This is a genomic window from Roseibium sp. AWQ4_254 (assembly GCF_056161025.1).
In genome coordinates this window covers 57,672-114,339 of the sequence record NZ_JBSWYH010000007.1, presented here as the reverse complement: position 1 = coordinate 114,339, position 56,668 = coordinate 57,672, and the positions used below count along the sequence as shown (strand labels likewise).

50 protein-coding genes, 2 pseudogenes and 1 riboswitch (1 of these 53 running past the window's edge) are annotated in these 56,668 nt (G+C 60.0%); of the genes and pseudogenes, 18 read left to right on the top strand and 34 right to left on the bottom strand.

Translation table 11 applies throughout. From position 1 onward, the window contains the following. Positions 1–27 precede the first annotated feature (27 nt). A complete protein-coding gene (locus ACXAIC_RS07225; RefSeq protein ID WP_475175182.1) occupies positions 28–3,129 on the top strand; it encodes an efflux RND transporter permease subunit in 3,102 nt (1,033 codons plus the stop codon). A 113-nt stretch (positions 3,130–3,242) separates the two neighbouring features. On the opposite strand, the gene ACXAIC_RS07220 is transcribed toward ACXAIC_RS07225, so the two are convergent. Continuing rightward, positions 3,243–3,692, bottom strand: a complete 450-nt coding sequence (locus ACXAIC_RS07220; RefSeq protein WP_475175180.1) for a hypothetical protein — start codon at positions 3,690–3,692, stop codon at positions 3,243–3,245. A gap of 35 nt (positions 3,693–3,727) precedes the next feature. After that, positions 3,728–3,913 carry a YdcH family protein gene (locus ACXAIC_RS07215; protein ID WP_475175177.1) on the bottom strand — a complete coding sequence of 62 codons (186 nt, stop codon included), beginning with the start codon at positions 3,911–3,913 and terminating at the stop codon, positions 3,728–3,730. 120 nt (positions 3,914–4,033) lie between these two features. On the opposite strand from ACXAIC_RS07215, the gene ACXAIC_RS07210 reads away from it, so the two are divergent. The 3 genes from ACXAIC_RS07210 (at position 4,034) to ACXAIC_RS07200 (ending at position 6,334) form a co-directional block, all read left to right on the top strand. Then, positions 4,034–4,969 (top strand): LysR substrate-binding domain-containing protein, encoded by a 936-nt coding sequence (locus ACXAIC_RS07210; protein ID WP_475175175.1) that lies wholly within the window; start codon positions 4,034–4,036, stop codon positions 4,967–4,969. Positions 4,970–5,111: 142 nt separating this feature from the next. Then, a complete protein-coding gene (locus tag ACXAIC_RS07205) occupies positions 5,112–5,432 on the top strand; it encodes an antibiotic biosynthesis monooxygenase family protein (protein WP_475175173.1) in 321 nt (106 codons plus the stop codon). Between the two features lie 47 nt (positions 5,433–5,479). Beyond that, on the top strand, positions 5,480–6,334 hold the full coding sequence (locus ACXAIC_RS07200) for a GNAT family N-acetyltransferase (protein WP_475175171.1): 855 nt from the start codon (positions 5,480–5,482) through the stop codon (positions 6,332–6,334). 13 nt (positions 6,335–6,347) lie between these two features. On the opposite strand, the gene ACXAIC_RS07195 is transcribed toward ACXAIC_RS07200, so the two are convergent. The 3 genes from ACXAIC_RS07195 to ACXAIC_RS07185 form a co-directional block, all read right to left on the bottom strand. Continuing rightward, complete coding sequence (locus tag ACXAIC_RS07195; protein ID WP_475175168.1) at positions 6,348–7,676, bottom strand: GNAT family N-acetyltransferase; 1,329 nt, start codon at positions 7,674–7,676, stop codon at positions 6,348–6,350. 100 nt (positions 7,677–7,776) lie between these two features. Next, entirely contained in the window at positions 7,777–8,550 is a 774-nt protein-coding gene (locus ACXAIC_RS07190; protein WP_475175166.1) for a glycerophosphodiester phosphodiesterase family protein, read from the bottom strand. A gap of 32 nt (positions 8,551–8,582) precedes the next feature. Next, complete coding sequence (locus tag ACXAIC_RS07185) at positions 8,583–9,047, bottom strand: RidA family protein (protein WP_475175164.1); 465 nt, start codon at positions 9,045–9,047, stop codon at positions 8,583–8,585. A 287-nt stretch (positions 9,048–9,334) separates the two neighbouring features. Between ACXAIC_RS07185 and ACXAIC_RS07180 the strand changes: the two genes are divergently transcribed. Further along, positions 9,335–10,210 (top strand): cell envelope integrity EipB family protein, encoded by an 876-nt coding sequence (locus ACXAIC_RS07180; RefSeq protein WP_475175162.1) that lies wholly within the window; start codon positions 9,335–9,337, stop codon positions 10,208–10,210. 385 nt (positions 10,211–10,595) lie between these two features. Here the strand turns inward: ACXAIC_RS07180 and ACXAIC_RS07175 are convergent, their stop codons facing one another. From ACXAIC_RS07175 to ACXAIC_RS07165, 3 genes are read right to left on the bottom strand one after another with little or no spacing between them, the layout of a single operon-like run. Then, positions 10,596–11,900, bottom strand: a complete 1,305-nt coding sequence (locus tag ACXAIC_RS07175) for a DNA polymerase IV (protein WP_475175160.1) — start codon at positions 11,898–11,900, stop codon at positions 10,596–10,598. A 52-nt stretch (positions 11,901–11,952) separates the two neighbouring features. Then, positions 11,953–12,615 (bottom strand): hypothetical protein, encoded by a 663-nt coding sequence (locus ACXAIC_RS07170; protein WP_475175158.1) that lies wholly within the window; start codon positions 12,613–12,615, stop codon positions 11,953–11,955. Next, positions 12,608–12,904 carry a DUF3572 domain-containing protein gene (locus tag ACXAIC_RS07165; protein ID WP_475175155.1) on the bottom strand — a complete coding sequence of 99 codons (297 nt, stop codon included), beginning with the start codon at positions 12,902–12,904 and terminating at the stop codon, positions 12,608–12,610. Before ACXAIC_RS07165 ends, ACXAIC_RS07170 begins: the two co-directional genes overlap by 8 nt. Positions 12,905–13,038: 134 nt before the next feature. On the opposite strand from ACXAIC_RS07165, the gene ACXAIC_RS07160 reads away from it, so the two are divergent. Then, positions 13,039–13,410: a response regulator gene (locus ACXAIC_RS07160; protein WP_475175153.1), complete on the top strand. Its 372-nt coding sequence runs from the start codon at positions 13,039–13,041 to the stop codon at positions 13,408–13,410. A 697-nt stretch (positions 13,411–14,107) separates the two neighbouring features. Here the strand turns inward: ACXAIC_RS07160 and rpmG are convergent. From rpmG to ruvX, 13 genes are all read right to left on the bottom strand, one after another. Beyond that, entirely contained in the window at positions 14,108–14,275 is a 168-nt protein-coding gene (gene rpmG / locus ACXAIC_RS07155; RefSeq protein ID WP_475175151.1) for a 50S ribosomal protein L33, read from the bottom strand. A 211-nt stretch (positions 14,276–14,486) separates the two neighbouring features. Next, positions 14,487–15,233, bottom strand: a complete 747-nt coding sequence (locus ACXAIC_RS07150; RefSeq protein WP_475175148.1) for an NUDIX hydrolase — start codon at positions 15,231–15,233, stop codon at positions 14,487–14,489. After that, positions 15,230–15,700 (bottom strand): DUF983 domain-containing protein, encoded by a 471-nt coding sequence (locus tag ACXAIC_RS07145; RefSeq protein WP_475175145.1) that lies wholly within the window; start codon positions 15,698–15,700, stop codon positions 15,230–15,232. The genes ACXAIC_RS07150 and ACXAIC_RS07145 overlap by 4 nt, the downstream gene beginning before the upstream one ends. Then, the gene (gene rnr, locus ACXAIC_RS07140) at positions 15,697–17,949 is read right to left on the bottom strand and encodes a ribonuclease R (RefSeq protein ID WP_475175330.1); all 2,253 of its coding nucleotides are present in this window, start codon (positions 17,947–17,949) and stop codon (positions 15,697–15,699) included. The genes ACXAIC_RS07145 and rnr overlap by 4 nt, the downstream gene beginning before the upstream one ends. 62 nt (positions 17,950–18,011) lie before the next feature. Continuing rightward, entirely contained in the window at positions 18,012–20,747 is a 2,736-nt protein-coding gene (topA, locus tag ACXAIC_RS07135) for a type I DNA topoisomerase (RefSeq protein ID WP_475175143.1), read from the bottom strand. A 290-nt stretch (positions 20,748–21,037) separates the two neighbouring features. Continuing rightward, positions 21,038–22,189 (bottom strand): DNA-processing protein DprA, encoded by a 1,152-nt coding sequence (dprA, locus tag ACXAIC_RS07130; protein WP_475175142.1) that lies wholly within the window; start codon positions 22,187–22,189, stop codon positions 21,038–21,040. Then, positions 22,186–22,857, bottom strand: a complete 672-nt coding sequence (plsY, locus tag ACXAIC_RS07125; protein WP_475175139.1) for a glycerol-3-phosphate 1-O-acyltransferase PlsY — start codon at positions 22,855–22,857, stop codon at positions 22,186–22,188. The genes dprA and plsY overlap by 4 nt, the downstream gene beginning before the upstream one ends. A 293-nt stretch (positions 22,858–23,150) precedes the next feature. Beyond that, on the bottom strand, positions 23,151–24,641 hold the full coding sequence (locus ACXAIC_RS07120) for a VPLPA-CTERM sorting domain-containing protein (RefSeq protein WP_475175136.1): 1,491 nt from the start codon (positions 24,639–24,641) through the stop codon (positions 23,151–23,153). A gap of 202 nt (positions 24,642–24,843) precedes the next feature. Further along, positions 24,844–25,623 (bottom strand): DUF3108 domain-containing protein, encoded by a 780-nt coding sequence (locus tag ACXAIC_RS07115; RefSeq protein WP_475175134.1) that lies wholly within the window; start codon positions 25,621–25,623, stop codon positions 24,844–24,846. A 155-nt stretch (positions 25,624–25,778) separates the two neighbouring features. Beyond that, a complete protein-coding gene (locus tag ACXAIC_RS07110) occupies positions 25,779–27,080 on the bottom strand; it encodes a dihydroorotase (protein WP_475175131.1) in 1,302 nt (433 codons plus the stop codon). A gap of 20 nt (positions 27,081–27,100) precedes the next feature. After that, positions 27,101–28,057 carry an aspartate carbamoyltransferase catalytic subunit gene (locus ACXAIC_RS07105; RefSeq protein ID WP_475175129.1) on the bottom strand — a complete coding sequence of 319 codons (957 nt, stop codon included), beginning with the start codon at positions 28,055–28,057 and terminating at the stop codon, positions 27,101–27,103. A gap of 137 nt (positions 28,058–28,194) precedes the next feature. After that, positions 28,195–29,121 (bottom strand): AEC family transporter, encoded by a 927-nt coding sequence (locus tag ACXAIC_RS07100; RefSeq protein ID WP_475175126.1) that lies wholly within the window; start codon positions 29,119–29,121, stop codon positions 28,195–28,197. Positions 29,122–29,147: 26 nt separating this feature from the next. Beyond that, positions 29,148–29,630, bottom strand: coding sequence for a Holliday junction resolvase RuvX (gene ruvX / locus ACXAIC_RS07095; protein WP_475175123.1), 483 nt, complete (start codon positions 29,628–29,630; stop codon positions 29,148–29,150). Positions 29,631–29,773: 143 nt separating this feature from the next. Here ruvX and ACXAIC_RS07090 point away from each other — a divergent pair, with 143 nt between their 5' ends. Beyond that, on the top strand, positions 29,774–30,478 hold the full coding sequence (locus ACXAIC_RS07090) for a metal-dependent hydrolase (protein WP_475175120.1): 705 nt from the start codon (positions 29,774–29,776) through the stop codon (positions 30,476–30,478). A gap of 250 nt (positions 30,479–30,728) precedes the next feature. Then, positions 30,729–31,652 (top strand): hypothetical protein, encoded by a 924-nt coding sequence (locus tag ACXAIC_RS07085; protein WP_475175117.1) that lies wholly within the window; start codon positions 30,729–30,731, stop codon positions 31,650–31,652. Between the two features lie 28 nt (positions 31,653–31,680). Here ACXAIC_RS07085 and ACXAIC_RS07080 read toward each other — a convergent pair whose 3' ends face one another. The 3 genes from ACXAIC_RS07080 to ACXAIC_RS07070 form a co-directional block, all read right to left on the bottom strand. Next, positions 31,681–32,892 carry a lytic murein transglycosylase gene (locus ACXAIC_RS07080; RefSeq protein ID WP_475175115.1) on the bottom strand — a complete coding sequence of 404 codons (1,212 nt, stop codon included), beginning with the start codon at positions 32,890–32,892 and terminating at the stop codon, positions 31,681–31,683. Positions 32,893–33,141: 249 nt separating this feature from the next. Next, a complete protein-coding gene (locus ACXAIC_RS07075; protein WP_475175113.1) occupies positions 33,142–33,612 on the bottom strand; it encodes a hypothetical protein in 471 nt (156 codons plus the stop codon). A 75-nt stretch (positions 33,613–33,687) separates the two neighbouring features. Continuing rightward, positions 33,688–34,947, bottom strand: a complete 1,260-nt coding sequence (locus tag ACXAIC_RS07070) for an SH3 domain-containing protein (RefSeq protein ID WP_475175111.1) — start codon at positions 34,945–34,947, stop codon at positions 33,688–33,690. Between the two features lie 293 nt (positions 34,948–35,240). Between ACXAIC_RS07070 and ACXAIC_RS07065 the strand changes: the two genes are divergently transcribed. The 5 genes from ACXAIC_RS07065 (at position 35,241) to ACXAIC_RS07045 (ending at position 42,003) form a co-directional block, all read left to right on the top strand. After that, a complete protein-coding gene (locus ACXAIC_RS07065) occupies positions 35,241–36,419 on the top strand; it encodes an ABC transporter substrate-binding protein (RefSeq protein WP_475175108.1) in 1,179 nt (392 codons plus the stop codon). A gap of 96 nt (positions 36,420–36,515) precedes the next feature. Continuing rightward, on the top strand, positions 36,516–37,115 hold the full coding sequence (locus tag ACXAIC_RS07060) for a TetR/AcrR family transcriptional regulator (protein ID WP_475175106.1): 600 nt from the start codon (positions 36,516–36,518) through the stop codon (positions 37,113–37,115). A 106-nt stretch (positions 37,116–37,221) separates the two neighbouring features. Then, on the top strand, positions 37,222–38,328 hold the full coding sequence (locus tag ACXAIC_RS07055; protein ID WP_475175103.1) for an alkene reductase: 1,107 nt from the start codon (positions 37,222–37,224) through the stop codon (positions 38,326–38,328). Between the two features lie 567 nt (positions 38,329–38,895). Beyond that, complete coding sequence (gene ilvD, locus ACXAIC_RS07050) at positions 38,896–40,740, top strand: dihydroxy-acid dehydratase (protein WP_475175101.1); 1,845 nt, start codon at positions 38,896–38,898, stop codon at positions 40,738–40,740. 129 nt (positions 40,741–40,869) lie between these two features. After that, complete coding sequence (locus ACXAIC_RS07045; RefSeq protein WP_475175099.1) at positions 40,870–42,003, top strand: metal-dependent hydrolase; 1,134 nt, start codon at positions 40,870–40,872, stop codon at positions 42,001–42,003. Between the two features lie 59 nt (positions 42,004–42,062). Here the strand turns inward: ACXAIC_RS07045 and ACXAIC_RS07040 are convergent, their stop codons facing one another. The 5 genes from ACXAIC_RS07040 to ACXAIC_RS07020 all read right to left on the bottom strand — a co-directional run bounded on the left by ACXAIC_RS07040 (position 42,063) and on the right by ACXAIC_RS07020 (position 47,081). After that, positions 42,063–43,001: a hypothetical protein gene (locus ACXAIC_RS07040; RefSeq protein ID WP_475175096.1), complete on the bottom strand. Its 939-nt coding sequence runs from the start codon at positions 42,999–43,001 to the stop codon at positions 42,063–42,065. 209 nt (positions 43,002–43,210) lie between these two features. After that, a complete protein-coding gene (locus ACXAIC_RS07035; protein ID WP_475175095.1) occupies positions 43,211–43,735 on the bottom strand; it encodes a TerB family tellurite resistance protein in 525 nt (174 codons plus the stop codon). A 79-nt stretch (positions 43,736–43,814) separates the two neighbouring features. Next, positions 43,815–45,992 (bottom strand): anthranilate synthase component I, encoded by a 2,178-nt coding sequence (locus ACXAIC_RS07030; RefSeq protein ID WP_475175094.1) that lies wholly within the window; start codon positions 45,990–45,992, stop codon positions 43,815–43,817. 109 nt (positions 45,993–46,101) lie between these two features. Then, on the bottom strand, positions 46,102–46,266 hold the full coding sequence (locus ACXAIC_RS07025) for a hypothetical protein (RefSeq protein ID WP_475175092.1): 165 nt from the start codon (positions 46,264–46,266) through the stop codon (positions 46,102–46,104). Between the two features lie 11 nt (positions 46,267–46,277). Then, a complete protein-coding gene (locus ACXAIC_RS07020; protein WP_475175089.1) occupies positions 46,278–47,081 on the bottom strand; it encodes a substrate-binding periplasmic protein in 804 nt (267 codons plus the stop codon). A 200-nt stretch (positions 47,082–47,281) separates the two neighbouring features. Between ACXAIC_RS07020 and sthA the strand changes: the two genes are divergently transcribed. Both sthA and ACXAIC_RS07010 read left to right on the top strand, forming a co-directional pair. Next, positions 47,282–48,682, top strand: a complete 1,401-nt coding sequence (gene sthA / locus ACXAIC_RS07015) for a Si-specific NAD(P)(+) transhydrogenase (RefSeq protein ID WP_475175088.1) — start codon at positions 47,282–47,284, stop codon at positions 48,680–48,682. Positions 48,683–48,796: 114 nt separating this feature from the next. Further along, on the top strand, positions 48,797–50,218 hold the full coding sequence (locus ACXAIC_RS07010; protein ID WP_475175086.1) for an 8-oxoguanine deaminase: 1,422 nt from the start codon (positions 48,797–48,799) through the stop codon (positions 50,216–50,218). Between the two features lie 51 nt (positions 50,219–50,269). On the opposite strand, the pseudogene ACXAIC_RS07005 reads toward ACXAIC_RS07010, so the two are convergent. The 3 genes and pseudogenes from ACXAIC_RS07005 to ACXAIC_RS06995 form a co-directional block, all read right to left on the bottom strand. Next, positions 50,270–50,611 (bottom strand): annotated as a pseudogene (locus tag ACXAIC_RS07005) (rhodanese-like domain-containing protein); the annotation flags it as partial. 39 nt (positions 50,612–50,650) lie between these two features. Continuing rightward, positions 50,651–50,995: pseudogene (locus ACXAIC_RS07000) on the bottom strand (FKBP-type peptidyl-prolyl cis-trans isomerase); the annotation flags it as partial. A gap of 230 nt (positions 50,996–51,225) precedes the next feature. Beyond that, on the bottom strand, positions 51,226–51,825 hold the full coding sequence (locus ACXAIC_RS06995) for a MarR family winged helix-turn-helix transcriptional regulator (protein WP_475175083.1): 600 nt from the start codon (positions 51,823–51,825) through the stop codon (positions 51,226–51,228). 266 nt (positions 51,826–52,091) lie between these two features. On the opposite strand from ACXAIC_RS06995, the gene ACXAIC_RS06990 reads away from it, so the two are divergent. Then, on the top strand, positions 52,092–53,144 hold the full coding sequence (locus ACXAIC_RS06990; RefSeq protein WP_475175082.1) for an EamA family transporter: 1,053 nt from the start codon (positions 52,092–52,094) through the stop codon (positions 53,142–53,144). A 31-nt stretch (positions 53,145–53,175) separates the two neighbouring features. On the opposite strand, the gene ACXAIC_RS06985 is transcribed toward ACXAIC_RS06990, so the two are convergent. Beyond that, on the bottom strand, positions 53,176–54,069 hold the full coding sequence (locus ACXAIC_RS06985) for an ROK family protein (protein WP_475175080.1): 894 nt from the start codon (positions 54,067–54,069) through the stop codon (positions 53,176–53,178). 185 nt (positions 54,070–54,254) lie between these two features. Next, positions 54,255–55,190 carry a pirin family protein gene (locus ACXAIC_RS06980; protein WP_475175078.1) on the bottom strand — a complete coding sequence of 312 codons (936 nt, stop codon included), beginning with the start codon at positions 55,188–55,190 and terminating at the stop codon, positions 54,255–54,257. A 144-nt stretch (positions 55,191–55,334) separates the two neighbouring features. On the opposite strand from ACXAIC_RS06980, the gene ACXAIC_RS06975 reads away from it, so the two are divergent. Both ACXAIC_RS06975 and ACXAIC_RS06970 read left to right on the top strand, forming a co-directional pair. Further along, positions 55,335–55,880: a P-loop NTPase family protein gene (locus tag ACXAIC_RS06975; RefSeq protein WP_475175076.1), complete on the top strand. Its 546-nt coding sequence runs from the start codon at positions 55,335–55,337 to the stop codon at positions 55,878–55,880. A gap of 27 nt (positions 55,881–55,907) precedes the next feature. Then, positions 55,908–56,027: riboswitch (TPP riboswitch) on the top strand. Positions 56,028–56,182: 155 nt separating this feature from the next. Further along, on the top strand, positions 56,183–56,668 hold the beginning of the coding sequence (locus ACXAIC_RS06970) for an FAD-dependent oxidoreductase (protein WP_475175075.1). It continues 492 nt past the right edge of the window; 486 of the gene's 978 nt are visible here — the first part of the coding sequence; it begins with the start codon at positions 56,183–56,185; the stop codon falls past the right edge of the window.

Below are 56,668 nucleotides of genomic sequence, written 5' to 3'. Positions count from 1 at the left end.
TTACGACAGCTACAAGGATCACACACCTTGGATATTGCACGCTACTCCATCCAGAAGCCGGTCAACACCTGGATGATCGTCGTCATGTCTTTGCTGGGCGGGCTGTGGGGGCTGACCTCCGTGGGCCGTTTGGAAGACCCCGCTTTCACCATCAAGGAAGCCCAGGTCATCACGGCCTATCCCGGTGCCACGGCAGCCGAAGTGGAAAACGAAGTCACCGAAATTCTGGAGACCGCGATCCAGCAGATGCCGCAACTGGACAAGATCCGATCCGTGTCCGAGCCGGGCCTGTCGCGGATCAGTGTCGAAATCAAACCAACCTATGACGGTACCGAATTGCCTCAGGTCTGGGATGAGCTGCGCCGGAAAGTGGGCGACGAGATCCGCAACCTTCCCGAAGGCGCCCAGACCCCGCTGGTCTATGACAGCTATGGCGATGTCTATGGGCTGTTTTACGCCTTCACCGCTGACGGATACACCAACCGGGACATTCGCGACACGGTCAAACGGATCCGGCGGGAGCTGCTGGCTGTTCCGGGGGTTGGCAAAGTGGAGATTGCCGGCGAACCGGAAGATGTCATCTACCTGAATGTCGATCAGGACAAGATGGCCGGACTGGATATCTCCATGAGCGATATTGTCAGCGTTCTGGACGCGGAAAACAGCATTCAGACCAATGGCTCGGCGATTTCAGGCCAGGCTCGCATCCGCATCATGACCCCGTCTGCCTTTGATGACTTCCGGGGCATTCAGGATCTGGTGATCGGCCGGGCCGGCTCCACGGCCATGATCCGCCTGTCCGATATCGCAACCCTGGAACTGGGGGAACCGGAGCAGCCGGACCGTCTGATCCACCACAACGGCCACAAGGCGGTCACTATAGGTGTGTCACAGGTGGACGGTACCAATATCGTCGAGGTCGGCAACCGGGTCATCGACAAACTCGCCCAGATCGAGGCGCAATTGCCGGTCGGCATGGAAATCCACCCGATCTATGAGCAGAATGTTGTGGTGGATGCCTCGGTCAACGGTTTCATTCTCAATCTGGCTGCCTCCGTCGTGATCGTGATCGCCGTCCTGGCGGTCTTCATGGGCTGGCGGGCGGCGCTGGTGGTGGGAACTGTGCTGCTTTTGACGGTGATGGCAACGGTCCTGTTCATGCGCATCTTTGCCATTGAAATGGAGCGGATCTCCCTTGGCGCCCTGATCATTGCCATGGGAATGCTGGTCGACAATGCGATCGTGGTCGCCGAAGGCATGATGATCAATATGCAGCGGGGCCAGAAAGCCATTGATGCGGCCAGCCAGGTCGTCCGTCAGACCAAGTGGCCGCTGCTGGGGGCAACCGTGATTGGCATCATGGCCTTTTCCGGGATTGGCCTGTCCCCGGACGCAACGGGGGAATTCCTGTTCTCCCTCTTTGCGGTCATTGGTATTTCCCTGCTTCTGTCCTGGGTCTTTGCCGTCACGGTGACACCGCTCTTCGGCAAGTATTTCTTCCGCACCGCGACCGGAGATCTGAAAGGGCATGATCCCTACAAGGGCATTTTCTATGCGCTTTACCGCCGCTTTCTGGTGGCTGCACTGCATGTGCGCCTTCTAACAGTAGCCGCTCTCATAGGCATTACGGTGGCCTGTGTCATGGCCTTTGGCAATGTGAAACAGGCTTTCTTCCCGGACAGTAACACGCCGATCTTCTACATCCATTACTGGTTGCCGCAAGGTACAGATATCCGGTCCACGGAAGCCGATCTGAAGGCGATGGAGGATATCATTCTGGCAGATGAGCGGGTTGTGACTGTGACGAGTTTTGCCGGGGGCGGGGCCACGCGCTTCATGCTCACCTATGGGCCTGAAGATCCCAATCCGGCCTATGGCCACATGCTGATCCGCACCCATGGCCGGGATGACATCAACATGCTGGCGCTGGATCTGCGCAAGACTTTCGGCGAAATGTTCCCGGCAGCGCAGGTGATCACAAAACGTCTGGTCTTCGGGCCCGGCGGTGGAGCCAAGATCGAGGCCCGCTTCTCCGGTCCCGATGCCAATGTGCTGAAGCGGCTCGGCGATGAGGCCCAGGCGATCTTCTCCCTGCCGGAGAACAAGCTTGCGGATGTAAACACCGACTGGCGCCAGCGCGAGCTGGTTGTGAGGCCGATCTTTGACGAAAACAGGTCCCGTATTTCCGGGGTCACCCGGGAAGAACTGTCCCTGTCGCTGCAATTTGCGACCGAAGGGGTCCAGACCGGTGCCTACCGGGATGTGGATGAAAGCATTCCGATCGTTGCCCGGAAGGCTGGAACACATGGCATTTCGGTGAATGAAAGCGTGTCCGACTCTCTGGTGTGGAGCACCGGTCAGCGCCGCTATATCCCGATGGACCAGGTGGTGCAGGAATTCGTCATGGAACCGCAGGACACGCTGATCCACCGGCGGGACCGGGTCCGGACCCTGACCGTGAAGGCGGAAACGACGGCGGGCGAAACGGCCTCGGCTGCCCTTGCCCGGGTCCGGCCACAGATCGAGGCGATGGCGCTCCCTCCCGGCTATGCTCTGGAATGGGGCGGCGAATATGAAAGCACCAATGACGCTCAGAAATCCCTTGGTGCCCAGCTTCCGCTCGGTTTTCTGGTGATGCTGATCATTTCCATCCTGCTGTTCGGCTCGGTCCGTCAGCCGCTGATCATCTGGCTGATGGTGCCCATGTCGATCAACGGGGTTGCGATTGCACTTCTGGCAACGGACACGCCCTTCGGCTTCATGTCACTGCTTGGCTTCCTGTCCCTGTCCGGCATGCTGATCAAGAATGCCATCGTTCTGCTGGAAGAGATCGACCGGCTGATCGAGGAAGAGGGCATGGAAAAATATCCGGCCATCGTGACAGCGAGTGTGTCGCGTATGCGGCCTGTTCTTTTGGCGGCCGTCACGACGATCCTCGGCATGGCACCACTTTTGTCGGATGCGTTCTTCCGGGGCATGGCGGTCACGATCATGGGCGGGCTTGCCTTTGCGACCGTGCTGACCTTGATTGCTGCCCCAGTGCTCTATGCCCTGTTTTTCCGGGTCCGTCCGGCGAAAAAGGGCGCGACAGGACGGGGCGCGGGCATTGGCGAGGCCAGCCCGGCCTGACGGTTCAGCCGGTTCGCTTCAGAAAAAAACCCGTCCGCGTGGCCTGTGCGCGGACGGGTTGATCCAGCGGTGTGGCGTTTCCGGGCTTCGGAAGGAGATCCCGGGCCGGGCTGTCAACCGGCAGCCATCTCACGCTGGACGGTCGACTTGGCGACCTTGATGTTGTCGAGCACCTTGGGGCAGCTGGTGCTCGACACCTGCTTTTCAGACAGGAAGGACGTCATGCGTGCTTCCAGATCCAGCAGCCGGGCTTTGCGGGATAGGCCAGGCTGCATCGCAGGAAAGAACGTGGGCAGGGGCGTCCTGATAGGTGCCGGGACCGGTGCTGGCATCTGGGACACAGATCTGCGCGGGTACTCAGAGCGTGGTGCCTTTCTGGGGGCACTCGGCGCACCTGACGCAGCGTTCTCCGGTTTGGCCCCATCACCCGATGACTTTGCCGCGTGATCGGCCTCGGTCTGCAAGACTTTCCTGCGGGCCTGTCCGGCCGGCCCAAGCGCGGTCAGCTGACCCATGATCAGGGCGTTTCGGTAAAATGCCATCCAGGGCCAGAACGGGGTCATGAGGCTCCTCCTTTCAATGGGGCCGTAAAGCGGTGTCAGTAGGCAAGACGGTTGCTGTTGAGACCGGTTTCAATCCTTGAGATTTCATCGCGTAGCCGCAGCTTGAACTTCTTCAGGGACCGGATGTGCTGGGTGTCGGGATAGGGATGCAACTCCTCGCGCCGAATCAGGCTGTCCAGCGTGTTGTGCTGGCTGCGCAGGGATTTTAAACGGTTGTACATCGCCTATCTCCGTAACGTTAGCTGTTGTTGCTACCCACGATATGGGATGGAATTGACATAGAAGAAATACATTGTTTGTATCACATCAATAGAAGAAATCTATTGACCAGAGGAGACGGCATGCGATTCCGGCCATCCCCCCGCCAGCTTGACTATTTCATCGCCCTGGCAGAGACCTTGCACTTCGGCAAGGCGGCGGAAAAATGCCATGTGTCCCAACCGACTTTGTCCTCACAATTCAAGCTCTTGGAAGAGCAGCTGGGCAGCAGTCTGCTGGAACGGGGCAATGGTGGTATTGCGCTGACGGCGGCTGGAGAACGGCTCTTGCCGCTGGCCCGGCAGGCGCTGGAAAGTTTGGACGAAATTGTGATCGAAGCCCAGGCAGGGCGCTCCAATCTTGGTGGGCTGATCCGTCTTGGCGTCTCACCGACCTTCGGTCCGTATTTCATGCCGTATCTGTTGCCGATTCTCAAACGGTCCTTTCCCGATCTGGAACTCTATATCCGGGAGGACCGGCCGAACCTTCTGGAAGACGGGCTGGCGTCCGGCGCCCTTGATTGTATCATCTCTCCGGACATCACCCCGTCTGCCCAGCTGGCAGAGCGTGAGCTCTGCCGGGAAGATGTTCGTCTGGCCGTGCCCCTGTCCCATCCCTTTGCCGGTCTGGATGTGGTGCCGGTCTCGCTTTTGAAGGGCGAGAAACTGTTGTCCTTGGGGCAGGGCTTCCGGCTGCACAATGACGTTCAGGCCCTTGCCCGGGCCGCCGGAGCCGACTTCCTGCAGGACTATGAGGGCACCAGTCTGGACGCGTTGCGCCAGATGGCTTCGATTGGCATGGGGCTGGCGCTGTTTCCGGCCGCCTATATTGCCTCTGAATTCGCCAAGGAACCCAATCTCCTTCTTAAAAAAGTGGATGGAATTGCCATGCGCCGGATCATGTACCTGGTCTGGCGCAGCGGCAGTTCCCGTGCGTCCCATTACGAGAAACTGTTGTCCCTTGCGCTTGAGGCTGTCGAGAGCATGCGTGCACAAGGCGTTGAGGCGGCACTACGCTGAAGGGGCTGTCATTAAGAACAGGGTGAAGGTGCACCTGCCTGCGGATCTGGATATCGCCTTGGGATAAGGGCCGGGGACGTGCTTGCTGCACCTGTAAAATCGTGCCAGCCTCGTAGCGTCGGGGCAGAGGAGGAGGAGACCCATGCCTGAGATATCCAGCGGAAGTGATTGCCAGACTGTTATCACCACGTTCGAAATGACACCGGGAACCTGTTTCGATCTTCTCGACGAGCTGAAGGACGCCTATGAAGAGTTCATCCGGCACCAGCCGGGATTTATTGGCACAGGGCTGCATGTCAATGATGCCCAGACACGGATTGCCAACTACTCCCAATGGCGCCGGCGAGAGGATTTTCTGGCGATGCTGCGCACGCCGGAAATGCGTGACCGCAACCGGCGTATCCATGCGCTTTGCAAAAGCTTTGAACCGGTCATGTATGATGTCGCCGAAAGTTTTAACTGACGCCTGACACTCATCAGTTTTCCAAACAGACAATTCTCCGGACCACCATGTCTTATACCATCACCGATTGCCAGGGCCTTGAGCCTGGGCGGCTCTGTGCGGCCATGAACGAGGCATTTGCCGACTATCCCGTACCCCTCAGCAAGACGGTTGATAAATTCGTCGATTTCCAGAAACAGCGTGGATTTTCTGCGGAATTCTCTTTCGTGGCCCGGCAGGGAGACGACATAGCCGCATTCTGGTTCTCCACGGTCCCGCTTGGCGCTTATGCAGGGCGGGCCTACACCGTATCGGTGGGCACGCTCCCGGCGCACCGCCGGAAAGGCCTGTCCCGGCAGCTCTTGAAAGCTGTCGCCGAGCGCCAGCAAAATGCTGCTGCCAAGGGCCTTCAGCTGGAGGTCATGCACGCCAATGAAAAGGCGGTGCAGGCCTACCGGACCTTCGGATTTGTGGACCACCGGCCCTTGCGGGTCTGCAGGGTTCCGCTTCAGGTCCCCGGCCTCCAGGGAGCGCCCTCCGTGACGCTGGAAAAGGTGGCAGCGCAGGATCTTCCTCAGGACGAAAGCGTCTATTTTGATACGCTGCCCACCCCGCAGAATTGCAGGGAGGCGCTGAAGGCGCTTGGCGGCAAGGTCCATCTGGTGGGCGCGCGGGAGGGCCGCCAGCTGCTGGGCTGGGCCGCCATTTATCCCGATGGAGCTCTGGCCCAGATTGCGGTTCACAAGGTGCACCGCCGCAAGGGCATCGGGACGTCCCTGCTGTCAGCGCTGAAACAGGCCATTGACGCGGACTTCCTGCGCTTTGTCAATGTGGATGCGGGCTCAATTGCGGTGAATGCCTTCATGGACAAGGCGGGTGCTGAGGATCTGCTCTACCAGCAGGAAATGCATCTCGTTTTCTGAGGACACGCCGCGCTCAGTCCGATGTGCTTTTCTTGAAAGGCGCATGGTCTGCCAGGGCTTCATTCTCGCGCTCCACCGCATAGCGCTCCTGTTCCAGAAAGTCGGCGACCGCCTGGTGAAGCCCCTCATGGGCGATCCAGTGGGCGGAATAGGTGGTGGCCGGCATATAGCCGCGGGCCAGCTTGTGGGCGCCCTGAGCACCGGCTTCCACCCGTCTCAAACCCTTGGCGATGGCGAAGTCAATCGCCTGATAGTAGCAGAGTTCAAAATGCAGAAACGGGTGATCCTCCGTGCACCCCCAATGGCGCCCGAAAAGAGTGTCGGAGCCGATAAAATTGAGCGCTCCGGCAATATAGCGTCCATGGCGTTTGGCCAGAACCAATAGCGTGCGGTCTGCCAGACGGGCATTGATCAGGGAAAAGAAGGTACGGTTGAGATAGGGGCGGCCCCATTTGCGTGCTCCCGTGTCCATATAGAATTGGTAGAACGCATCCCAATGGGCCTCGGTGAGATCGGAGCCTGTGACCCATTCCACCTCGATTCCGTCCGCGCTCAGGGCCTCCCGGCGTTCCTTCCGGATGGCCTTGCGTTTTCGCGAGGCAAGGTCGTCCAGAAAGCTGTCAAAGCTCTCATAGCCCTTGTTCTCCCAGTGGAACTGCTGGTCCGTCCGCTGCAGATAGCCAAGCTCTCCCAGACTGTCCCATTCCGGTTTCGTCAGGAAGGTGGCATGGACGGAGGACGCCCCGGTGCGCCTGCACAATTGCACCAGCCCGGCGGCCAGCGCCTGAACCCCGGCGTCCCTGTTCAAACCGGGGGCTGTGAGAAAACGGCGGCCGGTGGCCGGGGTGAATGGCACGGAGATCTGCAGCTTCGGATAATAGTCGCCGCCAGCCCGGAAAAAGGCGTCCGCCCAGCCATGGTCGAATACATATTCACCCTGGGAATGGCTTTTCAGATAGGCCGGAACCGCCCCGGAGACCCGGCCAGAACCATCTTCCAGCAGAAGATGGCGCGGCAGCCAGCCCGTATCTTTAGTTGCACAGCCAGAGGCTTCAAGGGCGTCAAGAAAAGCATGAGATAAGAAAGGATTGAATGAAGAAACTTCAGAAAATGGTTGAGAATTCCCGTTCAGAAGTCCAGTGAGGTCAGATGCCTCCGCCGGAGGACAGGCGGGCCTCCTCGCCAGGCTCCCGCTTGGTCCCAGCTCCCATCCCGGATTGGCCACGGCGTCCCATGTCTTCGGGGCGATATCCTGAAGGCAGGACAGGATGCGCAGGGAAAAGTTCTCTCCGGGGCTGTTAGCGTCCGGAGTGCTGTTTTCCTCGGTCGGGGATGAAGTCATGCGTCAAGGCAACCACAGTTGGGGATCTGCTTAAAATGTAGCGCTGTCATTTTGCAGCGCAAGAGGGGGCGCTGAAACGGGTGTACCCCAGCCGGAGACGTCAGACCTTGTCCGCAGCATCCGGATCAAAGCCTTCAAACACGATCTGATCCGCGTGGCGGGCTGCGATGGCCCGCTGCTCGCGGGTTCTGACGGTCCAGGCCATCAGCGGGCGGTTGAATACGGACCGGAGCAGGCTCGGACCGGCCTTGGGAAGATCCTTCACCCCATAGGAGATGAAATGAGGGCGGGTGCGCGGCGCGTGCAGGATGTGCCGCAGAATGAACCGGTCGGTGCGCCCGAAACGGGCATAGTCCGGCCCGGGCTGGGCCCCGTCGGCAACAATGCCGCGCAAGACGGCACTGTTGTGGTCTTTGATGTGGCCCAGCAGGTCCGGGTCAAAGGTCTTGAGACAGGCCGGGCCCTGGTAGCGGGCCACCTGATCCGTCACATGCCGGGCAAAATCTCCTTGAGCGTCGCGGCGCATCAGTGACTTGATCTCGATGACCAGAGGCACTTTGCCGTCCACAAGATCAAACAGATCCTGAAGCAGCCAGAGTTTGTCCGTTCCCGTCTTCATCTGGATCCGGGTGAGATCCTTTGAGTGCCAGTCAATGACCTTGCCCGTGCCCTCGGCCAGCCGCTCCAGCGTATAGTCGTGAAAGACCAGCGCTTCCCCATCGGCAGTTTCCTGAACATCGACCTCAATGCCAAAGGTCCGGTCTTTCGCCCCTGACACCGCCGACGGGCTGTTTTCGATGATACCATTGTCAGCATCATGATACCCGCGATGGGCGACCGGACGGGCGAAGATGGTTTCAAGCTCGGATGTCATGGCGCAATCGCTCTGAAATAGGACCGTTTGTGTCAGTCCGCGAGTTCAAAGATCGCTTCGATCTCGACCGAAGCGCCAAAGGGCAGGGAGGCGGCACCTACCGCAGAGCGGGCGTGACGGCCGGCATCGCCCATGGCTTCGACCAAAAAATCAGAGGCGCCGTTGATCACCTGGGGCTGGTCTGTGAACTCTGCCGTGGAATTGACGAACCCGACAATCTTGACGAGACGGACAACCTTGTTCAGATCCCCGGTGGCAGCCTTGGCTTGGGCCAGCAGGTTGATGGCGCAGAGCTTGGCCGCCTCCTTGCCTGCCTCCAGATCCGTCTCTGCGCCAAGCTTGCCGGTGATCTTCAGCTTGCCGTCTGCCATCGGCAGCTGCCCGGACACAAAAAGCTGATTTCCGGTCTTTAGGGAGGGCACATAATTGGCCGCCGGGGCTGCGGCTTCCGGCAAGGTGACGCCGAGCGCGGTCAAACGGGTTTCAATGGTGCTCATGGGGAGGCTCCGCTTTTGGATTTTGCGATGTCTTGGAGCAATTCGCTGCTGCTGACAAGGTCAAATCCGGCGGCGGAGCAGTGCGGGTCCAAGGCACTGGCAGAAGATTGACTTAAAGGGACAGCCTCTCTCTCGCCGATTTTTCAGGGTTTTGTTTCAAGACGTTTTGCCGTGGCTTTTGGGCTCCAAGGGCATTTCTGTGTGGCGAAAGGGGCGGATAGTCGCATAATAAGGGTTGGCGGGCCTGTGCGCAGCAGGTCTGGCCATGTGTGAATAGGAAAATTCTGATGCAGCGTGTTCTCAAGTCCGTGTCCGTCGCCAGTGCTCTTGCCGCCCTGATTGCGGCTGCGCCTTTCTCAGCGCAAAGCGCAGTCGCGGCAGGAACCGGGGCTGCGTCCGGGATCAAGCTGGCACCGCATCGCGCAGTCTACAACATGAAGCTGGGCGACAAGGAAGACGGCTCCGGCATTGCGGGGCTCAGCGGACGAATGGTCTATGAGTTTTCCGGCAATGCCTGTGATGGTTATAGCGTGAGCTTCCGGTTTGTTACCCGGTTCCAGAACACTGATGGCGGCTCCCAGGTCACCGATCTTCAGACAACATCTTTTGAAGAGCCGGAAGCGGAAAGTTATCAGTTCCTGTCCAAGACTTACGTCAATCAGCAACTGGTGGAGGAAACCCGGGGCACGGCCAAGGCCGGGACGAAGGCCAAGACAATCGAACTGAAGGAACCGTCTGAAAAGTCGCTCGAAATCGGCCGGGATGTGCTGTTCCCGACCGAACATTTGCGGTCCATCTTGAAGGCGGCTCAGGACAAGGTCCCCTTCATTGCGGCCGATATTTATGATGGGGCGGAAACCGGTGAAAAGGTCTATGCAACGACGACCGTGATCGGCGCGGAAAAACATGCTGCCGCTGTCAAAGCGGACAAGGATCCTGACGCGCCGCTGGCGGGTATGAGTTACTGGCCGGTAACCGTCGCCTATTTCGATCCGTCAGATGAAGATGCAACGGGGGAACTGACGCCGGTCTATCAGCTGTCCTTCCGGCTGTTTCAAAATGGCGTCAGCCGGCATCTGACCCTGGACTACGGGGACTTCTCCATCAAGGGCCAGATGGAAAAGCTGGAAATGTTCGAAGACAGCGGCTGCGCGCAGGACTGATCTTCTTAAACACACCGCGTTCGATGAGAACAGAACCGTGTTGTGTTTGCGTTGAAATCTGTGACTGCAGGCAGACTGATCGCCCGGTGCTATAGGCAAGTGCGAAGTAACGGGGCTTGCCTTATACCAACCTCAATAGATAGAACCCCATCTGATGGCGCTGGTCCGGATTGGCCGGCAAGGCGCGTTGCGCAGGACGGCCTTTTTGGCCGTTCAAGCGGCGCAACGCAGTCCGGCGGGCCGGAGCAGGCCACCGAGGCCGTGTTTGAGGACTGTTCAGCTGCGTCCCAGGTTTTGAACGATAAACCATATCGCCCTGCAACCTGCTCCTTGCCGAACAGTCCCCAAACACGGTCAGATCGGTTCCTATCTATTGAGGTTGGAATTACCCTTTGCCGTGACGGCCCGAGGGGCGGGCCGCATGGGTCAGACCCAATTCGACAGCCGATTTGCCGAATTTTTCCCGTAACCTGTCGACGGCAAGCTCCGCATTCTTGCGACGTTCGGCGCCTTTATCGACCAGATCCAGAGGATCGGCCCGCTCCGAGGGCTCCAGATCGCTGACGCCAATGCCGATCAGCCGGAAGCGGCGGCCGTCGGCCTCATGCTCCAGCAACGCGTCGCCAGCGGAAAAAATCCTGTCGGCCAACTGGGTTGGATCGCCCAGGTGCCGGGCCCGCGTAATGGTCTTGAACTCGGCCGTCTTGAGTTTCAAGGTGATGCCGCGCCCGCAAAGGCCCGCTTTTTTCAGGCGTGCCGAGACCTTTTCGGACAGGTCCCGCAGAACCGGCCGCAGGGTCGCAAGGCTCGAAATATCCGTGTTGAAAGTGGTTTCGCTGGACACGCTCTTGGCGCCTCGGGACGGGGTAACAGAGCGACCGTCTTCGCCTTTGGACAGATGCGCCAGCCTCAGACCGATGGAACCATAGCGGCGGGCAAGATCGGCTGCGTCCATGGTTTGCAGCTGGCCAATTGTTTTGATCCCGTCCCTGGCCAAGGTCTTTTGAAACACTTTGCCAACGCCCCAGATGCGCCCAACCGGCATAGGCGCCAGAACAGCCCGGGCTTCCTGCGCGCCGATAACCGAAAAGCCTCGGGGTTTCTCCAGATCGGAGGCGAGTTTCGCCAGAAATTTGTTCGGGGCAAGACCCACTGATGCAGAGATGCCGATATCTGTTTCAAGCCCCCGGACAAAGGCGGCCAGGGTCTCGGCCGGGCTGGCTTGGTGAAGGCGCTGTGTTCCGGTGAGATCCAGAAAGGCTTCATCGATGGAAAGCGGTTCAACGAGCGGGGTGAGAGCGCGCATGCGCTCCCGGATCTCCTTACCGACCTTAGCGTATTTTTCCATGTCCGGCTTGACGACGACCGCATCCGGGCAGGCCTCAAGCGCCTTGAACATGGGCATGGCGGAGCGCACTCCGTAGATGCGCGCAATATAGCAGCAGGTTGACACCACCCCGCGCTTGCCCCCGCCAACGATGACGGGCTGGTCCTGAAGCTCAGGCTTGTCACGTTTTTCAACAGAGGCATAAAACGCATCACAATCGATATGAGCGATGGAGAGGGCGTCCAGTTCCGGATGGCAGACAAGGCGCGGACTGCCGCAGGACGGGCAGCGCGCGGCAGGGCCGCGGGATCTGCTGCCGCAGTCCCGGCACAGGGCGCTTCGGTCTGCCTTGGTGCCGTTCACGATGGTTCGCTGCCTTTGCGGGCATCCAGCACCCGTCTCATGAAAAAACAGGCTAAAGAATAGCGCTGATGAAGTGCGCCGTCTCCTGCCAGTCGCCCGTCAGAAGATCGATATGGGCTTCAGGGGGAACCGCATTGCGGAACCGGTCATCGGCTATGAACTGAATCTGGCAGGCGTCAGGCATCGAGGCCATGACCGAAACGTGATTGACCGGACTGTCATCAATAAAAACCAGCGGTCCGGACCGCCCGGCGGCCAGGGCTGCAACCGCACCGCCTTTGGGACCGCGATTGGTCAGCACTGGATAGGACAGTCCAAGGCTGGCCAGAAGCTTTTCGCGCACGGGCTTGTTGTGACCGCCGGGCAAGTTGGTGAGAAAGACGATGTCCCACGCGCCGGCCAGGCTGTTCAGGGCCGTGTCCGCGCCAGCGACCATGTCCTGGTCAGCGCTGACTTCGTCGAAAAACCTATTCAGGTGCGCGCGCACCGCGTCTGCGGAGAGCACGCTGCCATCCGCAACCGAAACGATATTCCCCGTGAATTTGTATTCGTGTTTCAAGAAGGACAGGCTGCGGGCGGCCAGATAGTCTTCAAGATGCCGGATCATGTGCAGGATCACTTCATCCACATCACAGACAATCAGCCGGTTTTGCGAAGGCGGCAGGGTTCTGATCTGGGCCAGGACCTCCGGCAGCACTGGGGTGGGTTCAGGCATCCTCTTCGCCTCCGGCAAGCGCATAACGTGCAGCGGCCATCATAGTTGGCCGCAGGCCGGTGTTTTCACAAAAGGCAAGCAGAAGCGCCTCGTCCGTCATGTAGAACTCCAGAACACCAGCCAGAAAGCCCGGTTCGCTCGCTGCGGTACGAATCATCTCCGGACCAATCCCGGAAAATGCCAGAAACCGGCCAATCAGCTCCGGGTCGCGGCTGAGCTGAAGCAGGGCGTCTGTGGCAATTCCCTGAGCATCTTCAACGGATAATGACTTGCCATGCACTTTTTTCATTGTGTTTTTTTGCCTTTCTGAAACGATTCCGGGTTACAACAAATCTAATGCGGGTGGGGGCAGGGATCTACCGCAGTGGAACACTGGGTTGAGACAATGGGACCGGTCAATGACCGGGCAAAGGGCCGAACTGTATGGCAAAAACCGTGTTGATCGTGGAAGACAACGAGCTGAACATGAAATTGTTTCATGATCTGCTGGAAGCCCACGGCTACAATACCCTGCAAACCCGCACTGGCATCGAGGCTTTACAGCTGGCCCGGGACAATCATCCTGATCTTATTTTGATGGATATCCAGCTGCCGGAGGTCTCTGGCCTGGAAGTCACAAAGTGGATCAAGGAAGATGAAACGATTTCCTCCATACCGGTGATTGCGGTGACCGCCTTTGCCATGAAAGGGGATGAGGAGCGGATCCGCCAGGGCGGCTGTGAAGCCTATATTTCCAAACCGATTTCCGTTGCCAAGTTTTTGGAGACTGTGCGCGCCTTTCTTGGAGAAGCCTGAAAGGGCTGGCGTTGCACAAACGCGACAGAAGCAAGCAAAACGTGGATTTCAACTTACGTTTCAATCTTGGGCTGTCGATTATGGCAAGAATTGCCTATCTTTCGCCGCGTTTGCAGTGTCCGGCACGCTCGTTAAGGTTACAGATTTACTAAAATCAAACTGATTCTGTGCATATTTCACGGAAAATATTGCATTCGACTAACAATAGGGTAGGGTGGCCGCATCTTGGAGAAGCATTGCAAATGTGGCTCCAGTGAATTCTCAAACCTTACGCAAGTAAGGGACAGTATCCCCTCGGAGTGCTCAGGTCCGCCGCATCTCCTGGGTCCGTGGGGCAGGTCGGCAGGGAACCGGTCGATGAGTGGCCTCCTCGAATACCGTGTTCCCGCCGACCACTAATCTCCCCATTCTCCCACCTTTCAGGTCCGCCCGCATCTGCTGATGGCGACTTTTTACCAAGCCGCAATTGATCTTGCCCTATGTGGTGACCTACTTCCGTCCACCGGAGATCGTGGCACCGTTTACCCGGTCAACCAGACCGGGTGGCGCGAGGCGCCTGGCCGCTGAAGGGCAATGGGGCATGAGCAACTGTGCTTGGTCTTAGCCCAGTTGTGTTTCTGGTGGATCTCAAGACCGGTTTATCAACAAAAAACCCGCCGGGGCGGCGGGTTCTTGCAAGCGGTCAAAAAGCCAAACCTTATTTGATTTTGGCTTCCTTGAATTCCACATGCTGCTTTGCGACGGGGTCGTACTTCCGCTTCACCATTTTTTCGGTCATCGTGCGGGAGTTCTTCTTGGTGACATAGAAGTAACCGGTGTCCGCCGTGGAGAGGAGCTTGATCTTGATTGTTGTCGCCTTGGCCATGGCCTTGGATCCTGTTCTCTGTTGTCGGGCAAAGGGTTCTCATGGCCAGATTGGCTGGCGAGGAATCTGCCCCAATGTCTGAAATCAGCGCGCAACCTACTCATCGCAGCGTGAAAGTCAAGCGATTGCTTGTTCCTGCGGTGGAAATAGGGACAGAAAACCGCAGGCTCCTGCATCTTGACGGTTCAAAGGTCTCGTGCCCGGTGCCCGGCTAAAGAAGCGCACGCACAAAGGCGCCATTCCGGAAGAAGTAATACGGAACGTCCGTGTCCGGCGACAGGTCCGGATCAACGGAGAGCCGCTCTTCCAGGTCGCTCAGGATCTTGGTGGTGATCAGCGGCAATTCCTTGGCGCGGGCCTCGTCAAAAGTCAGCCAGGCGCAATCTTCAAGCTCTCCGGAGGGGCCTGTGCCCTCCGGCAGCCTGTCGGCAATGGCATCGGACCAGACGGCCAGAAACCGCGTATCAAAGCGCCGGGGCCTCTGGGGCGGGGTGATTGCCCGGGCAATCATGCGCAGGCCCCCTAGGTCCGGCTGAATGCCCCGTGAGGCAAAGGCATCGAAGCCTGTCCCCAGCCGCAGCGGGCTGTCCTGGTGTTTTGTGCCCACAAACAGCCCGGCTTCCTCATAGGTTTCCCGGATGGCAGCCAGGGCAAAGGCGCGCACACGAGCCGGGGACTTGCCGTTTTTCAGGTCCCGGGACAGTCTGGCTTCCACATCCGGGTGATAGGGGCGGACATAGCCAATGCGCGAATCTCCCGGATCGACCCGGCCGCCTGGAAAAACAAATTTGCCTGGCATGAAGGTGTGCCGCTGATGCCGGCGGCCCATCATCAGCCGCACTGTGCCATCGGCATCCCGGTCCAGCACCAACAGCGTTGCCGCGTCTTTCGGCCGGATATAGGGGTAATTTCCAGCCTTTTCGTCCTTGGCCAGCTGTTTTTCAAACTGTCCGCTCATGACGTCCTGTCCGGGTTTGCAGGGACCGCCGGGAAGTCGTCTTCCGCGTCCGGATCGAACCCGTGCATATAGAGCGCCCATTGCAGGGCCACGAGGGCTCCCTTGATCGGACGCATCAGGGAAAGGGTAAGAAGCAGCGTCAGCGGGATCCAGATCGTCATATGCAGCCAGATCGCCGGATGCCACAGCATCTCAACCGCCAGCAGGGCGGGGATGATGATATGGCCAACAATGGTGATGGTGAAATAGGGCGGGGCGTCATCGGCCCGGTGATGGTGGAAGGCCTCGCCGCAGGCCGGGCAGGCATGGCGGGTTGTCAGAAACCCTTCCAGAAGCGGCCCTTGGCCGCAATTCATGCATCTGTTGCTGGCCCCGCGCAGCATCGCCGGAAGGACGGGGCGTTGAGGTTTTTCTGGCTGGTCCGCCGGAGATTGAAGCCCGTCTTTCACATCATATCGAACCGTCACTTGGACCTCCTGCGCCCCTTGTTGCTGGAGGAGGTCCTGGTTCGCCCGCCCTTTGGCGGGGCCCGCCGCGCCTTTGGCGCAGCCTTGCGGATCTTCTTGCCGGCGATCCGTCCGTGACTGAGAAGCTCGAATGTCAGCGCCCCGGCAAAGGGTGCAGCTTCCACCAGACTGACCTCCACTTGATCCCCAAGTTGGTAGGTCTCGCCGGTTTTGTCACCTATGAGGGCATGCGACCCTTCGTCATAGCGGTAATAGTCAAGGCCGATCGTGGACGCGGGTACAAATCCGTCGGCGCCCGTGTCCTTCAACCGGATGAACAGGCCGGATTTCACCACTCCGGCAATCCGTCCCTGAAAGGTCGCCCCGATCCGGTCACTCATCCAAAGGGCGATCAGCCGGTCAATTGTGTCCCGTTCGGCCAGCATGGCCCGCCGTTCAGCGCCGGAAATTTCCGCACCGATGGTCTCCAGCTTGCTCTCGATGCCGTCAGGCAGCCCGTCCTTGCCAAGGCCGAGCGCGGAAATCAGGCCCCGGTGCACGATCAAGTCGGCATAGCGGCGGATCGGCGAGGTGAAATGGGCATAGCGTCGCAGATTGAGCCCGAAATGACCGATATTCTGAGGCGTATATTCGGCCTGGGCCTGGCTGCGCAGCACAACTTCATTGACCAGATGGGCCTGAGGCGTGTCCTTGACCTTCGCCAGGATGCCGTTGAAGACAGACGGGCGCAGGCCGCCGGAGGATGGCAGTTTCATGTTCAGCGTCGACAGGAAATCCTTCAGGCTTTCCAGCTTCTCGGGGGTCGAGGCATCATGGACACGGTAGAGCAGGGGGCTCTTGTTCTTTTCCAGGGTTTCGGCGGCGGCCACATTCGCCTGGATCATGCATTCTTCGATGAGCTTGTGGGCGTCGAGCCGCTCGGGCACGAAGACGTGGTCGACCATGCCGTTTTCGGTCAGCTTGATCTTGCGCTCCGGCAGATCCAGCTCCAGCGGTTCGCGGGCATCCCGGCCGGCCTTCAGGACCCCATAGGCGGCCCAGAGCGGCTTCAGCACGCCATCAAGCAGCGTTTCCGTCTTTTCATCCGGCAGGCCGTCAATGGCCTTCTGAGCCTGCTGATAGGACAGTTTCGCTGCCGAGCGCATCAGGACCCGGTGGAAGCTGTGGCTGAGCTTGCGTCCCGTCCTGTCGAAGACCATGCGCACGCCCAGCGCAGGTTTGTCCTCCTTTTCGCGCAGAGAGCATAGCTGGTTGGAAATGCGCTCCGGCAGCATCGGGATCACCCGGTCGGGAAAATAGACCGAATTGCCGCGGATATTGGCTTCCCGGTCCATGGGCGAGCCGGGGGTAACATAATGGGCCACATCGGCAATGGCGACATAGACCACATGGCCGCCCTTGTTGCCGGGACCGTCGTCGGGCTCGGCAAAGACCGCGTCATCATGGTCCTTGGCGTCGGCCGGATCGATGGTGATCAGCGGGATCTGGCGCCAGTCCTCCCGTTTGCCGAGTTTTTCGACGGGCTTGGCGGCCTCTGCCTGAGCTTCGACTGCATTTGGAAAGACGTGCGGAATACCATGTGAATGCAGCGCGATTTCCGAAACCGCCTTTTCGGACTTCATTGATCCGAAGCGCTCAACAATGGCGGCGCGCGGATGGCCGTAGCGGCCGGAGCGGGAGATCTGGACACTGACCAAGTCGCCGTCATCGGCCTCTTTCAGGTCCGTCGGGTCCACATCCAGTTCGCGCTGTTTCCGGTCGATGGGCTCCAGATAGGGGGGGCGGTTGCCGCCCCGCTTGCGCAGAATGCCCAAAATGGCGCCCTGCTTCTTTTCCAGCACCTTGATGACCCGGGCCACATGGTCGGCCTCCGGGCCGGGCTCGGCTTCGGCAAGACGGATCAGCGCCCGGTCACCAACGCCCGGTTGAGTGGCCTTGGTCTTGCCGGTCAGAACCAGAATTTTGGGTGGGGGGCCAGCCTCTTCGTCCCAGTCCAGCGGGGTTGCCAGCAGCTCCCCGTCACTGTCCCGGCCAATCAGACCGGCGACAAAGACAGGCGGCAAATCTCCCGGGCGGAGCATGCGCTTGTTGCGCTTTTCAACCAGACCTTCGTCGGCAAGGTCCTTCAGCATCTTTTTCAGATGAATGCGGGCGCCGCCTATGATGCCGAAATGGCGGGCGATTTCCCGCTTGCCGGCCCGGCCTGGATTGTCGGCCACAAAGGCAAGAATGTCCTCACGGGAGGGCATCTCGCCGGGCACTTTGCTGTGTTTGCGTTTGGTGTGTTTACGGGTGTTCAGTTTTTTGGCGCTCAAGTCGCATCATCCCAGGGAACCTCTTCCGACGACGTGTCCACCTTGGCTTTGGCGGATTTCGCCGCAGCCGTCTTCTTTGCCGCAGCCTTTTTGGTTGCGGGCTTTTTTGTCTTTGTGTCGTCTGTGCCGGTTTCCGCCTTGGCCTTATTGGCCGTTGTCTTCTTGGCAGCCGGTTTCTTTGAGGCCGCCTTTTTCTTGGTACCGCCCTTGGCGGCCTTGGCCGCGATCAATTCCAGTGCCTGTTCCAGGGTCACGGCTTTCGGGTCCGTCTCCTTCGGCAGGGTCGCGTTGATCTTGCCATGTTTGACATAAGGCCCGTAGCGCCCGTCATAGACATTCACCGGCCCGCCTTCTTCCGGATGCTCGCCGAGTTCTTTCAGCGGGGTTGCCGCCGCGCCTCGGCGGCCGCCGCCCTTGGCTCGCTTTTCCGCCAGGGCATCCACCGCCCGGTTGATCCCGACAGAGAATACCTCGTCCGGAGAGGACAGGTTGGCATAGGTGCCTTCGTGCAGCACAAACGGGCCATAGCGGCCGATTCCTGCGGTAATCATCTTGCCGTCTTCGGGATGCAGGCCGACCTCTCGGGGCAGCGAAAGAAGCTGCAGGGCCTTGTCCAGATCCATGTCCGGCGCGGACCAGCCCTTGGGTAGGGAGGCCCGTTTCGGCTTGGCTTCTTCACCCAGCTGCACATAGGGGCCAAACCGGCCGGTGCGCAGCGACACATCCAGCCCGGTTTCCGGATCGGTGCCGAGCACTTTCGGGCCTTCATCGGCCTCTGCGCCATCCCCATTGGGTTTGCCGAGCTGGCGGGTGTAGCCGCATTCGGGGTAGTTGGAACAGCCGATAAAGGCGCCCCAGCGGCTGACCTTCAAAGACAGCTGGCCGCTGTCGCAGCTCGGGCATTTGCGGGCGTCCGACCCGTCTTCCTTTGGGGGGAAGATATGGGGGCCCAGCAATTCGTTCAGATTGTCGATGACTTCGGAAACACGCAGATCCTTGATCTCGTCAACCGTGCCGGAAAAGCTGGTCCAGAAGTTGCGCAGAACCTCCAGCCAGGACAGTTCACCGGCGGAAATCTTGTCGAGCTGCTCTTCCAGGCTGGCAGTGAAATCAAATTCCACATAGCGCTGGAAAAAGCTTTCCAGAAACGCGGTCACGATCCGGCCCTTGTCCTGGGGAACCAGCTGTTTTTTGTCGAGCTCGACATAATCGCGGTCGCGCAGGGTCTGCAGCGTGGAAGCATAGGTGGACGGGCGGCCGATCCCCAGCTCTTCCATCTTCTTCACAAGGCTTGCTTCCGTATAGCGCGGCGGCGGCGTCGTGAAATGCTGGCTGGCCTCAATCGCTTCTTTTTCGCCGTCAATGGCAGCCGCCGTCAGGGCCGCGCCTTCATCAACGGCGGGCAGGCGGCGGGAATTTTCGTCTTCCTCGTCATCGCGGCCTTCCTGATACAATGCCAGAAAGCCGTCAAAGCGGACAACGGAGCCAGTGGCGCGCAGATTGGCCCTTTTGCTGGAGCCATCTGCAAGAATTTCAATGGTTGTGCGTTCCAGAACCGCCGATTCCATCTGCGAGGCCATGGTCCGCTTCCATATCAGCTCATAGAGCCTTGCCTGATCCGGATCGAGGAACCTTGCCACATCCTTCGGGCGGCGGGACAGGTCCGTCGGCCGGATCGCCTCGTGGGCCTCTTGTGCGTTTTTTGCCTTGGACGAATAAACGCGCGGCTTTTCAGGAACGTATTTGTCGCCAAAATCCTGACCGATCACGGAGCGGGCGGCTGCGATGGCCTCTCCGGCAATCTGGACCCCGTCCGTTCGCATATAGGTGATCAAGCCGGAGGTTTCGCCGCCAATGGAGATGCCTTCGTAGAGCTTTTGCGCCACCTGCATGGTCCTTGAGGCGGCAAAGCCGAGTTTGCGCGAGGCTTCCTGCTGCAGGGTGGAGGTGGTGAAGGGGGCGGCGGGATTGCGCTTGGCCGGTTTGGAGGCGACGCTGTCCACGGTGAAGCTGGCGCTTTCCAGCATCGTCTTGATGGTGCTGGCTTCGGCCTCCGTGCCAATGTCGTGGCGGCCGATCTTGCGGCCTTCAAATCCGGTCAGCCCGGCCTGGAACAGGTCTCCGGCCGGGGTCTTCATATTGGCGAAGATCGACCAGTATTCCTGAGGCTGGAACACTTCGATTTCCATTTCCCGGTCGCAGATCAGCCGCAGGGCAACCGACTGAACCCGTCCGGCGGAGCGGGCGCCGGGCAGTTTGCGCCAAAGAACCGGCGAGAGGGTGAAACCCACCAGATAGTCGAGGGCGCGGCGCGCCAGATAGGCGTCAACCAGGGGCGTGTCCAGCTGGCGCGGATTGTCCATCGCATCCAGGATCGCCTTCTTGGTGATCGCGTTGAACACAACGCGCTCGACCTGCTTGTCCTTCAGCACCCGCTTTTTTTGCAGGACTTCCAGAACATGCCACGAAATCGCCTCTCCTTCGCGGTCGGGGTCAGTTGCCAGAATGAGGCGGTCGGCATCCTTGACCGCATTGGCGATTTCGCTGAGCCGTTTCTGGGACTTGCTGTCCACTTGCCAGCTCATGGCGAAATTGTCGTCCGGCTGCACCGAGCCGTCCTTGGGGGGCAGGTCGCGCACATGACCATAAGACGCCAGGACCGTGTAGTCGGAGCCGAGATATTTGTTGATCGTCTTGGCTTTCGCCGGCGATTCCACAATGACGACGTTCATTCTTACCCAAATTTTTTTTGCCGGAAACGGAGCCCCCGTCCGGTGAAGAAGGAGATTTGACAGGCGCAGACGATCACGGATCATGCGCCGACTGTCAAATGGACCTTTGTCTTGCTGCGGTCAAGTGACCATCTCATACCGCAAGTCTGTGCGGTAAAAATCCTTGTTGCATGGGCCCGGCAAGGCATGCAAGCCCCACCCGGTCGCCGTCAACATCCAAGGCTGGATGCGGCCGGAGCCTATCACAGGGATCCGTCATGGGCGGCCATTCAGCCGGAAATGGGGCACGCTCACATCAGGAGGGAAATCTTTTGCCCGCCATGGCGGTCGAGCCGCCCGGCAAGTTCCAGTTCCAGGAGGATGACATTGACCGCGCGGGCTTCGGCCCCTGTAAAGCGGATCAGTTCATCCAGTTCCATGGGGGTGGGGCCGAGTGCGTCCAGAACGAGATCCCGTAAGGTCTCGTCGCCGTCCGCTTGCGGCGCCTCTGGCATCAGCGGGGGCAGGGGACGCTCCGGCTCCGTGATGCCGCTGAACAGGGGCAGGTCCGGCTCAAGCCGCCCGGCCAGGCCCTCCAGCACATCGTCTGCAGATCTGGCCAGAACCGCCCCTTGCCGGATCAAGCTGTTAGCGCCTTCAGAGCGGGGATCAAGCGGCGACCCGGGCACGGCATAAATGTCCCGGTTCTGCTCCAGCGCGTAGCGGGCAGTGTGCAGGGAGCCGGAAGCCTTGGCGGCCTCGATCACGACAACGCCGAGAGAAAGGCCCGAAATCAGCCGATTGCGCCGGGGAAAATCCCGGCCGCGCGGTTTCCAGCCAAAGGGCATCTCGCTGATGGCCGCGCCGCCTGCGTCCAGAAGGGCTGCAAGCAGCCGGTCATGTTCTTGCGGGTAAAGCACATTCAGACCGCCCGCGAACACCGCCACCGTGCCGGTGGCAAGGGCTTCCTCGTGGGCGCTGGCGTCAATGCCCCGGGCAAGTCCTGAGGCAATGGCAAAGCCTTCCGCGCCAAGACCGCGGGCGAAAGCGGCGGCGAGCTTGCGGCCGGACAGCGAAGCGTTGCGCGCCCCGACGATGGCGGCCATGCGCGTGTTTTGAAGCGCACCGCCCCCTTTGACGGAGAGCAGGGGCGGCGGGCTGTCGATGTGTCTGAGATGTGGCGGGTAGTCTGCTTCGCCCAGGGCCACCAGACGGGCGCCAAACCTCAGATGGGCCTCCATCTCGGCGGCCGCTTCTTCTTCTGGGCACAGCCGGTAGCTTTTCTTGCCGCCGCGTTTGGACAGATCCGGCAGAAGGTCCAAAGCGCGCTCTGCAGAGCCGGCATGGTTCAGAAGATCACGGAAGGTGGCCGGGCCGATATGTTCAGAGCGAATCAGGCGCAGCCAAGCCAGACGCTGGTTGTCGGACAGGCTGCGCGTCTGAGCGGCGAGGGGAGCTGTCATGAGCCTCCGTTGCCCGGATCGGCTTCCGCGTCTGTGCCTGCTGCCGGTGTGGCTTTGGAGCCGATGCGGCTTTCCTCGCCGCGCATGAGACGGCCGATATTCTCATGGTGCTTGGCCCATAGCAAAACGGTCATCACCATGGCCATTTCTGCCAGCTCCACCTTGTGGAAAAGAATGTAAAGCAGCAGCGGAGTGACGAGGCTTGCCGTCAAGGCGGAGAGGGAGGAGTAGCGCAGGCTGACAGCAACCCCGATCCAGACCGCAAGAAAGATCAGCCCGGCGGGCCAATAAAGCCCAAGTAGAATCCCGATATAGGTGGCCACCCCCTTGCCGCCCTTGAAACCGAGCCAGACCGGAAAAAGGTGGCCGAGAAACGCGCCAAGACCCGCCACCAGGGCCATTTGGCCGCCGAAGAAATGCCCGGCAATCAGAACCGCCGCCGTCCCCTTCAGCGCATCGCCCAAAAGCGTTGCCGCAGCTAGGGATTTGCGCCCGGTTCTCAAAACGTTGGTCGTACCGATATTGCCCGAGCCGATGTCTCTTATGTCGCCGAGCCCGGCCAGTTTCGTGAAGATCAGGCCAAAAGGAATTGAGCCGAGAAGGTAGCCGAGAAAAAGGGCGGCAAGATAGAAGAGCCAGGCAAGCTCCCAGCCGGTCGGATCAGTCACGCGGAATGTCTCCTTTGCCGGCTCTTATGCCAGCTTCCAGATTTCTGATGCGGCACTGTAGCGATGCGGATTGGAGGATCAAGTCCCGGGTCGTGAAAAGCTATGTCGAAGACGGAAGGAGAACTACTCTCCAAGATCGTTTTGCTGGTTGAGGTCGCGTGCGTGTCAGAGGCCTATCGGGCAATCCACAAAGGTTTCAGGCCGTTCTCGGCATGCCAAACGGAAACCGGATGCAGGCTATCAGGCTGCCCGCATCCGGCCGAAAAGCTATGCTTGGTTTTCAGGCGCTGCCGTTAGGCCGTTGCGGCGGTCCGTTTGCGGCGCCGGGCAACAAGGCCGAGGCCTGCGAGTGCCGATCCGAACAGGAGCGCACTGGCCGGAAGCGGGATCGAGGCGACGAGCTGGTCATAGGTGAGCGTTCCATCCTTGAACTGGAAGCTCTCCCAGGAGGTCAGACGCAAGGTCGCGTCTCCGCCAAGGCCAAGAACCTGCAGGATCAGCGCGCCGTTATCCAGCCAGACCCCCAGAATGTCGCTGGTCAAAAGCCCCAGGAACCAGACATCATCTTCGCCTTCACCGCCGTCAAACAGCGCGCCGCCTGCGAAGAACCCGACGGGCAGGTCGAAAAAGTCGGCGTCAAAAACCAGCGAGTCGTTGCCGGTGCCGAAATCGGCGCCGCCGATGACCTTGCTGCCCTGCAGATTGATCAGCGCGTCTTCTCCGCCGCCCAGATAGAGCGCGGTGCCGCTGGTGCCTTCAAGGGTGCCGAAATTGGCAATGACCTGGCCTTGCGTGTCCGCATCATCGGTGTTGACGGCGATTGTGCCGGTAATCAGTCCCAAATTGTCAACAATAGACCCTTCCGAGCCCGGGTCGAAGTCAATGGCCGAATTGGTGGTGGAACGGATCTCACCAGTATTGAGGATATACCCGCTGTCGATATCAATCGCGTCCTGAGCTTCCAGAGAGGGATCGGCCGCCAGATCAGCTGCGGTCTGAGTGTTGGCGATCAGGCCATGGTTTTCGATCGTGGCCTTTTCACCCACCTGAACCGCATCGTCGAAGGCAAGGATCTCGCCGTAGTTGACGACTTCTGCGAAATCGCCGGCCTCAATGGCCTCGTTCGTGGACGATTGGATCACGCCGGTGGTCTCATTGGTGATTTTGGCGCCGTCCCCATTGGCGTCAATGGCCTTTTCCACGGCGGAAATGGTTCCGGCGTTTTGCACCGTCAGATCATCGCCCCCCTGAATGCCCTCATCCTGGGTTTCGATCAGTGCGCCTGCCGTGTTTTCTACGGTCAGATCCGTGCCGCTGCCCACATTGACAGCTCGGTCGTCGGTCTTGATGGTGCCGCTGTTGATGATCTGAACTTCGTTGGCGTCGCTATCGTCTTCGTTTTCGCCAACAATGCCCTGATCCTGTGCCGTGATCAGGCCGGTATTGACCACTTTCAGCTTGTTGCCGCCGACAATGGCTTCATCCCCGCCGGCAATCGTGCCGTTGTTGTTGACCGTGTTGTTCTCGTCTTTCAGCTTGATCGCGTCGTCGCCGGATGCCGTGGTGTCCAGGGTTGCACCTGTTTCGACATTCACCGTGACTTTCTTGCTGCCATCATTGAGGGCGCGCGTTTCAATGGCGTCCGGTCCGTCGAACACATCTGTGGCCGAACAGGTGACGGTATCGCCGCTGCCCGGAGACAGGTCGTCACAATCGGCATGCGCCAAACTCGCAAAAGAAAAAGGAACAGCCGCGAGCGCAACCGTCATCAAAAGACGTTTCATCAGAACCCCCAAAGTTAATAAAGTGTTTCAATAATCAGGCGAGATGACATTTATATGTCAAAATGACGATGCCGTCTGGGAGATGATGCAGCGGCAAAAATTAATTGGGACCGGGCAATTCTTGGAACGCCCGGCCGGGCTCGCCTGCCTGCCGGCAGACGCTCAAATGCTTCCAGACTGCCGCTATTGGCGAAACGGTTCCTCAGCGGGACAGCTTGTACTTTTCCGCTTCCACGACAAGCGGACCAAATGGCGCTGTGATGCTGGCCCGCAGAGGCACCAGGAAAGGCGTCTTGCCAATCTGGCCCAGCCAGATCTCCAGCGACTTGTTTTTGGCCAGTTGCTGAATGGTTTTGCGTTTCGGCCGGTGTCCGGAGACCGGTTCATAGCGGGCCCGGCAGACCAGTACCTTGCCCTTGAAACGGCCATCGCTGGTCCGGGTCTCACGCTTGCTCTTGTAGCTCAAATGCACATCATAGCGCTCCTTGCCATCATAGAGCCGGAGCGTGCGGTCGCAGCTTTCCGCGGCAAGGCCCTTGGGGGCGGGAAACACGGCCGCCGTCAACGGGTCCAGCACATTGGCCAGATGAGCGGCGGTCACCTTGACCCGCTCGTTCATCCGGTCCTGGGGGGGATTTACCGCCACCTTGTCGATTGACCCGTTCTTGAGCTGTATGGAGACCGTGCCGCTGTCATCATCGCTGGTCATCTTGAGATCATAGTCTTGCGGTGTCAGAGCGCCGCCCTCAAGGCTACCGCGCACGGTGACCGATCCCTTGCCGTTTGAAACCAGCTTGCCAAACGCTGCCGTGCCGCCCTTGGCCGAAAGGGCATAACTATCCTTGTCAAAATCGATGGTTACAGTGCCCGATCCGATGGGCAGGCCCACCGCATAGAGCTTGTATTTGATGTAAAGGTCGGCGGCCTCTGCCCGGCTGAGGCTCAGAGCAAAGGCAAAGAGGACAAGAAGGGTCGGACGCATGCGGGCTCCTCAGGTATGAGTGGCAGCGCCTCAAAGTGGCGCTGCGGATCAGAGGGCCCGATAAAGCCCGGCACCGCCTGAATGCAGCCTGAACGCCCCATTTATCTGCGGTCCAGCCTGTGCCCAGGCAAATCCGGCGGTGTGCCGGAGACCGCTTATGCGTAAGAATAGACGACTTTGCCGCCAACAACCGTGTGCAGCACCCGGCCCGAAAAGCGTGCATCCTCGAAGGGGGAGTTTTTCGAGCGGGAGCGGATCGCGCTTTTCTCCAGAACCCAGGGCCGGTCCGGATCAAACACGGCAATATCCGCCGGAGCGCCCTTGGCAAGCCGTCCAGTCTCAAGCCCGAGCCGGTCTGCAGGGTTCGCTGTCAGGGTCCCGAGCAGGGTGGTGAGGTCAACCTGGCCGGAATGATGAAGACGCAAAACCGCCGCCAGCAGTGTCTCCAGGCCGATGGCCCCGTCTTCAGCCTCCGCCCAGGGGTGCCGCTTGGTTTCCACGTCCTGCGGGTCATGGTTGGAGCAGATGATATCGATGGTGCCGTCGGCGACAGCTGCGATCATCGCCTGCCGGTCGTCTTCATCGCGCAGCGGCGGAGACATTTTGAAGAAGGTGCGGTAGGCGCCGATATCATTTTCATTGTGGGTCAGATGGTTGATCGAGAGCCCGGCCGTGATGTCGAGCCCCCGGTCTTTTCCGGTGCGCACCGCTTCTGCGCTGTCGGAGGTCGAAATCAGGTTTGCGTGGTATTTGCCCTTGGACATGCCCACAAGGCGCAGGTCCCGCTCCAGCATGATGATTTCCGCCTCGCGCGGCACGCCGGACAAACCTTTCCAGCTGGCATTCAGCCCCGCATTCATCACGCCGCCCGCCAGATCCGGGTCTTCGGTGTGGTGAATGACCAGCGCGTCGAAATCGCGGGCATAGGTCATTATACGGCGCATCACCTGGGCGTTTTTGACCGAGGCATGGCCGTTGGTGAACGCAACTGCCCCGGCTTCCTGCAACAGCCCGATTTCCGACATTTCAGACCCCTTGAGGCCCTTGGTCAGAGCGGCCAGGGGATGCACATTCACAATGGCCGTATCCCGCGCCCGGCGCAGGATGAAGTCGACCAGGGCAGGATCATCGATCACCGGATCTGTATCCGGCATGGTGCAGATCGTGGTGACGCCGCCTGCGGCCGCCGCCTGGGAGGCGCTGGCCAGGGTCTCGCGGTGCTCGGCTCCGGGCTCGCCCACCGACACGCACATGTCGATCAGGCCGGGGCAGGCAATGGCGCCCTTGCAGTCAATAATGTCGGCGCCATAGGGCGCGCCCTGGTTGGCGGCCGCCGGACCGGCTTCCAGAATGGTGCCGTCGGCAATGATGATCGAGCCAGGCGCATCCAGCCTGCGGACCGGGTCAATCACCCGGGCGTTGGACAGGACCAGAGGTTTCGGGGTGTCGAGTGCCACTTTGTCTATCCTCTGAAGCCTTAGTTGTTTGGCAGGTTGGCGGCGAGCGCCTCAAGAACCGCCATGCGCACGGCGACCCCCATTTCCACCTGTTCGCGGATCAGGCTCTGCGGACCGTCGGCGATGGAGGCGTCAATCTCCACGCCCCGGTTCATGGGCCCTGGATGCATCACCAGAACATCCTCCTTCGCGTGGGAGAGCTTGTCCGCATCAAGGCCATAGTAGTGGTAATACTCGCGCACCGAGGGAATGAAGGCCCCGTTCATGCGCTCCCGCTGGAGCCGCAGCATCATGACGATGTCCGCACCTTTCAGGCCCTCGCGCATGTCGTTGAAGACTTCGACCCCCATCTTGGCAATGCCGGAGGGCAGAAGCGTGGAGGGGGCAACCGCCCGGACCCGTGCGCCCAGGGCGTTCAGCAGGATGATGTTGGAACGGGCCACCCGGGAATGGGCAATGTCACCGCAGATCGCGACCGTCAGCCGGGCGATCTTGCCCTTGTGCCGGCGGATGGTCAGGGCATCGAGCAGGGCCTGGGTCGGGTGTTCATGCGGGCCGTCACCGGCATTGACCACGGAGCAGCCCACTTTGCGTGCCAGAAGATGCACGGCACCAGCTGCGTGGTGGCGCACCACAAGAAGATCCGGATGCATGGCGTTGAGCGTGGCAGCCGTATCGATCAGCGTTTCGCCCTTTTTTACCGAAGACTGGGACACCGCCATGTTCATGACATCCGCGCCGAGCCGCTTTCCGGCCAGCTCGAACGAGCTTTGGGTACGGGTGGAGTTTTCGAAAAAGAGGTTGATCTGGGTCCGGCCCTGCAGCACATGCTTGCGCTTGCTGATCTGCCGGGAAACCTCGACGGCTTCCTCGGCCCTGTCCAGAAGGCCCAGAATTTCATGGGGGTGAAGACCCTCTATGCCCAGCAAATGACGATGGGGAAAAGGGTTGTCTCGATGGGTGTCTGTCGCGGTCATCGAGACCATCCCTATAGGGGGAATCGGGCCGGGGCACAAGATGCGATTTTACCTTCTGCCCGCTGTCCACATCACGCATGGGAGGAGGTGCAGGTATTTGATCAAATGGACAAATTTAAGGGTGTGCCGGTGGCAGATCAGGTCAGCAGCAGCAGGGCAAGCGGCAGCGTTCCGGTGGCGGCCAGGGTCTGCAGTGTGATGATTTCCGCCATCAGTTTCGCATCGCCGCCCATTTGCCGGGACAGTAGATAGGAATTGCTGGCACAGGGCACGGCCGTGGCGATGATGATCACCGAAAGCGCGGGGCCGGTCACCCCGAACAACCAGGAAAATCCGAACGCCACAAGCGGCATCAGCACGGGACGCAGAAAGGTGCCAAGCGTGAGCGCAGGCCCCGGTTTGCGCAGGGAGTTGAGGTCGAGACCAGCGCCAACACAGATGATGCCAATGGGCAGGGCCGCGCGCGCGAAAATCTCCAGTGTATCGGCGACGGTGCCGGGCAGGGACAAACCGCTGAGATTGAACAGCACTCCTGCACCAATCGAGACGATGAACGGGTTGGTGTAAAGATCCCGCATCACCTTGGCGCCGCTGGGCGCGGTGCCGCTGGCATAGTGGGAGAGCACCAGAACGCACATGACATTCAGAACCGGGATCATGAACACGATCGCAACCGCCAGAAGGGCGAGCCCGGTCTCTCCGGCGATAGTGTTCGCCAGCGCCAGCGCGATCATGGCGTTCCAGCGCAGGGTTCCCTGAAAGATCGAGGTGAAGCGCACGGCGGGGATGTCATAGCGGCGCTCCAGCAGCGGGCGCAACAGCAGCAGCAAGCCAGTGACGGCGGCGAGCGTGCTCAACAGGGCGGCGCCCATGTCGAGGGTCGGAAAACTGGAGAAATCCGCCTGGGAGATCGTGCGGAACAGAACCGCCGGAAAAAGCACGATATAGGCGAGCTTCTCAACACCGCGCCACTGTTCGCCGGTGATCAGGCCGGTTCGGGCGATCAGGTAGCCGCAGGCAATCACAAGGATGACCGGTGCGAGGGCCGCGAGGGTGGTCAGCATCAGAGCGTGCTTTCAAACATCCAGGATCAGCGTCTGTCCAGAAACCCGAGCCGGTCGAGAAACCCTTGCAGGATGAACGCAGCGGCCATCTTGTCGACGACCTCGGCCCGCTTGGCCCGGCTGGAATCAGCCTCCAGAAGCGTGCGCGTCACAGCGGCGGTGGACAGGCGCTCATCCCAATAGGTGACCGGCAGATCGGTTTTCTGGGACAGATTGCGGGCAAAGGCCCGGGTGGCCTGGGCGCGAGGGCCTTCGCTGCCATCCATGTTGAGCGGCAGGCCCAGCACAAGCCCGCCGACGCCTTCGCGGGCGCACAGGGCCAGAAGATATTCCGCATCCAGCGTGAATTTCTTGCGCCGGATGGTTTCCATCGGTGTCGCGATGCCGCGCCCGAGATCGGACAGGGCAAGGCCAATGGTCTTGGTGCCCAGATCAAGACCGATCAAACGGCTGTTCGCGGGCAGGACTGCGACAAAATCTTCAAGGGAAAGTGCGGGATCATGTGCCATTGGCGCGCTTTATCAGGCCCCATGGAAAAAGGCCAGATCGATCTTGCGTTCAAAGCAGCCGCGGACAGGCAGCCTGCGCTTGCGGTTTCCGCTTCGGGGCCTATGCTCCGGGTCCGGTTCTGATGTTCTTCGGGAGACCCTTCATGAAACTCACCTGGTATGGCCACTCCGCTTTCAAACTGGAATTTGACAAGACGTCCATCCTGATCGACCCGTTCTTGTCGGGCAATCCATCCTTTCCGGACAGCCTGTCAGTGGAGCAGGTGGCCGAAGGCGTCACCCATGTGGTCCTGACCCATGGTCATGACGATCATATAGGGGATTCCATCGAGATTCTGCGCAAGACAGGCGCGCAGCTTACCTCCAATTTCGAGATCTGCATGTGGGCCAACCGGCAGGGTGTGGAGAATTTCAACCCAATGAACAGCGGCGGGCTTGTGGATACGGGCACGTTCAAGATCGGACTGACCCGGGCCGAACATTCGTCCTCCAAACAGGGCGACGGCGAGGCAATCTATCTTGGCAATCCGCACGGCGTCATCCTTGAAGTGCCGGGCGAGAAGGTGATCTACCATATGGGGGACACGGATATCTTCACCGACATGTCCCTGATCAACGAGATCTACCGGCCGAAAATCGGCCTGGTCCCCATTGGCGACCGGTTCACCATGGGCGGCAAGGTGGCTGCCATGGCCTGCAGCCGGTTTTTCGACTTCGACACGATTGTTCCCTGTCACTATGGAACCTTTCCGCTGCTCGACCAGAGCGCGGACACGTTTGTGTCAGCCCTCGGGGAGGATGGCAGCAAGGTGGCGGCCATTGCACCGGGCGCCGCGCTGGAGTTTTAAGCGCACCTCGCTCCAAAAGCACGGCGTGACGCCGCAGACGGACCGTTTTTCGAAGACCGGCGGGCATTTGTGCCCGCCGGTCTTTCATTTCGGGCACCCGGCCTCAAACATGGACAAAATTTAACGGACTTCAGCGGTTCATGACCAAAGTTTCACGAGAAATGGCGGCCATGCGACTTATGTGACGGTTTGATGGCGCCGGAAAGCGGGATGTTGCCGGTTGAGGGCGCGGCACAAACAGGGTGACAGCATGCGTTTGGTAAAGTCGGACAGTCTCGTTGAAACCGGCCTGAGGGCGGCAGACAATACAATCTTTGAGCAGAACAGGATCTGGGCGCGCTTTGCGAGCGAAAAGCCTGACGTCTCCGCCAGCCTGATGAGGGCCATTCGGGCATTGCATGCCAGGGTGCCGGAGGACAGGCCCTTGTCGGCCCTGTCGATCGGAGCGGGCAGTGAGCCCCAGTTCCGCATTCTCCAGGCCGGGTTTGAGCGGGGGCTTTGGCTTTATGACATTGACGGCGCGGCGCTGGCCTCCTTGAAAGAGCGGCTGGTGCGCCAGCAGCTGGACAATGTGCACCTCGTTCAGGGGGACTATTCAAAGGACTTTCTGACCTCCGAGGTTGCCCGCCAGGCGCTGGCCAGTCTTCTTGACGGGGAAAAGCAGGATCTGATCACCCTGCATCACGCCTTGTATTATGCGCCTGTGTCCACATGGCCAGACCTGATCACGGCCCTTTACGTCCATATCCTTGCTGAAAATGGCGTTATGCACATGGCTTTGATGTCAGCAAGGGAGACCAGACCGCACACGTCGACCTGGCTCTACAATCATTTCGCCGGAAAATTCTTCGGCAGCGCCACAGATCAGGATCTGTTGCAGCTCCGCCAGGACCTGAGTTTGGGCACTGCGCTCAAGGACTGCCAGATTGTCACGGAAAAGAAGGACGTGACCTTCTGGGCCGATGATTTTGAACTGTTCATGTCCGCGGTCTGGATGATCCTGCTGCACCCGCATGCCCATGAATTCAATCTGGAACAGCGTGTGGAAATCACCGAGTTCGTGATCGAGCAGTTCTGGATCCCGCAGCGCCCGCTTGTTCAGGTCCAGGACTATCTGGCCATTCACAAGCTCGGCATTGCGCCCCCAAAAGGTGCCTTTCACGGCAATTACTAGCGCAAAGGCGGGCAGGCACGGCGGGCGGTCAGAGCCGATTCAAGAAGGCCGGGGTCGGCCAGGCATCTGCGGGCATACCAAGTTTCTGCTGCATGTCCTGAACTGCCGCCCGTGTGCCTGATCCCAAAATTCCGTCGATCTTGCCAACGTCATAACCCTTGGCGCGCAGCTTCGTCTGCAGCTGTTTCATCTGTGCGTCGCTCAAGCCCTGGTCTGGATTGCCCGCATCATAGCGCGGGGCTCCGGCCAGGCGTGTTGCAAAATAGGCGGCCGAGGTCGTGTAGATGAAGGACTGGTTCCATTCCAGATAGATGTTGTAATTTGGATAGGCGAGAAAGGCCGGACCCTTGCGGCCCTGGGGCAGCAGAAGCGAAGCCTGAAGATTTGACGAAATCTGCCCCCAGCGCGGTTTGACACCGAGCGCGGCCCATTGGGCTCCTGATTTGGTCTTGCCCAGGCCGCTGTCGGCCCAGTTGAGAGACTGGGGCACACTGACTTCCTGAAGCCACGGCTCATCGCGCTTCCAGCCCAGATGCTCAATGAAGGCGCCTGCGGTGAGAATCGCATCGGGCGCACTTTGTTTCAGGCGCACATGGCCATCGCCATCGCCATCCTGGCCGAATTTGATGATATCTTCGGGAAGCATCTGAACCATCCCGATTTCACCGGCCCAGGCCCCGGTGGTGCGCTGGGGATCCAGATCCCCGTGCTGAACCATTTCGATGGCTGCGATCAGCTGCGGGCGGAACAGTTCCGGGCGGCGGCAGTCATGGGCAAGGGTTGCCAGGGCGTTGACCGTGTTAAAGTCTCCCTGGACAGCACCGTAGTCGGTTTCAAGTGCCCAGAAGGCAGTGATCACCGGGGCGGGCACCCCGTATTGCTGCTCGGTGCGCTGAAAGATACGGGCGTATTTTTTCATGTTCGCCGCACCGTTTTTCATGCGGTAGCTTGAGATGACCCGTTTGGAGAAATCCAGAAAGGTCATTTTGAAGACACCTTGGGACCGGTCCCGTGCAAGAACCTTCTTGTCGATCCGGGCGCCGGCCAGAGTCTTGTCTGCGGCGCGGGCGGACAATCCCTTGGCAACCGCTTCCTGTTTTACACCTGCCAGAAACTGCCTGAAGTCACCACCGCATTGCTGCGCCAGGGCCGCGCTCGAGGTCAGACATAGCCCGGCCGCAAGGGCCACACCAAAAAACGCGGTCGGAAGGGAGGGCGCGAAGGTTTTGCGGCGTGTCATGAATGGGTCCTGTCAGTCTCGAAATTGCTGTCAAGGAGCTCGAGGCCCCTCTCAATCGGGCACAGTTGACGTTGCTTCGCCCGCAAGGTCAACCATTGTGTTTCCTGGCGCGGCCATCATCCACCGGAGGGCTGCGAAACAAGGTTTAGAGCGAATCGCATTTCATCTGATTCGCATTTCGCTGTCTGATATCGAAGCTTTCAAAGCAAAGAGACGAAGCAGTTTGCTCCCGGATATTTACGGCATGTTTTAGTTGCAATCGCCGAAGCTGGAATCGGCTATGATCCCGCCCTCCGGTGTGCGTTTAAAAGGGGAGTTGACGCGCGCTGACGAGCGGCAGCTTGGGGATGGGGCGGGCAGAGGAGCAACGGGGCCAGCCGTGAGGCCGGAGCTTTGCTGAAGGCAAAGTTGATAGGCGGTATCATAAAGCGCTTGCCAGCCGCCCGGCAGCGATCCGAGATTGTTCAGGACGCCAAGGGCACCGCCTGCGCGGGCGCCGCGCGCAGCCCCGGAGTCACCGGGCCATTCACCGCCCAGAACCGACCCGGCCATGCCACCGGATACCGCATCACCCACCACATCCCCGCTGCCCATATGGGCGTTGGCATAATCGGTGGCGTAGATCACGCAATCGGTCCCATCCGCGTGGGCGGCGGCCGGGACCAGCATGACAAGGCTCAATAGGCCGATGCTTGCAGCGACGGTGCTCCGCTCACCCATGTCTGTTCCCCAATCCGGTTGTGCTCACTGGTCCAGCGAGACTAGGCGAGGGGACTTAACAAGCTGATACCTGCCTCACTCGCTGGCTACCTGCGGTTCGGCTTTTTCTATGTATTTCTGGCCGACAAAGCCGATCTTGTCGTTGTATCTCACCCCACACCACCAGGTGCCGCAGTCACTATAGTGGAGGATCGTGTCTTTCGGAATGACGGCAATGATCTCGCCGTCCTGGTTGCCGGTCAGGCGCATGTTGACGGCTTCAAGCGTCCGGCCTGCATTTGGATAGGCCGGGTCGGCGTTGGCAGGTGTCTGCGCTGGCGCAGCTGGGGCGGGTGCAGATTGTGAACGGACCGGGGTTGAGGGGGCCGCTTGCGCAGGCACGGGGGCTGAGGTGGCATCGTCAAGGGAAGACCGGTCCGCAAAGGCGGGGGAAGCGGCAATGTCACGCAAGACGTCAGCCGTGCGGCTTGATGGCTCTTGCGAGCGGGAATTTGACGATCCGGCCGGTTGCGCGGGCTGGACCGGCAGGGGGAAGGCCGGTGTGGTGCCGGACCGTGTCTGGGCAGCGTTTTCGGCCTCAAAGGCTGATTTGATCCGGTCTTCCGCCTTGCGCGCCCCACGGGGCGATGCCGGGCTGGGTGCAGCCTCTTCGGCTTGCGCGGCCTGAGCTGTCTGGGTGGTTGCAGCGCTCTGGGCAAAATGAACGGCCGGTCCGGACTGCGTGGTATCTGCAGGCTGGGCCGCTTTAGCCAGGGCCGCTTTTGCAGCGGCAAAGGCGGCGGCCGCACCGGACAAGGCTTCTTCAGCGCTCAGATCGCTGTTCTCCGCTTCGGACTTCAGGAAACTGCCGAGGTCCGTGGTCAGAACGGCGCCGCCAGCAAGGCCAAGGGCCAGGGTGCTGACCACCAGAAACTTGAAGCTTGGCCCACTGCCCAGCTTCGCCTTGCGCTCGCCCGCATCAAGGGCTTCGGGCCGCACCGGCACGCTTTCATATGTCTCTTCATCAGGTTGCTGAAAAACACTGGGAATATAGAACGTCTCGTCGTCGGATGGTTCGTTCAGCTTGGGCTGGCGGCGGGGAACCGGGCGCATGTCCAGCTTGTTGCTGCTCAATTGCAGGATCTTTGCTGCGAGAGCTGCCGGTTCGACCGCCTCAAGAGAGGTCTCGTCTGATTTGGTGTTGCTCAGTCCCAACGGCGGTTCGGTGTACAGAGGCGGAGGGGACCAGAGGTCTTTTGCCTTGCCCGTTTTGAGACCAGACATATTTGGTGCTGATTTGGCACGGAGTTTTTCATCCAGATCGACGGGGGTGGCTGGCGCTGAGACGGAAAACATGTGGCCCTCCTGTTTTACGGTTCGGACAGGTGATTGCGGTGACCTGTCTGGGTTACCTGCACAGTCAACGGGAGAGCTTGCATTCCAATGCGACCGGACACGGGCCGGATTGCGGCGATCCTTGGGAAATTTTATTAAAATATGTCTTGGCTGTGACTTATCCACCACAGGTTTGTCCCCGTTTGCAAATGCCTAACCTGTCTTTGCGATGCTGGACCCGGGATGGAGTGACTCGTGGTTGCGCTTTCGGGACGTGCAGCCGTAACCCTTTGGGGACAAACGGACAGATTGCAATGTTGCATACGCTTTTGCTGAAAACCGCCGGTGCCTTGTCTGCGCTCGTGATTCTGTGCCAGGGCGCGGGCGCGCAGCAGGCCCAGGAACTGAAAGTCGGCTTCATGGCGACCCTGTCCGGCCCGGCTGCCGTCTATGGCGAGCAAATGCGTGACGGCTTTATGCTGGCTGTGTCCCAGTCCCATGGGGCGTTGGGCGGGGTTCCTGCCAATGTGATTGAGGTCGATGACAAGCTGGACCCGGAATATGCGCTTGAACAGGCGACCAAACTGATCAACGAAAACGGTATTGATGTCCTGGTGGGGGTCAACTTCTCAAAGGTCATGCTCGCGATCCACGAAACGGTGGTTCGCTCCAAGACGCTGTTCATAGGTGCGGGCTCCGGTCCGGCCCCGATCGCCGGTCGCATGTGCAACCGGTATTTCTTTTCCACCGCCGCTCAGGATGATCAGGTGCACGAGACCATGGGGCGCTATGCCAGCCTCAAAGGGTATGACCAGGTCGTCACCCTCGCGCCGGATTATGAAGCCGCGCGGGATGTGATTGCCGCCTTTCGGCGCCATTTCAAGGGGCAGATCACGCGGGAAGTCTACACCAAGCTCGGACAGACGGATTTTTCAACGGAACTTAAGGAAATCGGCGCAATCGAACCGGATGCGATCTTTGCCTTCATGCCGGGCGGCATGGGGGTGGAACTGATCCGGCAGTTCCAGACCTCTGGGATGAAAGGTATTGTGCCGTTCCTGTCCACCAGAACACTGAATGCGGTCTCGCTGCCTCACACACAGGAAGCCGGAGAGGGGCTCTTTTCTGCCTCTGTTTGGGCTCCAAATCTGGACAATCCGGCCAACAAACGGTTCGTTCGCGAATTCACGCGCGCCTATGGCTATCCGCCCTCGATTTACGCAGCACAGGGATATGATGCGGCCAAGCTCATCCACTTCGCTTTGGAATTGACCGGCGGTGTGAAGGACCAGGAAGCGCTCTTGTCGGCGATCAGCGCGGCGCCTTTTGAAAGTGTCCGTGGGGATTTCCGGTTCAACTCCAACCAGTTTCCGATCCAGGATTTTTATCTGGTGGAGGGGGTGCGCCGGACCAGCAAGCTCTACGAGATGGAGGCGATTGCCCGGGTCTTTGACGATGTGGGCGATGCGTTTGCCGGCTCTTGCCGCATGTAATCCACCGCTGCAGTCAGTCTCGCCTGCAAGAGGGGCGGAAAGGCGTCCATATCCAACCCCCTTGTATTCCGGACTGGATAGTCCATATTGGGGTGTATGATAAAGCATGCCCCCAACACGTCAGCTGCCGGCAAGCGTGCCTCCGGGCCGGGCCGTCCGCGTGCCTTTGACGAAGCGGCAGCCCTTGAGGCAGCTTTGGGGGTGTTCTGGAAAAACGGTTTTGAAGCCACATCCCTTGACGACCTGACCAAGGCCATGGGCCTGAGCAGGTCAAGCTTCTATGGAACTTTTGGCAGCAAGCAGGCTTTGTTCCTGCGGGTGCTCAATCAGTACTCCAGGCGGGGCCTTGCCAATTTGAAGGATGTTGCTGACACGGCGGGCGGCGATCCGGTCGCTGCCATGATGCAGGCGTTGTCCGATCCGGAGGGCGGGCCGAAAGGCTGCATGCTGGTCAATTGCATTACGGAACTTGCTCCCCATGATGAGGAGGTGGCCGTCATTGGCCGCCGCCATCTTGAAAGTATCGAGGAGATCTTTGCCAAGGCCATCGACCCGGACGATCCCGCCAGCGTCCGCGACCGGGCGCGTGCCTTTTCCTCCCTTGCCATCGGCACTCTGGCACTCCGCAAAGCGGGCATCCCAGCCGAGCGGATCGCAGAAACCTTGAAACAGGCCAGAACCATCCTGCCGGCCTGAGACACGCCCTTTAGCTAAAGCGAAAACCAAACGGTATGAGATGTGCAGAAATTTGGACTGAATGTTCCAATAATAGGCAAGCACCAACCTTTGAAAGGAAATGAAAATGTCTGAGGCAAACTTGTTCTCCCCGGCAAAAGCCGGCGCCCTTGAGTTGAAAAACCGTATCGTCATGGCCCCCTTGACCCGCAACCGGGCCCGGCCGGAAGACGATGCCCCCTTTGAGCTGCATGCGGAGTATTATGGCCAGCGCGCTGGCGCGGGGCTGATCATCACGGAAGCGTCGCAGATTTCCCCGCAGGGAAAGGGTTATGCCTGGACCCCGGGTATCCATTCCAAGGCCCAGGTCGCAGGCTGGAAGGCGGTGACAGAGGCCGTTCACGCCAAGGGCGGCAAGATTGTCCTTCAGCTCTGGCATGTCGGCCGCGTGTCACATCCGGTGCTGCAGCCCGGTGGAGCAGACCCGGTGGCCCCGTCTGCCATTGCGGCCAGGACAAAGAGCTTTGACGGGGTCCAGTTTGTCGACACGCCAACGCCGCGCGCGCTTGATCTTGAAGAGATCCCCGGCATTGTCGGGGACTTCCGGACAGCAGCGGAAAATGCCAGGCTTGCCGGGTTTGACGGGGTTGAGGTGCATGCGGCCAATGGCTATCTGATCGACCAGTTTCTGCGGGACGGATCAAACAAGCGTGAAGATGCCTATGGCGGCTCGCTGGAAAACCGGACCCGGTTCCTGAAAGAAGTGCTGGATGCGGTGACCGGCGTCTGGGGCAGTGGCAGGGTAGGCATTCGCCTGAGCCCGTTCTCCAATGCCAACGACATTGAAGACAGTGCGCCGCAGGCAACCTTCAGCCATGTGATCAAACTGGTGAACAGCTATGGTCTTGCCTATATGCACCTGATCGAGGGCCAGACCGGCGGGCCCCGCGATCTTCCCGAAGGCGGGGATCTGGCTGCGCTTTATGCGCTGTTTGACGGGGCAAGGATGGGCAATAATGGCTATGACCGGGAGATGGCCCTTGAGGCGGTGGCAACGGGTGCGCTGGATCTTGTGGCTTTTGGCCGGCCCTTCATTTCCAATCCGGACCTTGCCGAACGGCTGGCTGCCGATGCACCGCTCAACGCGCTTGACCCCGATACGCTCTACGGCGGCGGCGCCAAGGGATACACGGACTATCCGGCGCTTGCCGAAAGCACTGAAGCGGCGGAATAGTGACGGCCGCGCCTTTCTGGATTGGCCAGCCCTGATTTGACATCAGGATGGGCAAGGCAGGAGATTAAACGATACGAAAATCCATCGTTTCAGGCTGCCCGGTATCCACATCGTCTAGTTACCTGACTCTGAAGTTGGTCACATTTCCCGGTACGTTTCGAACGAACTTCAGAGTCAAGAAGGAGACTTGCAAGTTTATGTTTCTAGTGTGATTTTCAAATTTGAAATACGCTCCGGCGGTTCCTGCCAAAAGGGGGCGTGTTTCGAGTTCACCACACCAGGCGGCTTGAAGACCAGCCGGTGCCGGGCTCTGCCCGCACCGGCTGTTTTTGCTCAAACCGACACGCTCTTTCAATTCGCGTTCCGGAGAAACGGCTGAAAAGCACGTGCGAAAATAGGGAACCGTACCGTACCGTACACTTTTTTCGGTTTCCGGCCTTTCGTTCTGGACCGAAACCTGTCACACCCCATATTCAGATTGAATTTGGGCGCGGATACCTGTTCTGGAGCGGCTTTTTGCCAGCGGCCGGAGCAGACGCGGCCCGTTGATAAAACAGGGAGAGAAAAATGCCCCCTTACCGCTCCAGAACGTCAACCCATGGCCGCAACATGGCCGGGGCCCGTGGCCTGTGGCGCGCGACCGGCATGAAGGACAATGATTTCGGCAAACCGATCATTGCCATCGCCAATTCCTTCACCCAATTTGTGCCCGGTCACGTTCACCTTAAGGATATGGGCCAGCTTGTGGCCCGCGAGGTGGAGAAGGCCGGTGGGGTGGCCAAGGAATTCAACACGATTGCAGTTGATGACGGCATCGCCATGGGCCATGACGGCATGCTCTACTCGCTGCCTTCGCGTGAAGTTATTTCCGACGCTGTGGAATATATGGTCAATGGCCATTGCGCTGACGCGATTGTGTGCATTTCCAACTGCGACAAGATCACGCCGGGCATGCTGAACGCCGCCATGCGGCTCAACATTCCGGTTGTGTTTGTGTCTGGCGGGCCGATGGAAGCGGGCAAGGTCGTTCTGGAAAACGGCGTGGAAAAATCCATCGATCTGGTGGACGCTATGGTAGCTGCCGCCGATGACCGCATGTCCGATGCAGATGTCCTGTCCATGGAGCAAAATGCCTGCCCGACCTGCGGGTCCTGTTCGGGCATGTTCACCGCCAATTCCATGAACTGCCTGACCGAAGCGCTCGGACTGGCGCTGCCGGGCAACGGGTCGACACTGGCGACCCATGCGGACCGGGAGCGCCTCTTCGTGGAGGCGGGCCATCTGATTGTGGATCTGGCCAAGCGCTACTATGAGCAGGATGACGAGAGTGTCCTGCCACGCAACATTGCCAGCTTCAAGGCGTTTGAAAATGCCATGAGCCTCGACATTTCCATGGGCGGCTCAACCAACACCATCCTGCACCTTCTGGCCGCTTCTCATGAGGGCGAAGTCGGCTTCACCATGGATGATATTGACCGCCTGTCCCGCAAGATCCCGGTTCTGTGCAAGGTCGCGCCTGCGGTGGAAAACATCCACATGGAGGATGTGCACCGGGCCGGCGGGATTTTCGGCATCCTGGGCGAGCTTGACCGCGCCGGGCTTCTTCACGCGGACGTGCCGACCGTTCATTCCGGAACGATGCGGGAAGCTCTGTCCCGATGGGATGTGCGTCAGACCAATTCGGAAAGCGTGCACACCTTCTTCAAGGCGGCCCCGGGCGGCGTGCCGACCCAGGTGGCCTTCAGCCAGTCCCGGCGCTGGGACGATCTGGACATTGACCGTTCGGCCGGGGTTATCCGCGATGCGGATCATGCTTACAGCAAGGATGGCGGTCTGGCTGTCCTGTTCGGCAACATCGCCGAGGATGGCTGCGTGGTGAAAACCGCCGGTGTGGATGATAGCATCTTGACCTTCACCGGCCCGGCGCGGATCTTCGAAAGTCAGGATAGCGCCGTTTCCGCGATCCTGACCAACAAGGTCAAGGAAGGCGATGTGGTGTTGATCCGCTATGAAGGCCCTCGCGGAGGGCCGGGCATGCAGGAAATGCTCTACCCAACCAGCTATCTGAAGTCCAAGGGGCTGGGCAAGGCCTGCGCCCTGATCACGGACGGGCGCTTCTCCGGCGGGTCCTCGGGCCTTTCCATCGGCCACATTTCCCCGGAAGCGGCCGAGGGCGGTGCAATTGGCCTGGTGGAGGAAGGCGATCTGATTGTCATCGACATTCCGAACCGGGTTCTGAAGGTGAATCTTGCCGATGACGAACTGGCCAGACGGCGTGCGGCCATGGAGGCCAGGGGCGAAGACGGCTGGAAACCGGTTGAAAAAAGAAAGCGCAAAGTGTCCAAGGCCCTTCGGGCTTATGCGCAGCTGACAACCAGCGCCTCCAAGGGCGCGGTGCGCGAGGTCGACTGATCCCCGGCGCGATCCGGGCCAAAGCTTGAGAGGCGGGAGTGATCCCGCCTTTTTGGTGGCAGACCCATTGCCCTGGCGCAGGACCGGCCCCATAACCGGCTAAGTCTTTTTCTGAGAGCAGTTGTCTTTATGGATTCCCTGACCCAATTTGTCCTCGGCGCTGCCGTCTCCACCGTCTGTCTTGGCCCAAAGATCGGCCCGCGCAAAGCGGTTCTGGTTGGCGGTTTGCTCGGAACGCTGCCGGATCTGGATGTGCTGATCCCCTTTGAAGATCCGATCGACAGCTTTGTCTATCACCGGGGCTGGTCCCATTCGCTCTTTGTCCACGCGCTGGCGGCACCTGTCATCGGAGAAGGACTCAGGCTTCTCTTCAAAGGGCTGCGAGCGCACCGGTTCCTGACCTGGGCGGCGGTGTTTCTGGTCTTGTCGACCCATGCGATGCTGGATGCGATGACCGTCTATGGAACCCGCCTGTTCTGGCCGCTTTATGCTGATCCGGTCGGGGTTGGCTCGGTGTTCATCATTGACCCGGCCTATTCCCTGCCGCTGCTTGGTGTGGTGATTTACGCGCTGTGCAAGTCCACCTGGAGCACAAGACTGCGCAGCTGGCTTACGGGCGTGCTTTTGTTTTCAACAGCCTATCTGGGCCTCAGCGCGGTGCTACAACAGGTTGTCCAGGTCAAGGCGCGTGCACTGTTTGAAGCCGAAGGCCTCGCGCCGGAGCGCATTTATGCGATCGCGGCTCCGTTCAACATCCTTTTCTGGAAAGTCATCGGCCTCAGCGATGACCGCTATGACAATCTTTATCTGTCGCTTCTGGATGGCAGTGGTGCGCCGGAAATCTACGAGCATCCACGTCACCCGGAGCTGAGTGCCTGTCTTGAGGGAACCGCGTCCTTCGCCAAGCTGGCCTGGTTCAGCCGGGGCTATTTCCGGGCGGAACAGGCCGGTGACAAGATCGTAATCTCGGATCTGCGCATGGGGCTGACGCCAAGCTATGCCTTCCGCTTCGCCATTGGCGAGATCGGCAGCAGCGGGGTCAAGGAAATTCCGCCGGAACGGGACCAGGGCCTTGGGCGGATTGACAGTGCGGACTGGGACTGGTTCTGGACGCGGCTTCGCGGGGAACCGGCCGTTCGCAAGGCCGAAGCCGGTTCCGAGCCAGGAACCACGCCCGGACGTGAGCCTGACCCCGGCAGTTCGGCAAGAGAGTCAGCACCGCCGGGTCTTGCCTGCAGGCCGGAGACCTCCAGCACCGGCTGAGGTTGGGATCCAGGAGCCTCACCCCGTCATACTTGAAAGGGAAAGACACCGCGCGGTCGTCACTCTTCGGCAGGCGGTTCGGGCAGGGGGACCAGATGGATCTCTGCCAGCAGTGCAGCCGGATCATGCACTTCCGGCACTTGCTGGCAGTCCGCGGGCGGCTCGGACATCGTATCCTGATGCGCCTTGAGGACGGCGCAGATCGGTATGGCGGCCTGCCGGGTGCCGCCAATGGCAACCGTCATGGCCTCTTGCAGCGTCCCCTCGGTTTCTTTCAGGGCCAGAGCCAGGTGTTTTGCGAACAGGGAAATGGTCCTGTCGGCGGAATAGTTGGCGCTTTGACCGGCACCTGCGGAGGAAATCAGCGCTTCGGGCCGGTTCTTGTGGTCGGCCGAATGGGCATCAAGCAGATGCATGTTCACCGCATAGGAGCCGTTCGTGTCCAGGATCAGGATCACTTCGGCAGCCGGAAGGGTGTGGAGCATGGCGGCAAAAGCCGGCGCGGAAATCCAGGTGCCATTGCTGATTGCCTGATCCGCTGTCTTCGGCTCCTGGTCGGCCCAAAGCTCCAGAACATAGCCATTTTCGGGGGCAGCCTGCGCATCATCCGGCAATCCGAGCGGCAGGTTGGCATAGATGATCAGCCGGTCTTCCGGTCCGAGGCGGTTGGCCAGTTCCGTCACCTTCCGTTTCAGAGCCGGAGCCGTGGCGCCTTCGTTGATCAGGCGGTGCAGGTCCGCGGGGGCAGTTGCCAGCCGGGGAGCCAGTGCTTCGGTGACCTTTTCCAGGCTGTTGCGGCACACTTCGGGCGCCTGGGCTTTCCAGGGGGGGCAGGTGCCGATGGCCAGAATCGTGTTTTTGAGTGGTTTGGCGGAATGCGCGTGGCCACCTGTCAGAAGGGCGCCCGCCAGAAGGATTGCCGCCAGACACGCAAACACCGCAAGCAGGCGGGATGATCTTCCTGCCTGAGCCTTGGTCCAACGGGGGGCTGCGGTCATTTTCTCTCCCGGAGATCCGGTAGGCCGGATCGTATTTCTTTTATGCGTCTGTATCTTATGCGCCCAAATCTTGGCGCCAGCCTGTGAAGGCAGAGCACATTTTTAGGATGAATTCCATAGAACGCTGTCGCGATCCGTTAATCAATGTCCTTTTGCCAAAGGGGGATCAGACCCTTTGAAACCTTCGGAACGGGAGGAAGGCCGGGTGGTTAGCCGCGCAGCTGTTTGAGCTTTTCGATGATATGCACGGTGTCGTCGGTCGGGGTGCCGGTATCCGCATTGCCAACGGCCGTGACCATCTGGATCAGGTCCGGCAATGTGTCCCGGCCGCCCAGGTTCACGGTTTTCTTGATCAGCCTGCGGATCATATCGTCCGGATTGCTGCTTTGATTGGCCAGCCATTTGGAGAATACATAAAGGTCTTCCGCATCCGCCGCCGAGAGCTGAAAGACGGTTTGCAGCTGCTCCAAAATGGCCGCCTGTTCGGCCCGGGAAATCCCTCCATCGGTTTCCGCTGTCAGAACCAGCAGGGCGGAGGCGGTCACACGGGGGTCGTCCACCCCTTCCGTTGGATGCTGATTGGCCCGCGTCCGGAACCCGAACCGGCGGGCGGCCGCCTTCACGTCCTGTGTGGCTTCAAGCACCACCCGTGTGCTGTCGGCAGCCTGCCGTGCCCGGTAAATCCAGAATGCGGCTCCCGCAGCAACGGCCAGAAGTGCCAGCAAAATGTGCAAGGGATGTCCTTTCTTTTCTGATCATGTCCGCTGACACTAGATCAGGTTGTGCCAAGGAACCATGACATTTTTCACAGTCCTAAGCTGGGCGTGCGGGTTTTGCTGGAACCAGACGGGAGATAACATTCTCGATGATCTTGTGCCCGGCTTCCTGATCCAGCGACATGATGGATTCAGGATGAAACTGAACAGCTGCAATGGCTTCGCTCTGGTGCTCCACGGCCATGACAACTCCATCCTCTGTCTCTGCCGTGACCCGCAAGCTGTCCGGCAAGGTGTCCCGCTTGGCGAACAACGAGTGATAGCGGCCAACAACCACCGGGGCATTGAGCCCCTCAAAGAGAGTGGAATTTCCAGCCAGGCTGATGGGGGAGGGTTTGCCGTGCATGGGGATGTCCAGCTGGCCAAGTTCAGCGCCGAAATATTCTGAAAGGGCCTGCAGGCCGAGGCAGACGCCGAACATCGGCAGGGCCCGCGCGCGGGCGCGCCCGATGGTGGCCGCGCAGTCAAAGTCCTTCGGATTGCCGGGGCCGGGCGAGAGAACCACCAGATCGGGCGCCACATCGTGAAACACATGATCTGCCACCGGCGTTCTGTAGGTGACCACCTCCGCGCCGGTCTGGCGGAAATAGTTGGCCAGCGTATGGACAAAACTGTCTTCGTGATCCACCAGCAGGATTTTCAGACCCTTGCCCGGTTTGGCTTCTTCCCTGGTTTCGGCGGCACGGGTCGCCAGTCCGGCCTCTCGCACAGCCGCGCGCATGGCCTCTGCCTTCAACTCTGTCTCGGCTTCTTCATCTTCCGGAATGCTGTCATAGAGCAGGGTCGCTCCAGCCCGGATCTGGGCCGTTCCGTCCTTAATTCGCACCGTTCTGAGCGTGAGGCCGGTATTCATGTCGCCATTGAACAGCACGGCGCCGATGGCCCCGCCATACCAGGCACGGGGCGATTTCTCGTGGTCCTCAATGAATTGCATGGCCCAGCGTTTCGGCGCGCCGGTCACGGTGACGGCCCAGGTATGGGAGAGGAACGCGTCCAGCGCATCCATATCCTCACGCAAAATGCCTTCGATATGGTCGACCGTGTGGATCAGGCGCGAATACATCTCGATCTGGCGGCGGCCGATCACCTTGACCGATCCGGGCACGCAAACCCGGCTCTTGTCATTGCGGTCGACATCGGAACACATGGTCAATTCGGCTTCGTCCTTGGCCGAATTGAGCAGTTTCCGGATCTGGGCTTCGTCCTCAATGGCATTCTTGCCCCGCCGGATCGTGCCGGAAATCGGGCAGGTTTCCACCCGCCGGCCGCCGGTCACCCGCACATACATTTCCGGGGAGGCGCCAACGAGATATTCGTTTTGGCCGAGATTGAAGAAGAAGGAATAGGGGGAAGGGTTGATCTGCGCGAGCCGCCGGGAGACAGCTGATGGCGGATTCGCGCAGGGTTCATAAAAGGTCTGGCCAGGCACGGTTTCAAAGAGATCGCCCCGCCGGAAATAATCCTTCGCCTTTTCAACCAGCCGGGCATATTCCCCCGGTTCGTGATCACCGCGTCCAGGGTCCCGGTTGGCGGGCGTATAGGGCTGGTTTTCGCCGGTGCGTGCCATGCCCTTTGTAGAGGTGCCGTCCACCACGAAGTCATATTCCAGCACATAGGCGCGCTTGCCGTGGTGATCGACGATCAGGATTTCGTCGGGCAGAAACAGGACCACGTCGCGCTGGTCTTCCGGGCGCTCCAGCTTCAGGTCAATCGGCTCGAACTGGAAGGCGACATCATAGCCAAAGGCCCCATAGAGCCCGAGCTGATCATCCCCGCAGGCAAACAGCTCTTTCAGCGCCCGAACAACGGAAAAGGTCGAGGGCTGGCGAGAGCGTTCCTCTTCGCGGAACGCCCGGTCCGGCTTTGTAACTGTCAGGGAAATCTGCTCCGCATCCGCTGAGAAGGTCCCAACGTCCTCAAGGGCTTCCAGCGTGCGCGCGATCACGGGAAGCAGAACCTTGCCCCGCTCATTGAGCGCACGAACAGTCACGGAGCGGTCAAAGGCTTCCAGAACCAGCGGCGGATTGACCAGGGCCATGTCCCAGCGTGTGTAGCGGCCCGGATATTCGTAGGACGAGGACAGAACCGCGCCCAGCTCGCCGTCGAGCCGGTCGATCCACTCAGACGTACCCTTGCCATAGTCGGAGGGACGCGACGTCCGCAAGATCGTGATCCCGCTTTTTGTTTCAAAAGTCTGGTCCGCCAGTGCCGGCATGGTCTTTGTGTTCCCGCTTCTGGTGGCCGCCGGGAGGGCTGGCAGCCTTTAAACCTTCAGGGCCGCCAGCGGTGTCCCGCGGCGGCCCTGATGGTTTATGTCGATCTTGTCAGAACATGAAGGATCGCAGGCCGCCTATGTCGCGCTGCGCCACCACCATGCTGCTGAAAGGATCATGCTCATGCCAAGACGCATAGCCGACTGGGCGGGGGATGGCAATGGAATTGTTGCCGGTTAGCGCATGGGGAGCTGGAGACAGGAGCTTCAGCGCCACCGGCCCGGCCGTCAGTCCGTTTTCGGGGCGTGGGTGCCTTCATCTGGAAAGGGGTTCCAATCGGAAAGACCATATTTCTTCAAAATACGGTCCAGTTCACCACTGCGGCGCAAATCGGCCATACCGTCCGAGAGGGCCTGTGCGATCTCATGGGACTGGGCCTTGGCCGGAGAGAGCGCGATGAACAGATCGTCTTCCTCAAAGGCCTTGGCCAGTCTGAACTCGCCCGATAGCCCCAGCTCATTTGCCTTGTAGGCGAAGGTATTGATGTCTTCGACCACCATGTTGAGCCGGCCGGCCAGAAGTGTCTTGATATTCTGTTCAAGGGCATGCGTACCGCCCGTCTGGACCAGCTCTGAATGGTCTTTCAATTCCCGGTCAATGTCCTCGCCATAGCTGTAGTCGATGATGACACCGACAGATTTCTGGTCCAGCGATGATGGGCCGAGATAGCGCCAAGGATCGTCCTTGCAGACAAAGAGCCCAATCCGGTATTGGCCCTGAGCCTCGCTGGGAAAGACAAATCCTTTTGCCTCTCCCGGCGTGCTGGCATAGATGCCGTCAAAATGGCCGGAGCGGGTCATCAGAAGTGCGCGGGCCCAGGTGATCTGCTCGTAGCGCAGGCGGTAGCCTCGGGGTTCCAGAATGGCCTTGGCAATTTCAATCATATAGCCGGGAGCCTTGGCATCCGGGCCGCAATTGACAGGACACCATTCATCCGCAGCGAATGTGAGGGTCTGTGCCTGTCCGGGGGCGGACAGCACAAGTGCGCCCGTGCAGGCCATCCAGATCATTGTCTTGCCAAAGGAAATCACCTGTCACCCCGTTTGCTGAGTCTGCTCATTGTATTCCGTTAGGGAAATTATTCCAGATGGCAATTTCCGGTTGGTATTGCGGCAATTGTTCGGAACTTAACGGTTTTTCGCTCTACTGCTTGACCGGGACGCGCATATACTGTTTTGCAATGCGACATATTTTGTGCATAGCAATATGCACTGGCGGTGATGAGGGGCACATGGAAGAGTACGATCTGATCGTGATCGGCAGCGGGCCGGCCGGGCGCAGGGCGGCGATTCAGGCTGCAAAATTCGGCCGCAGTGTTTTGGTTGTTGAGCGCGGGCGCAGGGTCGGCGGTGTGTCAGTCCACACCGGCACCATCCCCTCAAAGACTTTGCGCGAAACGGTGCTCAACTTGACAGGCTGGCGCGAACGGGGCTTTTACGGCAGCTCGTACCGGGTCAAACAGGACCTGACCGCCGCGGATCTCAGGGCCCGCCTGCATATCACCTTGAACCATGAAGTGGACGTTCTGGAGCATCAGTTCACCCGCAACAAGGTTGATACAGTGCGCGGGGAAGCCAGGTTCCTGGATTCGCATCAGATCGAGGTTCATGGTGAAGCAGGCGAGGTGCTGACCTACCGCGGGGACAAATTCATCATCACGGTCGGCACCCGGCCGTTCCGTCCGGACTATGTGCCCTTTGACGGCGAATATGTTCTCGACAGCGATGAAATTCTGGAGCTGACGGAGATTCCCCGCTCCATTGCCGTAATCGGTGCCGGGGTGATCGGGGTGGAATATGCCTCGATTTTCTCCGCTCTGGATGTTCATGTGACACTTGTCGAGCCGCGCGATTCCATGCTCGATTTTCTCGACAAGGAACTGGTGGCCGATTTCACCCATCAGCTCCGGGACCGGGGGATTTCCATGCGGTTCGGGGCCAAGGTTGAAAAGATCGTCAAGCACGGTCCGGCCGATTGTGAGATCTCCCTGGAAGGGGGGCGCAGCGTGCGCTCCAATGTGATCCTGTTTGCCGCCGGGCGTATGGGCGCAACGCGTTCGCTGCAGCCGCAAAATTGTGGTCTGGGCGTGGACCACAGAGGACGGCTGAAGGTTGATCCGGAAACCTTCCAGACGGAGGTTCCGCATATCTATGCCGCCGGGGATGTGATCGGCTTCCCGAGTCTCGCCTCGACCTCAATGGAACAGGGACGCATTGCGGCCTGTCAGGCCTTGGGCGAACAGGCCTATGATCCGCCGGAATATTTTCCCTATGGCATTTATGCGGTGCCGGAAATTTCCACGGTGGGCATGACCGAGGAAGAAATCCGGGAGCGCGGAATTCCCTATGAATGCGGGGTGGCCCGGTTCCGGGAAACCTCCCGGGGCCATATTATGGGCCTGGATACCGGCATGCTGAAATTGATCTTCTCGCTCAAGACACGGCGGCTGCTCGGTTGTCACATTGTCGGCGAGGGGGCGACCGAGCTGGTCCATATCGGACAGGCGGTCTTGAACCTGCGCGGCACGCTGGAATATTTCGTGGAGAACACGTTTAACTATCCGACCCTGGCCGAAGCCTACAAGATTGCGGCCCTGGATGCGTGGAACCGGATGCCGCCGCTGGCAGACTAACGGCTATCGGAAACAGCAGAAAGTGTTTCCGCTCCAGGCGCATGGCGCGATCGGACGGGGCGGGCTAGTGTGCCTGCCGATTTGGATTTCAGCCGACAGACCGGACCCCTTGCCATGGCCAAGACCCTGCTTTTGAAGAATGCCGACATTCTGGTGACAATGGATGAGGGGCGCCGGGAAATTGAAAACGGCGGTCTTTATGCCGAAGACGGCATGGTGACCCAAGTCGGCCCGACAGAGGACCTGCCTCAGGCGGCGGATCAGGTGATTGATGCGTCCGGCCAGATTGTGCTGCCCGGATTCATTAACACCCACCACCATCTCAACCAGACTCTGACCCGCAATTTGCCTGCGGCCCAGAACAATAATCTCTTTCCCTGGCTCCAGGCCCATTACCGGATCTGGGCGAAGACCCACCCGGCAGCCTCCCGCAGCAGTGCGCTTGTGGGGCTGGCCGAGTTGGCACTCTCCGGCTGCACCACGGTGTTCGACCATTCCTACCTTTTCCAGAGCGGTAACAAGGTCGACTACCTGATCGAAGCCGCCCGGGATCTCGGCGTGCGCTTTCACGCCAGCCGGGGCTCCATGTCCCTGGGTGAAAGCGATGGCGGGCTGCCACCGGATGACTGTGTTGAGAAGGAAGAAGGAATTCTGGCCGACAGTATCCGGGTGATCGACCGTTACCATGATGCGTCGCGTGGGGCGATGACGCGGATCGTGGTGGCCCCCTGTTCACCATTTTCCGTCTCCGAAGATCTTTTAAAGGAAAGCGCCCGCCTTGCCCGCGACAAGGGCGTGATGCTGCACACCCATTTATGCGAGACCGTGGACGAGGAACGCTACACACTGGAGCGCTTCGGCAAACGGCCGGTTGAGTGGATGGAGGGGCTGGACTGGACCGGGCCGGATGTGTGGTTCGCCCATGCGATCCATGTGGATGATGATGAGATCCGCCTGTTTGCGCGTACCGGCTGTGGTGCCGCCCATTGCCCCTGTTCCAACATGCGGCTCGCCTCGGGCATTGCACCGGTGAAAAAATATATGGCCGCCGGGGTCAAGGTCGGTCTGGGCGTCGACGGCTCGGCAAGCAATGACGGCTCGAATATGCTGATGGAAGTGCGCCAGGCCATGCTGCTCGCCCGGCTTCAGCTTGGCCTGATGCCGCCGGAAGGCCCGCGCAAACATGCGCTGCTGCCCCCGTCCCACCCCTTGCGGGCCAACGAGTGGATGACCGCCCGCGAGGCGCTGGAACTGGCAACACGCGGCGGTGCGGCAGTGCTCGGCCGGGATGATATCGGCTCCCTGAAACCTGGAAACTGCGCCGATTTCTTCACTCTGGATCTGGGCGCCCTTGAATTTGCCGGCGGTTTGCACGATCCGGTGGCAGCTGTGCTGTTCTGCTCTCCGCATTCGGCCAGAACAACGGTTATCCACGGCAAGGTGATTGTGGAGGACGGGCGGATCGCGACGATGGATATAGACCCGGTGGTCAGGGAGCACAACCGGATGAGCCTGGAACTCGCCTCGGCCTCATGATACCATTTTCACCTGGTTGAGACCTGTCTGAGGGCATAAGGCGCGAGTGTTTCAGCAGAGCCAGCAGCTCTCCGGCATGACCGCTTCGGTCAGGCCGCCCCCGGCGCTGATCCAGCCCAGAACCCCGCTTTTCACGTTGATCACATGGGAAAAGCCTGCCTGGCTGGACAGGTAATTTGCAACAATCTGGCTGCGGTGGCCAGACCTGCAAATTAGGACGACTTCCTCGTCCGGATCGGTGACGATCTGCTTGAGCCGGTCTGGAAAATGCGGGTTCACATTGCCGTCCGCATCGAAAAAGGTCACAAGACGGCTTCCGGGCAGAACGCCGGTTTCTTTCCATTCCCGGGGACTGCGGATGTCGATGACGGTGGTTCCGGCCGCAAGCTTCTTCTTCAGGTCCTCGTTGCCGATGTCGGAGAACTTTTTGCCCTTCACATCCAACAGTTCGATTTCAAATTTCAAGGTGGCATTGGGGGGGATAACACCGCCAGCACCTTGGGCGCCATAGGCCAGATCGGGCGGGATGATCAGTTCCCGCTTGCCACCCACCTGCATGCCTTCCACGCCTTTTTCCCAGCCTGGAATGACCCGGCGCTCACCAAGGGTGAAGGAAAACGGTTTGCCCCGGTCCCGGCTGGAATCGAATTTCGTTCCGTCCATAAGCCAGCCGGTATAGTGCACGACGACGGTTTCCCCGACATTGGCTTCTTCACCGGTGCCTTTTTCCAGATCGCGGATCTGCAACTCACCTTGTGCTGCGGCGGAGCCTGTCATCATCAGGATGAGGAGGAGGCTGGACAGCCATTTGAGCATCGTCATATCCGTTTTTCTTGCGCGGTCCCGAGCCGGGAGGCCGCTTCCCGTGTGCAGTGTCTCACGTGAGTATCAACATATCATCAGGGCCGCCTAGGCCCTTTGAGCAAGCGCAAGCGGTTCTCCACGAGTTGATTGCAGTGCACAATTTCAAGTGCCCAGAGCCGCTGCGGCAGCTTGAAAAAGGCCGGTCAGTTGCCAGAGAGCGGATCGCTGGCGGTGCGGATCAGCTTTTCCAGAAGAGAGGAGAGTTGCTCCTGTTCGTCCGGGCTGAGGCCGTTTACGGCGTCGCTCTGCATGTCAACATAGCCGGGGATCATGTCCTTCACCAGTTTGAGCCCTTTTGGGGTCACGCAGACGGTCAGCGCACGCCGGTCTTCAGGGTGCGGGCACCTGTCCACCAGTCCGGCCTTCTCCAGCTTGTCGACCCGGGCAGTCATGCCACCGGAGCTCATCATCGTGGAACGGTACAGCTCCGTCGGGGTGAGTTTGTAGGGCGGTCCGGAGCGCACCAGGGTGGCAAGTACATCGAATTCGCCAGATTTCAGGCCAATCTCCGCATAGGCAGGCACCAGATAGTCCCGGCTCATGATCTGAGCGGCCTCGTTGAGGCGCCCCAGCAGCACCATTGGTTGCAGTTTGCCAGCCACCTCCGGCACTTCACTTTGCCATTGCCGCTGTGCCCGGTCTGCGCGGTCGGCAAGCAACTCCTCCGGGTCCCCGAACAGATGGTCTTTCGATTTTGACGGGGCCTTGGCCGGTTTTTTCATGGTCGCGCTGCGTCTGGGCAAATCGTGTTTCCTGGGCTCCAGTCTCCTCCAAACAGAAGACTTTCCCTCAGGTTTCTAAGGGGCTGGGAGGGGAAAAGATCTCCTTTTTGGGATTGAAAGTCAAGAGATGTCAAGAATCTTGAAAATAAGTATCTTGATATCAAGATACAAAGAGCTATCTTGTCATCAGCAAGGCGCGAGGCTGGCAGGGCCAGGTCTGCGCCCAAGAGCTGTCACACATGCATGTCCGGCACGCCGGGAAGCGAACTGGACGAGGAGCACAGATCATGACTATTCAAGCTGAAGCGCAGGACATGCGGGCCGGGGAGGCCGCTCCCGCAGAGCCGCATGCCCCCCAAAGGCCCTCTCAGAAGATGGTCCGGAAGGCACCCCAAGGGACAGCCCTCCTGGACAGACCTTTGCTGCTACTGGTGGTGGTCGGAGGGTTTTTGGGCCTGTCCACCCTCTTTGCCAAGGCCGCCCCAGCGTTTGGCTGGCATCCGCTCGCGCTGCTGCAGTGGTCGATGCTCGGGGGCGCAGCCGGGCTTTTCGCTGTCACCCGGCTGAGATACCGGGCCCGGAGCCCGCAGGCGCACGGGGCCGTTCAGCGGCACCATGCCCCTTTGCGGTCCATTCTGGTCTTCACGCTGATCTCCGGTCTGCTGTTCATAGCCCCCAACATGATTGCGGTTGTAGCCGCGCCCAAGGTGGGGGCGGGCTTTGTCTCCCTGTGTTACGCTTTTCCTCTGGTGCTCACCTATGCCTTTGCGGTGATCCTGGGTTTGCAGCGGTTGCAATTCCTGATGGGGGCAGGGGTTCTGTCCGGGCTCGCCGGGGGGCTATTGCTGGCCCTGTCGGGGGCGGAGCTTTCCGCAGAGGCGTCTCTCTGGTCTGCCCTGGCCCTGTTGATCCCGTTCTTTCTGGCGGCCGGAAACATCTTCCGCACGCTGAAATGGCCCCAAGGCGCCAAGCCGGTTGATCTGGCCCTTGGCATGATGGCTGTGGGCGTTGCCGTGCTGATGGTCTTTACCAGCCTGTGGGACATCCCCGTGCTGCCTTCGCATTGGAGCGCTGAGGCGGCCGCGCTGCTCGCCGCGCAAACGCTGATCTTCAGCTTGCAATACGGTCTGTATTTCCGCCTGCAGCAGTCGGCCGGGCCGGTTTATCTCAGTCAGATCGGGTCTGTCGCAGCCGTGTTTGGGCTTGCACTTGGCTATCTGGTCTTCAACGAAGTGCCGAATGGGGCAAAGCTGGCCGCTGTCGCCTTTGTGGGGCTGGGGATTGTTCTTGTCACTCTCGGCCAGCGCCGTTCCCAAGGACGGGGGAATGGGCGCGCCTGATCAAGCGCTCAGCAGTTGGTGGGCAGGCGCGTCAGGTCCAAAGCCAGGCCGCGCCGCGCACGCCGGAACTGTCCCCATGCACGGCCTTGCGGATCGGCGTGTCGAATGTATCGGAAAAGATGAAGGGGGCCATGGCAGCGGGAAGGTCACCGTAGAGCTCGTCAATATTCGACATGCCGCCGCCCAGCACAAACACATCCGGGTCCAGCAAATTGGCCGACATGGCCATTGCGCGGCCAAGACGGCTGACATAGGCGTCATAAACCGCCGTTGCCACGGCGTCCCCGGAGCGCTTGAGGTCCATGATCTGCGGCCCTTTCAGGTCCGTGCCGGTCCGCTCCGCATAGTCGAGTTGAAAGCCGGTGCCAGAACACCAGCGGTCAATCACGCCCTTGTGGCCGATCCAGCTGTCCGGGCCCGGAAACTCGTCCGCCCGAAGCCAGGGAACGGAGATCCCGCCCCATTCGCCGCCAATGCCGTTGGCCCCCAGATGCGCCTTGCCGTCAATGGCGATGCCAGAACCGCACCCGGTTCCGATAATGATGGCATGCACAATATGGGCGCCCGCGCCCGCACCATCGGTTGCCTCTGAGACCGCAAGGCAATTGGCATCGTTCTGAATGCGCACCGGCCGCTCAAGCAGGGTTTCAAGGTCCTTGTCCAGCGGCTGGCCGTTCATCCAGGTTGAATTTGCGTTTTTGACCACGCCGGTTTTCGGGGACAAGGAGCCGGGAATACCGAGCCCGAGGGTTCCGGTTGTTCCGGTGGCCTGTTCGGCCGCGGCCACAAGATGCTGAACAGCCCTCAGACAGCCCTGATAATCGTCTCTCGGCGTGTCGACCCTCTGGCGGAAAAGCTCTGTCCCCCCGTCGGACAAAGCGATGATTTCGATCTTGGTTCCGCCCCAGTCAATGCCCAGCCGCATCCCGTTCCACCCGTTTCCCTGTTTTGGCCGTTTCCCCGTTCTGGCCGCTTGCCTGTTCTGGCTGCTGCGGGACTTGTCTGAAGACCCGCGTGTCGCTCACACCTGTCTTGGCAGAGAAAACCCTGCCTGCGCAAGCGGGCGGGGTTTGAAAGCTGGTGAAACAGAGGACTGCCAGTGAGGCAGTGTCAGGGGCCGGGACGGTCGGGAAGGGGAATGAACTCTTCCGCATCTCCCGGCACCGTGTCGAAGCGGCCCTGCCGCCAGTCTTCCTTGGCCTGCTCGATCCGCTCTTTCGAAGAGGAGACGAAGTTCCACCAGATATAGCGTTTGCCATCCATGGGCGCACCGCCCAGAACCACAAACCGGGCCGGGGTAGAGGTCGTGTTTTCGACCACCAAATGATCGCCTGCCTTGAACACCAGCAACTGGGCGGGGTCAAAGGATTGCCCGGAGATGGTGATCTGACCGGAGATTGTATAGAGGCCGCGTTCTTCCCATCCGGCATCCAGCGGCACCTTGGCGCCCGGATCTAGGGTGATGTCCGCATAAAACATTTCAGATGCGGTTTGGACTGGCGCCGTGTGGCCGTAAAGACTGCCCGCAATCAGTTTGACCGAAGCGCCCTTGTCGGAGAATTCCGGCTGTTCCTCCGTTCCGTGATGCTGAAAGGTCGGGTCGCCTTCTTCCAGGTGTTTCGGCAGCGCCACCCAGCTCTGCAGACCGAAGAGAGGACGTTTGGCGGTCAGGCGCTCCGGCCGTTCGCGTTCGGAATGCACGATGCCCTTGCCCGCGCTCATCCAGTTGAGGGCGCCAGGGGCAATGGCAATCTCCGTGCCGAGACTGTCCCGGTGATACATCTCGCCCTCAAACAGATAGGTGACCGTGGCCAGCCCTATATGGGGATGCGGGCGCACATCTATGCCGCCTCCCACCAGAAGCTCCGCCGGTCCCATCTGGTCAAAGAAGATGAACGGGCCGACCATGCGCCGCTTTGCCGAGGGCAGGGCGCGGCGGACCGAGAAGCCGCCGAGGTCTGATGTGCGCGGGACTATGATTGTTTCGATCGGGTCACAGCTTGAGGCAACTCCGGGAATGGGATCAGGGCAGTTCAACCAGCTCATCAGTTTTTCCTCTCCGTCAATTCGCGTCTGACATCTCATTTGGGCCGCGTGTCGGGACGTGTCCATTGAACAGTCTGATTCAGGTTTTCTTCTGCTCAGAAGCGGCTATAAAGACGGGCCTTTTTCTTCAAGGTGCAGGTCGGCATGAAGCGCGTCATGATTGTTGGTGGTCCGGGCTCTGGCAAGAGTACGCTTGCCGTCGCGCTGGGCCAAAAGACCGGCCTTCCGGTCTATCACATGGACAAGATCCACTATCGCCCCGGCTGGGTTCAAAGAACCATGGCCGAAAAGGACCGGATGAGCCACGAGGTTCATATGGAAGACGCCTGGATTTTCGAAGGCGGCCATTCCAACACCTATGCGGAACGGGTCGCCCGTGCAGATACCTTCATCTGGCTGGATGTGCCGGTGGCCCGGCGGCTGTTCCGGGTCTTGAAACGCTCCATCCGGTATCACGGCCAGAACCGCCCGGATCTGGCCGAGGGCTGCCCGGAAGTCTTTGACCGGCAGACCCTTGATTTTCTGAGCTATATCTGGCGCACCCGGCACAGCGCCCGTCTGAAACTTGAAAAGATATATCAGGCCCCACCGGACCACCTTACGGTTCTGAGGTTTGAGACAATCGGGGAGGTGCAGGCCTTTCTCTCCGGGCTTCCGGCCCGGGCGCGCGCCGTCCCAAGGGTAACTTGACAACAACCGGGATCTGGCGGCACAAGGTGGTTTCACCCGGGGTGCCCTGACAAGGGGCTGAGATACTGCTGGCTCATGAGGCAGCGCAGGGACCCGACGAACCTGATCCAGGTCATGCTGGCGAAGGGAGGGTGTGCGGCCCCGAGAAGGGGCGCGGCAATGGGCTGTGAGCTCCCTTCCGAAACCACGGGACCGGACCCGGACCTTCTCAGGGTCCTTGCGGAGACACATCCTATGGCTTTTCTGATTTCAAGCGGGTCTGTCCGGCAGAAGATACATCTGCGTCTGACCTGGGCACTGTCATGAAGGTCGGAATCAAGGGCGCAGGTGTTGCCGGTCTGGTGCTGGCGCACGAACTTGCCTCGCGCGGCCTCGAGGTCGAGGTGATTGAACGCCACGAGAGCCTTTGCGCCAGTGCGTCCTGGCTCGCCGGAGGTATGCTGGCTCCCTGGTGTGAGCGGGAAAACGCGGAAGAACAAGTTCTGTCCTGGGGTGAAAAATCCATCGGCTGGTGGGACAAAGCCGTGCCCGGGGAGGTGCACCGCAACGGGACGATCGTGGTGGCCGCACCGAGAGATTCTGGAGAACTGACCCGCTTTGCGTCGCGCGCAAGCGGTTTTGACTGGGTGGATGCCGAAGCGCTGGGCGCTCTGGAGCCGGATCTGGCAGGCCGGTTCGCAAGAGGGTTGTTTTTTGCCGGAGAAGCCCATCTTGATCCGCGCAAGGCTCTCAAGGGTCTAGAGGCCGGACTGGGCGAACGCGGGGTCGGGATCCGCTTTGGCTGCCGG

Bases quoted from the DNA above. Each gene is read 5' to 3' on its own strand.
- ACXAIC_RS07220 (WP_475175180.1), bottom strand. From the start codon at position 3,692: ATGACCCCGTTCTGGCCCTGGATGGCATTTTACCGAAACGCCCTGATC.
- ACXAIC_RS07215 (WP_475175177.1), bottom strand. From the start codon at position 3,913: ATGTACAACCGTTTAAAATCCCTGCGCAGCCAGCACAACACGCTGGAC.
- ACXAIC_RS07210 (WP_475175175.1), top strand. From the start codon at position 4,034: ATGCGATTCCGGCCATCCCCCCGCCAGCTTGACTATTTCATCGCCCTG.
- ACXAIC_RS07205 (WP_475175173.1), top strand. From the start codon at position 5,112: ATGCCTGAGATATCCAGCGGAAGTGATTGCCAGACTGTTATCACCACG.
- ACXAIC_RS07200 (WP_475175171.1), top strand. From the start codon at position 5,480: ATGTCTTATACCATCACCGATTGCCAGGGCCTTGAGCCTGGGCGGCTC.
- ACXAIC_RS07195 (WP_475175168.1), bottom strand. From the start codon at position 7,676: ATGACTTCATCCCCGACCGAGGAAAACAGCACTCCGGACGCTAACAGC.
- ACXAIC_RS07190 (WP_475175166.1), bottom strand. From the start codon at position 8,550: ATGACATCCGAGCTTGAAACCATCTTCGCCCGTCCGGTCGCCCATCGC.
- ACXAIC_RS07185 (WP_475175164.1), bottom strand. From the start codon at position 9,047: ATGAGCACCATTGAAACCCGTTTGACCGCGCTCGGCGTCACCTTGCCG.
- ACXAIC_RS07180 (WP_475175162.1), top strand. From the start codon at position 9,335: ATGCAGCGTGTTCTCAAGTCCGTGTCCGTCGCCAGTGCTCTTGCCGCC.
- ACXAIC_RS07170 (WP_475175158.1), bottom strand. From the start codon at position 12,615: ATGCCTGAACCCACCCCAGTGCTGCCGGAGGTCCTGGCCCAGATCAGA.
- ACXAIC_RS07165 (WP_475175155.1), bottom strand. From the start codon at position 12,904: ATGAAAAAAGTGCATGGCAAGTCATTATCCGTTGAAGATGCTCAGGGA.
- ACXAIC_RS07160 (WP_475175153.1), top strand. From the start codon at position 13,039: ATGGCAAAAACCGTGTTGATCGTGGAAGACAACGAGCTGAACATGAAA.
- rpmG (WP_475175151.1), bottom strand. From the start codon at position 14,275: ATGGCCAAGGCGACAACAATCAAGATCAAGCTCCTCTCCACGGCGGAC.
- ACXAIC_RS07150 (WP_475175148.1), bottom strand. From the start codon at position 15,233: ATGAGCGGACAGTTTGAAAAACAGCTGGCCAAGGACGAAAAGGCTGGA.
- rnr (WP_475175330.1), bottom strand. From the start codon at position 17,949: ATGCCCTCCCGTGAGGACATTCTTGCCTTTGTGGCCGACAATCCAGGC.
- topA (WP_475175143.1), bottom strand. From the start codon at position 20,747: ATGAACGTCGTCATTGTGGAATCGCCGGCGAAAGCCAAGACGATCAAC.
- dprA (WP_475175142.1), bottom strand. From the start codon at position 22,189: ATGACAGCTCCCCTCGCCGCTCAGACGCGCAGCCTGTCCGACAACCAG.
- ACXAIC_RS07120 (WP_475175136.1), bottom strand. From the start codon at position 24,641: ATGAAACGTCTTTTGATGACGGTTGCGCTCGCGGCTGTTCCTTTTTCT.
- ACXAIC_RS07115 (WP_475175134.1), bottom strand. From the start codon at position 25,623: ATGCGTCCGACCCTTCTTGTCCTCTTTGCCTTTGCTCTGAGCCTCAGC.
- ACXAIC_RS07105 (WP_475175129.1), bottom strand. From the start codon at position 28,057: ATGACCGCGACAGACACCCATCGAGACAACCCTTTTCCCCATCGTCAT.
- ACXAIC_RS07100 (WP_475175126.1), bottom strand. From the start codon at position 29,121: ATGCTGACCACCCTCGCGGCCCTCGCACCGGTCATCCTTGTGATTGCC.
- ruvX (WP_475175123.1), bottom strand. From the start codon at position 29,630: ATGGCACATGATCCCGCACTTTCCCTTGAAGATTTTGTCGCAGTCCTG.
- ACXAIC_RS07090 (WP_475175120.1), top strand. From the start codon at position 29,774: ATGAAACTCACCTGGTATGGCCACTCCGCTTTCAAACTGGAATTTGAC.
- ACXAIC_RS07085 (WP_475175117.1), top strand. From the start codon at position 30,729: ATGCGTTTGGTAAAGTCGGACAGTCTCGTTGAAACCGGCCTGAGGGCG.
- ACXAIC_RS07080 (WP_475175115.1), bottom strand. From the start codon at position 32,892: ATGACACGCCGCAAAACCTTCGCGCCCTCCCTTCCGACCGCGTTTTTT.
- ACXAIC_RS07075 (WP_475175113.1), bottom strand. From the start codon at position 33,612: ATGGGTGAGCGGAGCACCGTCGCTGCAAGCATCGGCCTATTGAGCCTT.
- ACXAIC_RS07070 (WP_475175111.1), bottom strand. From the start codon at position 34,947: ATGTTTTCCGTCTCAGCGCCAGCCACCCCCGTCGATCTGGATGAAAAA.
- ACXAIC_RS07065 (WP_475175108.1), top strand. From the start codon at position 35,241: ATGTTGCATACGCTTTTGCTGAAAACCGCCGGTGCCTTGTCTGCGCTC.
- ACXAIC_RS07060 (WP_475175106.1), top strand. From the start codon at position 36,516: ATGATAAAGCATGCCCCCAACACGTCAGCTGCCGGCAAGCGTGCCTCC.
- ACXAIC_RS07055 (WP_475175103.1), top strand. From the start codon at position 37,222: ATGTCTGAGGCAAACTTGTTCTCCCCGGCAAAAGCCGGCGCCCTTGAG.
- ilvD (WP_475175101.1), top strand. From the start codon at position 38,896: ATGCCCCCTTACCGCTCCAGAACGTCAACCCATGGCCGCAACATGGCC.
- ACXAIC_RS07045 (WP_475175099.1), top strand. From the start codon at position 40,870: ATGGATTCCCTGACCCAATTTGTCCTCGGCGCTGCCGTCTCCACCGTC.
- ACXAIC_RS07040 (WP_475175096.1), bottom strand. From the start codon at position 43,001: ATGACCGCAGCCCCCCGTTGGACCAAGGCTCAGGCAGGAAGATCATCC.
- ACXAIC_RS07030 (WP_475175094.1), bottom strand. From the start codon at position 45,992: ATGCCGGCACTGGCGGACCAGACTTTTGAAACAAAAAGCGGGATCACG.
- sthA (WP_475175088.1), top strand. From the start codon at position 47,282: ATGGAAGAGTACGATCTGATCGTGATCGGCAGCGGGCCGGCCGGGCGC.
- ACXAIC_RS07010 (WP_475175086.1), top strand. From the start codon at position 48,797: ATGGCCAAGACCCTGCTTTTGAAGAATGCCGACATTCTGGTGACAATG.
- ACXAIC_RS06990 (WP_475175082.1), top strand. From the start codon at position 52,092: ATGACTATTCAAGCTGAAGCGCAGGACATGCGGGCCGGGGAGGCCGCT.
- ACXAIC_RS06985 (WP_475175080.1), bottom strand. From the start codon at position 54,069: ATGCGGCTGGGCATTGACTGGGGCGGAACCAAGATCGAAATCATCGCT.
- ACXAIC_RS06980 (WP_475175078.1), bottom strand. From the start codon at position 55,190: ATGAGCTGGTTGAACTGCCCTGATCCCATTCCCGGAGTTGCCTCAAGC.
- ACXAIC_RS06975 (WP_475175076.1), top strand. From the start codon at position 55,335: ATGAAGCGCGTCATGATTGTTGGTGGTCCGGGCTCTGGCAAGAGTACG.